Here is a 57,671-nt window from a genome sequence, read left to right on the forward strand (position 1 = left end):
GGGAAACCAAGTCTTAATAGGGCGACTAGTTGCATGCTGTAGACCCGAAACCGGGTGACCTATCCATGGCCAGGTTGAAGCGAGGGTAAAACCTCGTGGAGGACCGAACCACGTTGCTGTTGAAAAAGCATGGGATGAGCTGTGGATAGCGGAGAAATTCCAATCGAACTCGGATATAGCTGGTTCTTCTCGAAATAGCTTTAGGGCTAGCGTCGGAAAATGTGAGTAGTGGAGGTAGAGCACTGAATAGGCTAGGGGGCATAGCGCTTACCGAACCTTATCAAACTCCGAATGCCATATACTATCAGTCCGGCAGTCAGACTGTGAAAGATAAGTTCCATGGTCAAAAGGGAAACAGCCCAGATCGTCAGCTAAGGTCCCAAAGTGTAAGTTAAGTGGAAAAGGATGTGGGATTTCTAAGACAACTAGGATGTTGGCTTAGAAGCAGCCACTCATTAAAAGAGTGCGTAATAGCTCACTAGTCAAGAGATCCTGCGCCGAAAATGTCCGGGGCTCAAACTTACCACCGAAGCTACGGGTTCACAATTTATTGTGAGCGGTAGAGGAGCGTCGTAATCGGGCTGAAGTCGTACCGTAAGGAGCGGTGGACTGATTACGAGTGAGAATGTTGGCATTAGTAGCGAGATGTAAGTGAGAATCTTACAGGCCGAATATCTAAGGTTTCCTGAGTAAAGTTTGTCTTCTCAGGGTTAGTCGGGACCTAAGGCGAGGCCGAAAGGCGTAGTCGATGGACAATTGGTTGATATTCCAATACCACTACAATCGTTATTATCGATGGTGTGACGGAGAAGGATAGGATGTGCTAGCTATTGGATGCTAGTCTAAGCGTTTAGGGAGTTAGGATAGGCAAATCCGTTCTAACAATTCTGAGGCGTGATGGGGAAGGTTCTACGGAACCGAAGTATCTGATTCCATGCTTCCAAGAAAAGCATCTAGAAAGAGAAGTAGTGCCCGTACCGCAAACCGACACAGGTAGATGAGGAGAGAATCCTAAGGCCGACGGAAGAATTGCAGTTAAGGAACTAGGCAAATTGACCCCGTAACTTCGGGAGAAGGGGTGCCTGCAGCAATGCAGGCCGCAGAGAATAGGCACAAGCAACTGTTTAACAAAAACACAGGTCTCTGCTAAAGCGTAAGCTGATGTATAGGGGCTGACGCCTGCCCGGTGCTGGAAGGTTAAGGGGAATGCTTAGCGGTAACGCGAAGGTGTGAACTTAAGCCCCAGTAAACGGCGGCCGTAACTATAACGGTCCTAAGGTAGCGAAATTCCTTGTCAGGTAAGTTCTGACCCGCACGAATGGCGTAATGACTTGTGCACTGTCTCAACTGCAAATCCGGCGAAGTTGTAGTGCGAGTGAAGATGCTCGCTACCCGCGATTGGACGGAAAGACCCCGTAGAGCTTTACTGTAGCTTAGCATTGAATTTCGGTATTGTCTGTACAGGATAGGTGGGAGACTGGGAAACCAGAGCGTCAGCTTTGGTGGAGTCGTTGTTGGGATACCACCCTGATAGTATTGAAGTTCTAACTGGATGCCATGAAACTGGTGACAGGACATTGTTAGGTGGGCAGTTTGACTGGGGCGGTCGCCTCCTAAAATGTAACGGAGGCGCCCAAAGGTTCCCTCAGAACGGTCGGAAATCGTTCGAAGAGTGCAAAGGCAGAAGGGAGCCTGACTGCGACACCTACAAGTGGAGCAGGGACGAAAGTCGGGCTTAGTGATCCGGTGGTACCTCGTGGGAGGGCCATCGCTCAACGGATAAAAGCTACCTCGGGGATAACAGGCTGATCTCCCCCAAGAGTTCACATCGACGGGGAGGTTTGGCACCTCGATGTCGGCTCGTCGCATCCTGGGGCTGAAGTAGGTCCCAAGGGTTGGGCTGTTCGCCCATTAAAGCGGCACGCGAGCTGGGTTCAGAACGTCGTGAGACAGTTCGGTCCCTATCCGTCGCGGGCGTAGGAAATTTGAGAGGAGCTGTCCTTAGTACGAGAGGACCGGGATGGACTGACCTATGGTGTACCAGTTGTTTCGCCAGAAGCATAGCTGGGTAGCTAAGTCGGGAATGGATAAACGCTGAAAGCATCTAAGTGTGAAGCCAACCTCAAGATTAGATTTCCCATAGCGTAAGCTAGTAAGACCCTTGAAGACTACAAGGTTGATAGGTCAGAGGTGTAAGTATGGTAACATATTTAGCTGACTGATACTAATAGGTCGAGGGCTTGACCAATATATAATCAAGTTGTAAATATACATTAATTTTGTATGCAATTTTGAAAGAACATAGTTTTTTCAATTAAGTAATTACAGTAATTTGATTCATGTAAAATAGTATAAGCGATAGATTTGGGTTGTTTTTTCTAAGGAAACACTAACTCACATGCGTTCGTTGGTGTGCTAATTTACACGAAATCAAAAGGAAAACAAATCACTAAAGTGATTTGCATAAGTTCGTCTAACTAAATCAAAGATTTAGAGACTCACTTAATCTCGTGACGATGGCATAGAGGTAACACTCCTTCCCATTCCGAACAGGACAGTTAAGGTCTATAGCGCCGATGGTACTGCACGGGTGACTGTGTGGCAGAGTAGGACGTTGCGAGGTAAAACAAGGTTTACTAGCTCAGTTGGTAGAGCACATGACTTTTAATCATGGTGTCCCGGGTTCGATTCCCGGGTAAGCCACCAATACTTTTAAAAACTTGCTTAGTATTTATATAAAGAGCTTTTACTTAATGTAAAGGCTCTTTTTACGTAAGAAATTAAATATTTACGTGCGTAGAAAATCTAAGGTATGAAGAAAACTATATGAAGAAAACTGGTGGCTGACGCCACAAAAAAGGCACGAAGTGCTCTTTAAACAATAGATTGAATTGAGTAATACTGAAATAAACATTTCTACTACATATTTAAACATAAAGAGTTAAAGCTTATGCAATGTTTATAATTTTTTTCTATAAACTTTTGCAACACTTTTCTAAGTTGGATTGTATTAATAATATAAGGCACAATAAAAAAGAATAATTAGTCCATGGGCCAGTCTATATTCCATCATGCTGCTTAGGCAGATAACCTTAATAAGTCCGGTCAACTATGAGAGCTATCTGTCTTCTTGCCTGAAGAAATATATTCATGGCAGCTTTGGATTTATTATTTTCTTTCATGTGCCTAAAAGGAAAAATTAAGACGTAAGCACATAAAAATAAATGTAATTTTATTTTTGATTGTGGCTAACTTAGAAGGAGAAGATGATATTATGAAAAAAATAATGATAGGCGTATTAACAGCAGTGACAATTATGGGGATGTCAGCTCAAGCATTTGCAGCAGATATAGACATTCAAAAATCAAAGTCAGAGGTTATTGAAAATGCTTTTCCAATATCAACCTATGCACCTAAGGATGTAGATATTAACAAGGTAACAATTTGCGGGGAAAATATTGAGCTTGGAAGAAATGGTGTTTTAATATATAAAGGCAAAATTATGGTTCCACTTAAATATACAGCAGAAAGTATTGGTTTTAAGGTTGGGGCAGATAAGGATAATAAAATTATAAGTTTAGATAATGGTAAAATTAAAACAAATGTTTATGTGGGAGAGGATAGTTATTATTATTCAAGCGGTAATGATATAGGATTAACTATGATGCATAAATTAGGTGCAGATCCTATAATAGTTGATAAGACTGTATATGTTCCAATTAATTTTTATAATTTTCTATTTAATGATAATAAAACAGTAGGAAGTTTTTTTGTAAGGGATAAAGATGGACAATGGGTATATTCACTTAATGGAGAGCTTAAAACTGGATGGAAGTTAATAAATAATAAGTGGTATTTTATGAATAATAATGGCATAATGCAAAGAGGCTGGATTAAAACCAATGGTATTTGGTATTATTTATTAAATAATGGAGAAATGGCTGTAAATACATTAACTCCAGATGGGTATAAAGTAGATAAAAATGGCGCGTGGGATGGTAAGCCTGCAACTAAAGTAACTCAAAACCCAGATTCATTAGATATAATAAATCCTATTGAAGGTTTTGACACTATAGCTGAAGCTCAAAAAGCACTAAAATTTAAAGTTACAGTACCAAAAGAATTATTAGGTAAATACAATATAAAATATATAAATACTATATCAAGAAATTTATTTCAAATATGTTATATAAGTAAACAAAGTGATATTATATTTAGAATGGGACAAGATACTCAGGATATAAGTGGTGACTATAATAACTATAAGACTAATACTATTGTAAATATAAATGGTAACAAGATTAAATTAAAAGGTGATGACAAGCTTATAAAAGTTGCAACTTGGAATATAAATAACATGTCATATTCTATATCAGTTAATGATGGTATGAAACAAGATGACATTATTAAAATAATTAAAAGTGCTTTTTAATTATATATTCTAATAAATAATCTTCGTTAGATATTATAATAAATATCAATTAAATAAATGAAGTTAATTAGAACTTATATATTGCAAAAAGTTTAAATAAAAGTAACATAAGTAGAGACAAGAATAATAAGGAAGAGTTTATTTTGGGTTATTACAAAATTACTATTAATATATTGTGCTACTGGATGGAAGGATGTTTTTAATGAAAGAGGTTTCATTGCGTACGGATGAAATTATTTCACAAGATTTAGAGCATTATGGAGACATGCTACTGAGACTTGCATTTTCATACATGAAAAATATATATGACGCAGAAGATGCAGTTCAAGATGTCTTTGTGCAATTGCTTAAAAATATAGAGATATTTGAAAGCGAAGACCATAAAAAGCATTGGCTTATTTGTGTTACCAGAAATATCTGCAAAAATAAATTGAAATCTGCCTGGTTTAAAAAGCATGTAGAATTAACGGACATGCCTTATTATGATGAATATAAGGACAGTAATGTTTTAAAACAGGTTATGAAGCTCCCACTAAAATATAGGGAGATTATTCACTTATATTATTACGAAGGATATAATACGGTTGAAATATCAAATATAGTAGATAGGAAAGAAGCAACAGTGAGATCATTACTTAGCAGAGGAAGAAACATGTTGAAAAAAGAGCTAAAGGAGGAGTATGATTTTGAATAAGAAATATAAAGATGAAATAAATAAAATACGAATGAATGATGATATGAAAAAAAGAATACTCCAAAATGTTTTAGCTGCAAATGAAAATGACAATAGTGCAGAACAAAATATAAAAGTTAAAAATATTATACCAAAAGTAAAGAAATATAATAACATTAAAAGAAATATGCAGATGGTAGCAGCATGTAGCGCAGTGTTCATATGTTTAAGTGTAGCTAAAAATTATCCTATGCTTTTAAAAGATACACCTAATGATTTAGCTCAAAAAGAAACAACAAAAAGTCAAGATGACGAAAATAATGACTTGAAAACTAGTGAGAATAATGAATTTGTTTCTAGTAAAGATAGCAAAGAAATCTCTAATAATAATCATAAGGAAGAGCAAGCCTTAGTACAAAATGATAATGGTGATAGTTATGTGAAAGAACAGAGTAATACTAACTCAAAAATTGGGCAAGAAGAAAAGAGCAAAGATAATTTAAAATTAAGCTCAGCCTCAGAGACACAGAAAAGTCAAACATCGCAAAATGAGGTAGATAAAAGCCAAGAATTATTAAATAATAATGACAAAGTCATAGAAAATTCAAATATTTCATTAAAAACAAATCCAGAAGAAAATAATTATAATAAGAAAAATGAAAATCCAACAAGCACAGAGTCAAAAACAGTAGATGAAGAGGTAAAAGAAAATAAGATACCTGAAAATGATTCGGACAATAGTGTTTTAGGAACAGAATCTGTTGTAGAACAAGCTGTGATTTATGATCAAGAATATAAGACCTTAGAGGAAGCAGAAAAAGCATTAAATTTAAAAGTAAATCCATTAAAAACATTACCTAAAGACCTTAAAATGGAAAGCATAAGTGTTATATCAAATGAAATAATACAAGTAAAGTATAATAACAATATAATTTTTAGAGCAGGTAAAGGCATTGATAATATAAGTGGAGATTATAGTGTTTATCAAGTTAAGGATACAGCCAAAGTTAATGGAATAAACATAACTTTGGAAGGAAACAAAAGTAAAGAATATAATTTAGCTACATGGGAAAAGGATGGTATATCATATTCAATTTCAGCAGAAAATGGTATTGATGAAAAAACTATATTGAATATGATATTGTAGGCATATTAAATTTAAAAGTATAAAAAGACAAGATAACATAGATTAAGGCTGGTCGTAAAGAGTATAACCATATAAGAGGTTGAAAACTAGAAAGAACCTAGTTTTCAGCCTTTTAATTTTAAATTTTAAGCAATAGTATAATTAGTAATATTTTTGGAAGTAAGCTCAGCTCAGCCTTTTTAGCAAAAGCACCAGCATTAGTTGTAAAAATGGTATAGATATTTCAAAAGCTAATTATAATCAAATAATTAGCAATTTATCAAAAGAAATAAAGGTATTTTCTATAGCTTGTAGAAACATATATTAAATAGGTTCAGGAGTTTAAGATATGCATTGCCTTGGGTGAATATATAATTATCTTTCAATTTCATTATCTTTTGCCAGACGGAAAAGGTTATTCAGTTGATGTTTATGATGTTGATTTTTCAGATCGTGAGTATTTTAAAAAATCAATAAATGGTGAATCGTATATTTCAGATATTATTATGGATAGAACAACAGGCAAACCATGTGTATATTATGCAGTACCTATCTTTAAAGAGAATAAAGTTATTGCATCTGTTGCTTTGGGGATATATACAGATCAATATAATGGTATGTTAGATTTATCTTTTTTTGATAATGAAGCAGTTTCCTTAGTGGTGGATCATACTGGCCAAGTTGTTATTCATGGTAAATTAGATGACGCTTTTAATGCTCATAGTAATATATTTGATGGGTTGAATGCAGATAAATCGGACATTGAAAAAATGAAAGAGAATATGCAATTAGGAAAAGCCAATAAAATTATTTTTAATGAGGGAATTGAAGAAAGACATCTTATTTATACACCTGTAGGAATTAAAGATTGGTATATTGTTACACTAATACCAAATGATATTATTGATATGAGGTCACAGTCAGTTCAAAATGAAGCTATATTACTTGCGGTAGCGTTCACCTCTGTGTTACTTGGATTAATTCTTTATATAAGCATAGAAGAGAAAAAACATATGAAGGAAAATCAAAGTAATCAAAATAAATTGATAAAATTATCCATTGCTGTTGAACAAAGTCCGGTTAGCATTGTTATGGCAAATCTTGAAGGTAATATTGAATATGCAAATCAAGCGGCCTGTCGTATTACTGGATATAATATGGATGAATTAATTGGGAAAAATCCCAATGTGCTTAAATCCGGGGAGACATCTTCAGACGAATATAAGGAACTATGGGATATAATAAGTCATGGTAGTGAATGGCGAGGCACATTTCATAATAAACGTAAAAATGGACAATTTTACTGGGAATCGGCAATTATTGCCCCTATTATTAATTCGGAAAATCAAATTATAAACTATTTAGCAATAAAAGAGGATATAACAGCAAGAAAAATGATAGAAGATGAGCTGCTTAAATTTAAAACAGTTTCAGAACAGGCTAATTATGGCATATGCATTACAGATTTAAAAGGTATGCTGATTTATGTGAATGATTGATTTGCACAGATGCATAAGTGGAATAAAGAGGAACTCCTTGGGCAAAATTTAAGAATAGTACATAGTAGTAAAGAATCAAAACATATTTATGATATTATTGATACAATTCAAAATAAAGGTGGTTTATTAGCAGAGAAAATAGACCATGTTACAAAAGAAGGCGTGGAATTTCCTGCTCTAATGAGTGCAAAATTAGTCTTAGATAGTAATGGAACACCTCAATTTATGTCGGCTACTATTATTGACATATCAGAGCTCAAGAAAAAAGATGCAGAAATTAATAAATTTAATATTGCAATGAAGCAAAGTCCAGTAGCGTTTGTAATTACTGATGTAAATGCAAATATTCTTTATGCAAATCCAGTTTTTGAAAATATAACAGGTTATACTCTGGAAGAAGTAATAGGGAAAAATACCAATATATTAAAGTCTGGGGAAACTAGTAAGGAATTGTATAAAGAACTTTGGAGAACAATTGAATCAGGTAAAACATGGAATGGAAAATGGGTTAATAAAAAGAAAAATGGTGAAAATTATAATGAAAAAATTTCCATTACACCTATTTTTGATGAATATGGGAATGTTACGAGTTACTTAGTTGTAAAAGAGGACGTTACAGAACTTATGCAGTCAGAACAAAATCGTATTGCGAGGGAAGTTGCTGAGAAAGCAAATGAGTCTAAAACAGCATTTTTATCAAACATGAGCCATGAGATTCGGACACCGCTGAATGCCATTATTGGATTTGCACAAATTTTACGGCGTGATGGGTCCTTTTCGCCTAAACAGACTCAGCAGATTTATATGATTTTAAGAAGTAGTGAACATTTACTTAAACTTATTAATAGTATTTTGGATCTATCAAAAATTGAATCTGGAAAAATCAGTATTAATAATAATAAGTTTTGTCTCCATGATTTGTTACAAGATTTAAAGATGATGTTTAATGTTCAATCACAAGTTAAAAATATAAAATTTGATATTGTTATTGGAGAGGATGTGCCAAAGTATATATTATCCGATGAGGGAAGAATTCGTCAACTGCTAATAAACATTCTGGGGAATTCTATGAAATTCACACAAAAAGGTGGAATTACTCTTAAAGTTTCAGCAAAGGGGACAAAAGACACAAATAAATTCTTTCTAGAATTTGAAGTGAGGGATACAGGAATTGGGATTGCACCAGGAGAGATTAAATATGTTTTTGAGAGCTTTCATCAAGCTCAGGCTGGAGTTAAAGCAGGCGGAACTGGACTCGGTTTAAGTATATCAAAACATTTTGTTGAACTTATGGGAGGGAAAATAAGTGTAGAAAGTCATTTAAATAAAGGCTCGATTTTCAGAGTTAGTTTACCTATTATTAGAGTAGAAAAGCATATAAATGAGCCTACAGAATCTTATGAAAATGTTATAGGTATAAAGCCAGGAATAGAACCTTATCGTGTGCTTATTGCGGATGATCAAGTAAATAATAGAAATATGTTAGTAGAAGTATTAGAACCTATTGGTTTTCAGACAAGGGAAGCAAGTAATGGACAAGAGGCAATTGATGTTTCTAAAAAGTGGCAGCCCCATTGTATACTGATGGATATTCAAATGCCTATAATGGATGGTTATGAAGCAATTAAACAGATTAAAGGAACTAAGTTAGGTCAAGAGACTTTAGTAATTGCAGTTACAGCTAGTGTTTTTGAAGAAGAAGCTGAAAAAGTAATGGAAACAGGTGCAGATTTCTTCTTAAGAAAGCCTTTTAAATTAGAAGAACTTTACAAAATGATAAAGTCAATAGAAGAATTAGTCCAAGAAAAGTTAAAGGAAATTTCAAATTCCCAAATGGCCACCTTGACAGCAATTTCAAAACTAGCAGAATATAGAGATGAGGATACAGGGAAACATATTGAGAGAACACAGCTTTTTTGCAGTATATTAGCTAAAGAGCTACGTAAGAATCCATCGTATAACAAGGTTATTACAGATGAGTTTGTTAAAAATATTTTTTATGCAGCTTCTCTTCATGACGTTGGTAAGATTGGAATTCCAGATCAAATTCTGCTGAAAAAAGGGAAACTGACAATTGATGAATTTGAAATCATGAAAAAACATGTCATTATTGGAAAGGAAGCTCTTCAAGAAGTATTAGATAAATATCCGAAAAATGAATTTATTAAACTTGGTATTGAACTTACCGCATTCCATCATGAAAAATGGAATGGAAATGGCTATCCAGATGGTTTATCGGGAAATAACATTCCAATTTCAGCTAGAATTATGGCTCTTGTAGATGTATATGATGCATTGCGTTCCAGAAGGTCATACAAAGAAGGATTTTCTCATAGTAAAAGTATAGAGATTATAAAAGAGGGAGCAGGTAAACATTTTGATCCAGACGTTTTGAACGCCTTTTTAGCAATAGAATCCCAATTTGAGGACATTTTTGATCAAAAGTAACAAACTTTTAGGTAGCCAATTTATATTAAATTGGTATTTTGCTCAATCCAGTAATATTCTCTAAATGATAATTTAACCACTACATTTTTATCGTGGTTAAATTATCATTTAGAAATGCGTTGAGAGAAACAAGATTTTCTATAGACAAGCATTGAACTAAATTCATATATTTAGTACAGTGCTTTTTTGTTAAGTAAAATTTAAAGAATACATTTAGTTTAATATAAATTGAGAAAAAAAGAAATTAAATGGGCATTTAGAAAATTACATTTTTACGTAGTTTTTTGATTATAACCAATTAAATCAGGTGATAATAATGAATGACAATTGAAATTTGATAGAGATATATTTGATGTCAACAATGGAATTTGCTGGTTTTACATAGAATCAAGTATTAAATTAGATATAAACCGTTAACATTTGAACTCTATATGAAAAAAATGTCTAATTGTAGCAAAAGGTGGTTTTGACCTCAAAAGATACCTAGCTTATAATTACAATACCCTATGGGTGACATAAGCAACTATAATGCTAAAATAAATAAGTTGCAAAAAACACACAAGGAGTGGTTAATTGTTTAAATTAAAAAGACATATTATAAGACGATATATGTTCTTAGAAATATGTTTTATTGGCATTGGATTGAACTGTTTAAATATTGAAGCAGAAAGTATTCAAATAAATAAATATGTTGCAGGAAAATACCAAGAAAGTTCTAAAATAGAGAATTATTATATTGAAGAACTTGAAAGTACTGTTGAAGAAGATAATAAGGAAGAATATAGTGAAATTTCACATGATACACCACATGAGACACAAGTAGAACCGGAAGAGCGTAAAAATACAGCAACGCAATCTCAGGAAAATCAAAATTCTTTAGGGATACCGATTCAAGCTGAATTAACTGCATACTGCAATGATCCAAGATGTTCAGAAGAATGGGGATCACAAACAGCAATGCAAACAAGAACAAGATTGGGTGTTATTGCAGCTCCGTCAAATATACCTCTTGGAAGTAAAATTTATATTCCAGAGTTAAAAAATTATAAAGCAGATGGTATGTTTGATGTAGAAGATAGAGGTGGAGCAATTAAAGTAAAAAAAGATGGTACTTACGTAATCGATGTCTGGGTACCAACTTATAAAGAAGCAGAAGAATTTGGAAGAAAAAAAACTACAATTTATTTGATAGAAAACTATTAAATTTTGAAATATGCAGTTAACTATTAAATATTAGTACATTATTTAAAGGTATTCTGTATTATGTGTCGAAATGTGTTATATAGATTTATTTATAAGGTTATAAAATATATTTTTTGGAAGGTGATTTTTATGTATTTAACTTGGGATTGTAGTTTGGATATAGGAATTGATAGCATTGATAATCAGCATAAAGAATTATTTAATTATTTGGATCAATTATTGACATCTATTCAAGACGGAAAAAGTAATGATGAGGTTAGTAAAACTCTAGATTTTCTTGAGGAATATGTAGTTAAGCATTTTAATGAAGAAGAAGAAATTCAAAATAAAACAAATTATCCTTTATTGGATATACAACGTGCACAACATGAAGATTTTAAACGTGATCTTAAAGAATTCAGAAGAATTTTTGAAACTCATGGAGCATCAACAGTATTGGCTTTAAATATTCAGAAAAACCTAGTTAATTGGTTAACAAATCATATAATGAATTTAGATAAAGATTTAGGAGACTTTTTGATTGAAATTGGCCATAATAAATAACTTGGGAAAAAAGTTGGACTAAAGCAATCTAATTTTTATCTGATAGCTAGCATCCGTAACACTCCCACTTGAAGAAGTGGGAGTGTTACGGATGCTAGTTCCTGGACATTATGACCCTTGAGGTTATAAGTTCAACTAAGATTCAAATGGGGATCAAACCCCGCCTGAATCAAGTTTCACTTGATTATGATTGATTTATTGCATCAAAAGAAGATATAATGTAACGAGGATTACATCTAAATATGAATAAATTAAACGAAAATTGTTTATTGGAAAGGTAATAATTAAATGAAAGAAGTATTGGTCAAATCATTAGGATTTATTTGTATTATGATGCTGGGATACATACTTAAGAAAAAGGGCTTTTTTAAAAAAGAAGATGGACTTTTTTTATCTAAGATAGTGATGAATATAACATTACCAGCGGCATTAATTGCTGGGGCAAGCAGTATGAATATAAATTATGTAGCAATTATTATTATTTTAGTAGGTCTAATTAGTAATTTATTTGATATTGTTTTTGTAAAATCTATAGAACGTAGAAAGTCTCCAGTTGAAAAGGCCATAGGGATGATTAATTGTTCGGGTTATAATGTAGGTAACTTTGCTATTCCATTCGCTGCAAGTTTTTTTGAGCCAACAGCTCTTCTTTATATGTGTATGTTTGATATGGGGAATTCTTGTATGGTACTTGGGGGCTCCTATGCATTGGCTAAAAATGAAGTAGATGGAAGTGGAAGACTAGATATTAAAAAGTTAGTAAAGACCTTATTAAGGTCAGTTCCCTTTGATGTCTTGATATTTTTATTCATTATGTCAGCATTAAAAATATCAATTCCAAAAGAAGTTACGACTATTGCTTCTATGATTGGATCTGCTAATGCGTTTCTTGCAATGCTAATGATAGGAATTATATTAGAAATTAATATTACAAGGAATCAAGCAAAAGGAGTTACTAAATTGCTCGGAATTAGATATTTAGGTAATATAATTCTTAGTTGCATTGTATATGCTTTTTTACCAGTTCCGATTTTAGCAAAACAAATGATTGTGGTTGTTCTATTTTCTCCATTGTCTACAATATCAGCAGTATATAGTAAACTAATAGACTCAGATAATCCAATTCCAGCTTTAGCTAATTCCATTAGTATCATATTAGGAATTTTCATAATGACTGGTTTGTTGATTGTTTTTACATAAGGTAATTGAAAGTTGTTCATTGATAAAATAAAGGGATTTAAATCTATTAGTAATTAGAATGGATGTAGAGAATGAGTCAACGTGTTGACGCAAACTGACTTCAGATGTACTACAAAATGTATTAATATTAAAAGATTACTTTTCAGGAGGATACAAATGAAAATAATAGAAGTAGTTGCAGCAATTATAAAACATGATGATAAGATATTTGTTACTCGCCGTAGTTATGGTGAGTTTGAGAATATGTGGGAATTCCCTGGTGGGAAAATGGAAATGGGAGAAACAAGAGAAGAAGCGCTAAAACGTGAAATCAAAGAAGAGCTAGAGTTAGATATTGATATTTCTAAATATTTAACAACTGTTGACTATGATTATCCTACATTCCATCTTACAATGCACTGTTTTATATGCACTATAAGTGGTGGAGAATTACAATTAAATGCTCATAATGATGCTAAATGGACAACCTTAGAAGAGTTAGATCAACTTAATTGGGTACCAGCAGATATATTAGTAATTGAAAAACTTAAGCAGATAAGTGATTTGGTTTCTTGAACTTAGTTAACTCATTCATGAGTTAATCTCATTAAAAATTGATTTAGTGTGAATAGGTTAAGCGACCATCATCAAATTTTTGATGATGGTCGCTTACTCTGTGAGTACTCCTATGACTTTAGGAATAGGAGTTTCATACATATGGGAGATAACCGTTGAACGCTCCTAGACTAAGTGCCCCTGCAGTTACATCGCACCATTATGAAATAATATAGTCAAAAATATCTTCTCTCACAGGTGTATATAATTGATATTTAATTTCTACAGCAGTTTTATTAGTGTTTCCCATTACAATAGGGTTAGGGCTTCCGACAGCCTTAATTTTTCCTAGATAATAAAATTCTTTTGAAGCTTTATCATCTTTATTTTTCCTTACAAATAAATTCATTTCAACTCCATCTTTTTCAGCATTATATGCTTGCAGTACATCAGCAGAATTTTCTGTTCTACCTGATTTAGATATTGCAATTAATTGAGCGGGGGATTCAAATCTATCTTCATAATTTATAGTATCACTAATATCTTCAGATTTATTATAATTAATGAATACTGGATAGGTTTTGGTTTTTTTATCAAATTTATATCCACCAATATTAAGTGCCACTTCACCTTTGTCCCAGTCTAATAATCTACAAACATCGTCATAAGTATATTTTTGATATAGTTGAAAGCTTGTATCCATATAACGGTTATTGTAAAAATTCTTAAATCTATCTATGCCAAACTCAATTAGTTCTATAACAATTTCTTTAAATTCTGGACATTTTAAGTTTTCCATAAAAACATCTGAGATTTTATAGTCTAGGTCATATTCTTCTAAGAAAATACAATCACTATACGTATTCTTAGCACTTCCACTAGCAAATTGATTTGTAAGAACATTAACTAGAGAGGTCTCTGTATTATCCTTAAAATTTATATTATACTCTTCTTTTAGAATATTCTTTAGCTTGGACATCAAATCAACCTTATAATTTATTGCACATTTAATCATTTCTAATTCATGAATTCTCTTTCCAGAAGCAAGTTTCATAGAAATAAATTCTATAAAAGATTCTTGAACAGAGTTAAGATCTATATCATATTCTTTTTCATATTTTGTTAAAAATTTATGATATGACCCGAGACTTTTATTATCAAAAATCCTTAAAGGATCAATGGAATCATGTAAATCAAAATCTTTTAAATTAGGAATTTTGCCTAACTTTTGTTTTAAACTAGTATAACTTTCCTTAATAAGTTTTATATCATTAAAGTTAGCCTTATCAATAGATTCAAAAATACGTTTTTTAGAGATTTCATCAAAATTCACAGTAGAGCAACCAGGAATTATTCGATTTCCTTCCATTACATATTTTCTAATATTGTCTTTATTATAGGTTCTGTCACCTGAAAGTGCGATTGGAATTAAAAAGTTACTATTATAATTTCCAACAAAGTCTATAATAACTACAAATTCTTTATTATTATATTTTCTAAGACCACGACCTAATTGTTGTATAAAAATTATAGCTGATTTAGTAGCTCTAAGCATAACAACTTGATTAATTGCAGGAATGTCTACTCCTTCATTGAAAATATCGACTGTAAAAATATAATCTAAACAATTAGGAGTTTCATCTTGTTCTAAGCGTGAAATAGCTTCTTCACGTTCTGCTTGAGTATTTTCGCCTGTTAATGCTACAGTCCTTAAACCACGTTCATTAAATTTAATAGATAGTTCTTTTGCTTCCTTTTTATCACTACAAAATATTAGTCCTTTTACTTTATCTCCGCAATATCCATAGAAATTAATTTTACTTAAAATATGATTAACTCTTTCATCATCTACTAAATATTTGAATTCTGTATTATTATCTAAAGCATTACCATCTATAGATATATCTGTAATTCCAAAATAGTGAAATGGACAAAGTAAATTTTCTTCTAAAGCCTGTTGTAGACGAATTTCATATGCCACATTATAATCAAAAAGTTTGAAAATATCAAAGTCATCAGTTCTTTCCGGCGTAGCTGTCATCCCCAGTAGAAATTTAGGCTCAAAATAATCCATGATTTTTTGATAGCTCATGGCACCAGCCTTATGAACTTCATCAATTACAATATAGTCAAATTCATCCTTAGGAAAGCTAGATAATATATCATCCTTTGATAAAGTCTGCACTGTTGAGAAAATGAATTCATTATCTGTATTTTTTGAGGTACCTGAAAGAATTCCCATACTTTTAGTATCACCAAAAACATTTATATAGCTATTCAAGGCTTGTTTTGCAATTTGTTCTCTATGTACAATAAACAACGCTCTTTTAGGATTAAAATTCCGAACATCAAAGGCTGATAAATAAGTTTTTCCTGTACCAGTAGCCGAAATTAATAATGATTTCTTAGCTCCATTTAATCGTATATTATCTAATGATTGAATTGCAGATACCTGCATTTTATTTGGCTTTAGTGTATATTGAGATATTCTTGGAACACTACTTTTTCTAAAAGATTCTCTTTTTTGTAAATATATCTTTTCATAAGCTTCAAGCCACTCTAAAGTTAAATTATCAGCTTCATTCCACATATATTCAAATTCATTTAATACTTCTTCTGTTAAAGCACCTTCCTCTAATGAAGATAATTTTATATTCCATTCTTTATTTTTAGTTAATGCTGATTGAGTTAAATTAGAACTACCAACAATAATATTATAATGATCAGAATGTTTGAAAATATAGCCTTTAGTGTGAAAATTATCGCTGCAATACATTTTGATATTAATATTAGAAAACTCTAAAAGTTTCTTTAATGACTTAGGTTCACTAAAATTCAAATAGTCTGTAGTTAGAATTCTACCTTGAATCTTATTTTTTTCTAAATACTTTAAAGTTTCTAAAAGGGGAGTTATGCCACTGCTTGTAATAAAAGCTACAGAAATCATGAACTCATTACATTTTGTAAGCTCTTGACAAATATCACTTAAAACTTTGTTACCTTTGCTGTAATCATTTATAAGAAGCTTAGGCCTAAGTGCTAAATTAGAATCTATTAAGTTATTTATTAAGCCTGTTTCATTTGCTTTTAAAATATTATTTGCAATATTATAGTTGGCATCATTATTATTTATATCTATTGGTTTAAAATTTATAGAAGATTTTAATATATCAGTAGTATCTATGTTAGTTAAATTACTCATACGTACCCTTCCTTAAATAGGTGATTATCCTTAAATAAATAATCAATTTATATTTTTTCTTAATACAGCTGTATTTCATCTACATTTTACCTGAGTAAGTTCTTTTCATATAAGCACAACTAAAATTTAGAGTTGGAACAACCACATGAACTAAGTTTTATTTGATATTATAACATATATGTATAATTCTCACTTCAACAATAGTGATAAAACTCATGGGAGTAAATTGTATATTAAACAAATCTAGAAAATAAATATTAGATATTTTGTGAAAAGGAACATATGTACGTATAAAATTTGTAGTGTTGGAAATAATTATAGTATATACCTATGAGTATTGAAAACTGAAGTTATGTTATAATGAGGATATCAAAATGAGTCATAAGAATGGTCAAGACAATTAAAGAAAATATATTTAATAATATTAAATTACACAAAAGGAGATTTTGATATGAATGAGATAAAAAAAGATAAAAATAAATTTTATATTGGGGAAAATAGTCAAAATGCACTAGCAGAAATTACGTTCGTTCCAGAGGGTGAGAGTAAAATTATTGTTAATCACACTTATGTTTCTGAGTCTTTAAGAGGTCAAGGAATAGCTTTGAAATTAGTTGAAAAGGTGATAGAGTATGCTCGTCAAGAAAATATAAAAATTATTCCTTTGTGTTCTTACGTAGAAAAAGTTATGACACGAAATGATAAATATAAAGATGTGTTATCTGAAAAATAAACTTTTAGATAAAGATTGCAGAAACTATTATGGTAAAAATGCCTTTATATATACAAATCATAATAAAGATTTGAAGGTTTATATATAAATCTACACATAGATTAAAAATTTCATAGAAGAAAGAAACTAATTTATTGATAAAGTAACAATGATGACTCAAAACTTAAACTTTTGTAATTAATTATATAAAAACATGGAAAATGAATAATATTTTGTATAGAAATATGATATATACACAAAATTATACATTTGGGTTTTCGTTTTAATTTATAGTAATATACAATGAGAAGACTTGTAACCGTTTTGTCCAATAGCTAGCATCCGTAGCACTCCACTTCTTCAAGTTGTAGATGACGGCTGCACGCTCCTGGACATTGTGACCCTTGTGGTTATAGGTTCAACTAAGATTCAGATAGGGATCAAATCCCACCTGAATCAAGTTTCACTTTATTAATGATTGCAAAGTAAGAAAGGATGGTAATGACAATGACAGAAATACTTAAAGACTTACAACCAGTTGAAGTATTTAAATACTTTGAAAGACTATCACAGATTCCAAGAGGGTCTGGAAATGAAAAAGAGATTAGTGATTATTTGGTATCCTTTGCTAAGGAGCATAATCTAGAATATGTTCAGGATACTGCATTAAATGTTGTTATAAAAAAGAAGGCAACAGAAGGATATGAGAAGAGTCCAGCTATTGTTTTGCAAGGACATATGGATATGGTATGTGAAAAGGATGTAGATATAGATCATGATTTTAATAAGGATCCACTTAAGTTAAGAATAGTTGATGACATGGTTTATGCAACTGGTACAACTTTAGGAGCAGATAATGGAATTGCAGTTGCAATGGGACTTGCAATTTTGGCTTCTCATGAATATGAACATCCAGCTATAGAATTACTTGTTACAACTTCAGAAGAAACAGGAATGGATGGTGCAATGGCATTAGATCCTAAAAATATAGAAGGAAGAACACTTATTAACATAGACTCTGAAGAAGAGGGTGTTATACTAGTAAGTTGTGCTGGTGGAGTTACATCTAGAACAACAATTCCTACAATATCAGAAGCAGTAGATGCAAACCTTGTCCCATATATGGTTAAAATAAGAGGACTAAAAGGTGGTCACTCTGGAATAGAAATAAATAAAGAAAGAGGAAACTCTAATAAATTAATGGGACGTGTACTTATGTCTATTTTATCTGAAGTAGATTTTAGACTAAGTTCATTAAACGGTGGATCAAAGCACAATGCTATTCCACGTGAGACAGATGCTGTTATTTTAGTAAGAGCAGAGGATAAAGCTTTAGTTGAGAAAAAAATATCTGAGTGTGGAGAAGCATTTAAAACAGAATTGAGAACATCAGATTCTGACGCACGCGCAGAATTTGAAATTTTAACAACTTTACCTGAAGAAATGTTTTCAAAAGAATCAACTAATAATATAGTTAACTACTTATACTTAATTTTAAATGGAGTTACTTCTATGAGTATGGATATTAATGGGTTAGTAGAAAGCTCATTAAACCTTGGAGTAATTACTACTAATAAAGATTCTATAGAATTTATAAGCTCAATCAGAAGTTCTGTTAGAAGCTTAAAAGATGAATTATATAACAGAATAGTTGTAACTGCTAAACTAAATGGCGGAAATGTTGTTTCTGAATCTGGTTATCCTGAATGGGCATATAATCCTAATTCAAAAATAAGAGAAATTTTTGAAGATGTATATGAAAAAATAAACGGAAAGAAACCTGAGATAAATGCAATACACGCTGGACTTGAGTGTGGATTATTTGCAGAAAAATTTGGAGAAATGGATGCAGTTTCGTTTGGTCCAAACCTATATGATGTTCACACTACAAGTGAACACATGAGTATTTCTTCAGTTAAGAGAATGTGGGAATACTTATTGGAAGTATTGAAGAATATAAAATAATTTTAATATTTATTTTCACTAAAACAATATATCCTCGTCATTCCCTAAATAAGGGTTGGCTTTGCTGTATTTATGAGTTGCAAGAATTAATTTTCTTGCAGCTCATATTTTTTTATATTAAGTTTAAGTTTGATTTTCATTTTAGTTGGTTGTAGCAGAGGAGTTAAAGAAATAATTAAATTTAAGACAATAAGTTTATTTAGGCAAATAAAAATCTATGGATGGATAGATTTATTGACTATGATTATAATTTGTATTATATTAAAAATATGGGAAACTATTTACGGAATTATCAATACATATTCAAAAACATTGATAATTCGATTATTGGGGGGCTATAAATGAAAGAAATTAATATGAAATATGGGCAAGGTGTAATGAGGGCTTTTATTGAAGAAAAAAATCTGATCAAGGTAATTGAAAGCAATGATTTTAAACAAGAAAAGACAGAAGATGAAATTATTTCGGAAGCATTATATAATCCTATTGATAGCAATAGACTTAAAGATATAGTGCATACAGGAGAAACAGTTTGTATAATAATTTCGGATATTACAAGAAGCTGGCAAAAGCCATATAAATTTTTATATAAAATTGTAGAGGAGCTGAATGCAGGTGGAGTTAGGGATGAAGATATTATATTCCTATCTGCTCAGGGCACTCACAGAAAACATACAAGGGAAGAACATGAAATACTTCTTGGGGAAAAGTTATCAAAAAGGTTTGAAGTTTATGACCATGATTGTTTTGATGAAGAAGGTATGGTATATCTAGGTGATACAAGCTATGGAACACCTGTTATGGTAAACAAAAAAGCTGTTATGTGTGATCATATAGTTATTACAGGAGCTATTATTTATCATTTTCTTGTTGGCTGGTCAGGAGGGAAAAAGTCTATACTTCCTGGTATTTCGTCCTTTAAGTCAATATCAGCAAATCACTCACTTTCTTTGAATGAAGGACTTGGAAGTGGTACAAGAGATGTTGTATGCTCAGGCAATATTATAGAAAATCCTGTACATGATGATATGATGCAGGCGGCTGCTATGGTAAAGCCTACCTTCATGTTTAATGTAGTAATGGGACCAGATGGCAATATAGCTGGTGCGGTTTCTGGAAATTATATAACAGCTCATGAAGCAGGAAGAAAATTAGTAGATAGTATTGATGGAGTTAATATAGAAAAGAAATCGGATATAGTTATTGCAAGTGCAGGCGGAGCTCCAAAGGATATAAATCTTTATCAATCCATAAAAACCCTAATAAATGCAAAAGAGGCAGTAGTGGATGGAGGTACTATAATTGTACTTGCAGAGTGTAGTGAAGGCATTGGTGAAATTAAAGATATTAAGGATATGATACTTAATTTTGATAATATGATTGATAGGGAAAAAGATCTTAGAAAAAATTATACTATTTCAAAATTCGTGGGATACTTTTTCTGTGAGACTGGAGAAAAGTATAAATTAATTTTAGTATCGGAAATTGACCCGATTCTACTTAAAAATACAAAAATTATTTTGACCAAAACATTGGAAGAGGCGCTTAAAATTGCGTATAACGGTAAAAATAAAAATCTTACAGTGAACCTTATGCCTCATGGAGCTACTACGCTTCCAAAGCTAGTTAAATATGGACGGATATAATCTTCTGCCTAGACAAATAGCACTTAATGTGAATGGAAACAAATCAAAATAAACCTTTAAGGATTTGTGAGCAACAAATATAAAAAAATCAGTTAGATCAATTTTTGTTGGCAAGTCTCCCTACTAGGGTGACTTTGAAAGCTGCGAAATATTTAATCATATAACAACCTCAGCCGTTTGGACTTCATAAGTACATCCTGCAGGTCTTTGTGAAGTCCAAATGACTGAACTTAATATTCAAAACTTGTTCTGGCAATTTTGTCATTGCATTTCTATAAGTTTTTCGCATCCTCATACCTTAAACCCTGCATATACTTCATTAATAATTTAGTTTTATTTAAAAATAGGGCATATTATGTATCTTAAATTCTATATCTACATTCATGTTTAAAATACCTTTCACCATATATTCATATTTTCAAACTGACCACAAATATGACAATGATTAACCAATCTATCTCCATATACATAATCATGTTTGGAAAAGGCAAAAGATTTCTACATATAACGAAAAGCATCTTTATTTTTGAAAATTTATTATAAGAATCGAATTTTTTAGAAATACTACTTTTAAGAGGTGATTTTAATGATTTTAATTAAGAATGCTGATACATATAGTCCAGAACATATAGGTAAGAGGGATATCTTAACGACTTTTGATAAAATTGCATATATTTCAGAAGAAATTAAATTACCATCTAGTAACTTTCCAGAAACTAAGATTATAGATGGATCAAAGTTAAAGGCTATTCCAGGAATTATTGATTTACATGTTCATATAACTGGAGGAGGAGGAGAAGGGGGATTTACTAGTAGAGCTCCAGAACTTATGCTTACACAACTTACTACAAATGGTGTTACAACCTGTATTGGTCTACTTGGTACCGATGGTATTACAAGAAGCATGGGAAATCTTATTGCAAAAGCAAGAAGTTTAGAACTAGAGGGATTAAGCACTTATGTTTGGACTGGTTCCTATAAGGTGCCAACTAGAACAATTACCGATAGTGTTAGAGGAGATATTATATTAGTTGATAAAATAATAGGTGTAGGAGAAATTGCAATTTCTGATCATAGATCAAGTCAACCATCAGATCAAGATTTAATCCATTTAGCTACAGAAGCACGACTAGGCGGTATGCTTTCTGGTAAATGTGGAATACTCCATGTGCATGTTGGAGATGGTAAAAATGGAATAAATCCATTGTTTTACATGAGAAAAAATTCAGAAATACCTTTTAGTAATATTTTACCTACCCATATAAATAGAAATTCTTTAGTTTTTAAACAAGCGATTGAGTATGCAATGGATGGTGGATTTGTCGATATAACTACAAGCATAAGGCCAGAAGGAAACGATGAAGTAGATCCTGTAGATGCGTTTTTAGAACTTTTAAAACACAATATTTCACCTTATCAAATTACAATGAGTTCAGATTCTGGGGGTAGTTCTCCTATATTTAATAAAGAGGGGAACCTAACAAAATTTGGAGTTGGATCACCAAGTTCTAATATTGAAATTTTACAAAATTGCATTAAAGCTGGAATATCTATGGAGTTAGCTCTTATTCCATTTACTTCTTCACCTGCCAAGTTACTTAAGTTAAATGGAAAGGGTAACTTAACTGAGGGAGCTAGTTCAGACATAATTCTGTTAGATGAGAATTTAAAAATTCATTCGGTTATATGCAAAGGTAAGCTTATGGTTTATAATTATAAACCCATTGTATTTGGCGCCTTTGAGAATAATAAGTAATTATTATAGAGATTATATGATTATTATAGGATTCTACAATGAGAATCGAACTAATGTGTGGAATTTTAATGATCAATTATCAATACTCAATGTTCAATAATTGACAATTGAGCATTGACAATTTGTAATTTAAATTCTCATTAAGGAACCCTATAAGGCTTATCAGATAATATAAACAATATATATATATAATTTAGATAAGGAGTGCTGTTTATGGATTTTCATAATATTCAACGCCAAGAAATAGAAAAAATTTATGGTAAGATTAGCCCATTTGAATTTAAAAATAAATTGATTAACCTAGCACAAGCACAAATAGAAAAGAGTGCTCATACACTATTAGATGCTGGACGCGGAAATCCAAATTGGACAGCAGCAACACCGAGGGAAGCCTTTTTTAATTTTGGTATTTTTGCTGTAGAAGAAACAAGACGAGTTTGGAATGATGGTGATTTGGCCGGTATGCCAAGAAAAGAAGGAATTGCTAACAGGCTTTATGAATATTTGCAAAAACATAAAGATATGCCAGGAACAACACTTTTAACAAATATAATTGATTATGGAATTAAGCGTCAAGGTTTTGATGCTGATAGGTGGGTATTTGAGCTAGCTGATGCAATTATTGGTGATAATTATCCAGTACCAGATAGAATGCTGATTCATATTGAAAGCATTGTTCATGAATATCTTGTTCAAGAGCTCTGCTATAACAAACCTCCTGTTGGCAGATTTAATATTTTTGCAGTAGAGGGTGCTACAGCAGCAATGTGCTATATATTTGATAGTCTAATAGCTAACGAACTGTTAGTACCAGGAGACAAAATAGCATTAATGGTCCCAGTTTTTACACCTTATCTTGAAATACCACATTTGCCTCGTTATAATTTTGATGTTGTATATGTTAGCGCAATAGAGCTAACAAATGATGGAACTCACACTTGGCAATATCCTAAATCAGAACTTAATAAGCTTAAGGATTCTAGCATAAAGGCTTTGTTTGTTGTTAATCCTAGCAATCCTCCGTCAGTTGCAATTAAACCTGATACAGTTGAACAATTAGTACATATAGTAGAGAACTGTAACCCAAAGTTAATGATTATTTCTGATGATGTATATTGTACATTTGTTGATAATTTTCGTTCACTGATGGCTGACTTACCTTATAATACAATAGGTGTTTATTCATTCTCAAAATACTTTGGAGTAACGGGCTGGAGACTCGGAACTATAGTCCTTCAAGAATACAACATATTTGATAAATTATTAAAGGAACTGTCAGAGGAAAAAAAGATTGAGCTAAGGCAGCGCTATGGAGCACTTTCGATTCATCCTGATGACATAGCATTTATAGATAGAATAGTAGCAGATAGTCGTCAAGTTGCTCTTAACCATACAGCAGGATTATCAACACCTCAGCAAGTTCAAATGGCTTTTTTCTGTGCTTTTGCGTTGCTTGACAAGGAAAATAAATATAAAAAGCAGACAAAGGATATTTGCAGACGTAGGCAAAAACTTCTTTTCAAAGGGCTAGGTTTAGATTTAATGAATAATCCTTATGATGCTGCCTACTACACGGAATTTGATTTGTTAGAATGGGCTATTTGTTATTATGGGCATGAATTTGGAGAATATTTGCAAAAAGAATATAAACCAGTAGATATTTTATATAAATTAGCTGAAGAATCATCTATAGTATTATTAAGTGGTGGTGGCTTCCAAGGTCCAGAATGGTCTATTAGAATATCTCTAGCAAATCTTAATGATGAAGCTTATTCAAAAATTGGTGAAGCACTTCATAAAATATTAGAGGAATATGTAGCTTCTTGGAAAGGTTCAGTTAAATAGATAGTAAAGATTGTAACCTCAATGTTTCAAAGTTCTAAAGTATCTACAATAAAAATAAGACTTCTTAAGTAAAAGTTTTAAAATAAAACTATAATAAAGACATAATATTATAAGTGTAAACATATATATATGAGTGAGAGATTTACTTTAATAAAAAAGGTGGTAATATATAATGAATAAAAAGATTAAAATACTACTTGTGAGTACACTTATATTTAGTTCAATTTTATTGATTTCACCATTAGCTACAACAAAGACATATTCAGCAGTAAGAAATGAATGGAAGTATGATGTTTATTTTGCAACTCATGCTGGGATTAAAATTGAAACATGGAATTATTATGGAAATGATGAGAAACCTAAAGAAGGATGGTTTTGTGTAGATAGTAAATGGTATTATGGAGATCAAGAACATTTCGATAATTATTATGGTATTTATATAGATAAGTGGGCCCCAACCTATTATAAAGAGTATGTTGATAGTAATAATGTTTGGCATCAAGAGTTTGGTAATTTTGATTATTATTGTGGTTCAGATGGAGCTATGAAAACTGGTTGGTTTCAGGCATATTCTCAAAAAGACAGCGATTATAAAAAATACGGTTTAAATTGGTACTACGCTGGATTAGATGGAAAAATATTAAAAGATATGTATACTCCAGATGGCTATTGGGTTAATTCTGAAGGTATTTGGAAATAGAAGCAAATTCAGTTCGCTCATACCAAGCTTGGCAGGTTGCTTAAAATCTAAAGTTAAAGAGACTAGTTACAAAATTATAAGTAAGTAACTAGTCTCTTTAATTGTATAGATAATTATTAATTAAATGTTTGCTGTATTTAACACCTTACAGTGCAAAGGATAACCATCTATAAATAATTAGCCATCAACTTTCACATAATATAAGTATACTAGATTTCCAGATAAGGACGATATAGAAAAAACAATATGTTTCTAAAAAAAACAAATGACTAAAAAGTATTTCATGTTACTAAATTTTTAGAATAATATAAGTTTCTACCATATTGTGATATAGTAAAGTTAAAAAAGTTTTGGTGGAATATTTAAATTAGATAGGAAGTAAGATGGAGAGGAAAACTACAATGGAGAAAAATAAAATTATGGATTTAACAATGGGAGATCCTGCAAAACAAATTTTTTATTTTGCATTGCCTATATTTCTTGGGAGTGTGTTTCAACAAATGTACAATTTGGTGGATACGGTAATTGTTGGACATACCTTGGGGGAAAATGCCTTGGCAGCTATAGGTGCTACAACACCACTGTTTGGACTTATTGTTGGAATGGCAATTGGTATAAATAATGGATTTGCTATTGTGATTGCAAGATATTTTGGAGCAAAAGAGATGGATAACATGAGACAGGCTGTAGCAATGACAGTAATTCTAGACCTTATAATATCAATAGTATTTACAGCTATTGGAGTAGGTACAATAATGTATATTCTTAAATTTCTAAATACCCCGCTAGAAATAATAAACGATGCATATGGATATATTGTAATTATCTTAATGTTTATGACTATTACTATAATGTACAATATGATAGCAGGGGTTCTAAGAGCACTGGGGGATAGCCGAAGTCCACTTATATATTTGATTTATGCTTCAATTTTAAATGTAGTGTTGGTTTTTACATTTATTTTGGTATTTAAATGGGGGATTAGAGGTTCTGCTTATGCAACTGTTATATCACAGATTGTAGCAGTAATCTTAGGATTTAATCATATAATAAAAAAATGTCCTGAGCTAAAATTATCTAAAGAAGATTTTAAATATGATGGTCCTATGGTAATGGAATTATTTACATCGGGACTATCTATGGGATTTATGCTATCACTTGTTTCAATTGGTTCAGTTGCACTTCAAGGTGCAATAAACAGTTTTGGTAAAGAAATAATAACTGCACATATGGCAGCAAGAAAAGTTAGTGAAATTTATATGATGCCACTTGGAACATTAGCAACAGCATCAGCTACGTTTGTAAGCCAAAATTATGGTGCAAAGAAATATGAAAGAATAAATATTGGACTTAAGAAAACAGTTATTATGGGTGCCATATGGTCAACAATAGTTGTTATTACTGCCTTTGCCTTTGGAACATATATAATAAAATTCTTAACGGGAACAAATGATACTTTGATTATAGGTACAGCAGTAAAATATTTAAGAATTAATACTCCATTTTATTATGTATTAGCTATTCTTCTTATATACAGAAGTACGCTTCAGGGAATTGGAAGGAAGTTTACACCACTTGTTTCTAGTTCAATTGAACTACTCGGAAAATTTGCAGTTGTAGGATTTTTAGCTCCAACAATGAGTTATTTAGGAGTATGTATATCAGAACCACTTATTTGGATTACATGTGCAATTTTTGTACTCATAGTTTTCTACTCAGATAAGAATTTTAGAGTTGAAATAAAACAAGATAAAAGTGCAATATGAAAAGTGTTATATTATAATAAATCAAACTAAAAGCCATTAGATAAAAATTATAAAAAAGAAAGAAGAAGATAAATGATTAAGTTAATAGCCGCAGATATGGATGGAACATTGATTGGGAAAAATCACGATATACCAAAAGAAAATATAGAAGCAATTAAGGCTGCACAAAAAAATGGAATTAAGTTTGCAATTGCTACGGGAAGAGCATATTGCGATGTAGAGCCGTTTATACATAAATATGACTTACAATGTGATTGTGTTGTATTAAATGGAGCAGAATATAGAGACATTAATGGACATATAGTTGAACATACTTATATTGAAAAAAAACGATCAATAGAAATTTTAGAGACAATGAAATGTAAAGATTTAGCTATAGAAATATATACAGATGACGGATTTTATACAACAAATACAAAAGAAGAAACTTTAGCAGGAATGATAAAAAGATCTCTTGCATTCAATCCAGAATTAAGAGATGAAGAAGAAATACTAAAATATGCTAAGAATAATCCACATTTTAAAAATATGAAATATATTACAGATATGAATGAATTTTTAAATAGAAACAATAATATAGCAAAGTTTGTATCTTTTTCTCAATCACAAGAAATTATAAATAAGGTTCGTAAAAAGATGGAAGTATTAGAAGGACTAGCTGTATCAGCAAGTTTTGGAACTAACATTGAAGTAAATCATATGGATGCTGAGAAGGGAAAAATTCTTGCAAAAGTAGCACAAAAATTGAACATAAAAAAGGATGAGGTAGTAGTGCTTGGAGATGGCTTAAATGATTATTCTATGTTTACAGAATTTGAAAATTCTTTTGCAATGGGGAATGCAGTTGATGAAATAAAAGAAGCAGCTAAATATATTACAGATACAAATGTGAATTTCGGAGTAGCTAAAGCAATACATCTCATATTAAATGGAGAATTATAATCTGATACTTTAGAGTGCCGCTTAATATTCTGTTATTAAAAATAAGGGGTATGCAAGTAGCAAACAAATAAGAATGCCTAGTGCTGATAGCACTAAGCATTCTTGAGGTTTAATTATTTTATTTTGTTTAGTTAATTTAAATAATGCACACTACAATTCTAGTATTACCACATACCATTATCATCATCAAAGATTGGTTGATTTAATAATAAATCTTCATAGTTGCATAAGTTATTATTAATAGCATCGTTTCTTAACACTAAATATAACTCAGCGTTTGTAGCATTTTCATAAGGCATAACAAAAAATACGCCTATTCCTAGAGCTATTGTTCCTAATAAATACCAACCAATAAATGATAAGTCTAATACAAACATATCAAATTTATGTCCTCTAGTCATTTCATTACTTAGAGAAATAGCTTTTAACACTCCAATGTTTGGGTTGTCTGCAAGAATATATGGCACCATTCTGTACGCATAGTACTTGATAATACCAGGGATGATTAAAAGTAAAGTCCAAAGGAAAATAAAAACTTTTGTTAATAACATTGTTTGTACTATTCCTGAGTAGTTTTCTCCATCAAAACCAAAACCAAAACAACTTTTATTATTTTTATATTGAGAGGATTGAATAAAATATCTTCTTCCACCTACCTCCAAACAATATCCAATAAGAATACGAAACGCTACTATTACTATAAATGGAATTAATGCAAACAGTATAGAATTCCAATCTATAAAATTGATATTATGGATATTTGAATAAACATAATCTCTTGAATGACCAGAGTAAGAATTACCACCACCCCAATTATTATTACCTCCTACCAAGGCAATGACTATACTAACCCCAAATGCACTCCAATAGATTTTTCTTAAAACCTCTTTAGCTCTATCTTTTAATTCTTTTCTAGACCACATATATATCCCCCGTTTAAATTATATATTTAATTGCTTTTTGCAAAACTTATAATGTGTAGTTATAAAACATTGCATAAAGTAATTACAATGATTATATTATATGGTATTAGATAACTCATATCAATCTGACAAAATACGCATATTTATCTTTGACGATTGATTTTATCTTCCAGGAACATAAAAGCTATCAATTGCTTTTAATTACTTATTTTTTCTCATGATTTCAACATTATGTGAATTTGTAATGATAATAGGGAAGTTTTTTCTTTTATTTTAAGAAAAGTGTTTGGGATGAATTCTGTGAATACATTTCAAGTAATAACATTCAATAATGTAATTATTTATGATATAATCAGGTGAAATTCCTAATTAACTACATTTAGGAAATAGTCTTTATTCATGTGAATCACTCTATGAAGTATGTGAAAAGTGTAATTGGAAGTTCATTTTTAGGTTTAGAGAAGGAATTATAAAACCCTATGGAATGAACTTCAAGAAATTAAAAAATTTAATGTCCTAAAATGCTAAAAATATATTTTCTTAGTTTTCTTAGAATTTAAAATGAAAAGTAAGCAGATTTTTAAGATATAAATAAATTTAATCTTTGATTCTATTTATATGTATATTTATGAATAATGATGAATAATCCTTATAGAATATATAGGAATACCTTAATTCAAATACATCAAGCATATATATAATTAGTATTATTTATAAGATAACAAGAGAAAATTATAGGACATGGAAAAAGGAGGAGAGAAATGAGTATAACTGAGATATCAGTAAAAAGACCAGCGGCCATGTGGATGGCAGTAATTTTATTCATTGGATTAGGAATTATGGGGTATAAAAGTATGGGGGCAGATTTAATGCCTTCTATGAATATTCCTGTTATATCTATAATGACAACATACAATGGTGCTAGTGCAGAAGATATAAAAAAAGACATTGTAAAACCTATTGAAGATGCAGTATCAGGAATAAGTGGTGTTGATATTCTTAATTCCAGCGCAGGAGAAGGATATGGAACAGTTACAATAACCTTTAAAATGAGCGCAAATATAAACACCGCATATTTAGATGTTCAGAAAGCGGTCGAAAATGCATCAGCAGCACTTCCTAAAGCTGCAAATAAGCCTACTTTATTTAAGATGGATATGAGTGCTATACCTATTTTGGCAGTTTCAATAAATGGAAATGCCAGTTATGATGAACTTTATAATCAATCAGATATTTTAAAACAAAGATTAGAAAAAATACCTGGAGTAGGAAGCATTTCCTTAATGGGTTCAGATAAAAAGCAATTGATGATAAAGATTGACAAAGCGGCTATGGAGTATTATGGAGTGAACATTGATGCTTTGACGGGAACCCTACAAGGAGCAAACGTCAATATACCAGGTGGAGTGATTAAACAGGACAACTTAGATGAATCTGTTAGAATTGTTGGTCAGTTTAGCACCATTGACGCTGCAAGAAATCTTTTAATACCTGCTAGCAATGGTATAACAATTCGTCTTGGTGATATTGCTAAGATTGATTTGGAAGTTCCAGATGCCACCACATTAACAAGATTTAGTGGTGAAAAGACTATGGCAATGATAATTGGAAAACAAAGTGATGCAAATGTCGTAGAAGTTGCTAATTCTGTAAAAAAAGAATTAGAAGATATTAAAAAAACACTTCCAAATGGGACAGATGTTAATATTCTAATGGATACAACCACGTTTATTACTTCATCCCTTACTGAAATAAAGCATAACCTTGTAGAAGGAATTATAATAACTGCAATTGTACTTTATTTATTCTTCCGTAGTTTCCGTTCTTCTTTAGTTGTTTTAGTTGCGATTCCAACATCACTGGTTGCTACATTTTTCATGATGTATCAAATGCATTTTACCTTGAACATGCTGTCCTTAATGGGTTTATCTCTAGTTGTAGGTACACTGGTGGATGATTCTATCGTTGTTATAGAAAATATACAGCGGCATATGGATATGGGAAAAAATCCTATACAAGCAGCCATTGAAGGGCGTAAAGAAGTAGGAATGGCAGCAGTAGCCATCACATTATGTGATATTGTTGTATTTGCTCCTATTTCATTTGTAGATGGTATGATAGGTCAGATGTTTAGAGAGTTTGGTTTGACAATCGTTGCAGCTACACTGTTCTCTCTAATTGTATCTTTTACAATTACACCAATGCTTTCTTCAAGGTTATTAAAAGATGAAAGTATTAAAGAGAATAAAATGAAAAAAGTAAGAAATAACTTTTTCACAAGAATTAGTTCCAAAACAGACGGTTCTTTTGAAAAATTTATAGAAGTATATAGAAAATCTCTAATATGGTCTTTAGATAACAGGGAAAAAGTTTTAGCCATAGTTGTCGCTGGGATTGTGCTTAGTGTAGCGCTTATTCCAATGGGATTAATAAAATCAGAATTTATACCTGTGGCAGACCAAAGTAGTTTCACCATTAATATGAAGCTTACTCCAGGATCTACCTTAAAACAAACAGATGAAAAAGTTATGGAGATAGAAAAATATTTACAAGAAACAAAAGAAGTAAAAAATTATTTTTCAATGATTGGACAAAATGGGGAACAAAGCACAGATAAAGCTACTGCGCAAATTTACGTTAACTTAGTACCTAAGGGTGAACGTAAAATAAGTCAAAGTGAACTTACACGTCAGGTTCGTGCTTTTGGGACAAAGATGTCGGGAGTAGATTTCAATGTATCAGAGTCAAATTCATCTGGAGGTAGTAGTAAACCGGTATCAATTAAGATAAAAGGAGACGATTCAGATACTATAAAAGAACTATCAAATGAAGTTGAAAAGTTAATAAATACAATCCCAGGAGTCATTGATATAAGTAACTCTTCAAGTGCAAGAAGTAGCGAACTTAGGGTCAATATAGACAGTCTTGCAGCTACTCAGTACAATCTTTCTACTGCAAATGTAGGCAGTGTTGTTAGAATGGCATTATCAGGAACGAATGTGGGAGTATATAGATCAAATAATGAAGAAAATGATATAACTCTTAAGTTTGAAAATGGACAAATAAAGAGTGCAGAAGACCTTAAGTCCTTGAAAATCACAAATTCATTAGGAGAGCAAATTCCTCTAAGTCAAGTTGCGTCAATTCAAAAAATAGATAGTAATCCTTCTATATCTAGAGAAGATAAACAAGATATGGTAACTGTAGAAGCCAACTTGCAAGGAAGAGTTCTTGGAGAAGTTACCAATGATATTAATACTAAACTAAAATCCCTTTCAATTCCTAATGGATATAGTATAAACTTCGGCGGAAATCAAAAGCAGATGGCAGAGAGCTTTTCGTCTCTTGGATTAGCTTTAATTGCATCTTTAGCCTTGGTTTATATGATTTTAGTAGTACTTTATGAATCATTCTTAACTCCATTTATAAGAATGATGGCACTGCCTTGTGCAATCATAGGAGCATTTGTTTTATTAGCATTAACTGGACAAACTTTAAACATGATGTCAATGATTGGATTGATTATGTTGGAAGGTCTAGCATCTAAAAATGGTACATTACTTATAGATTATACAAATACTCTTATGAAGAGAGGCCATAATTTAAGGGACGCTCTTATAGAATCTGGTGTCACTAGATTAAGACCAATAATAATGACTAGTGCAACAATGATTGTTTCTATGCTGCCTGTTGCCTTATCTATTGGTGAAGGAACTGAAATGAAAAAGAGTATGGCTATAGTAATCATTGGAGGTATGATCGCGTCAACCGCACTTTCACCAATTATATTACCAGTTATTTATACATTAATGGATGATTTAAAAAGAGTTGTCTCTTTTAAAAAGAAAAAAGTTCAAAGTCTAGAGGGGGGTACCACAAATGAAGTTTAAGATTTCAAAGAAAAAACTTGTTATAGCAGGTATAATTTTAGCAGTTGTTGTAGTGGGTAGTATTTCTATCTTTAGTAAAAGCAAAACGGTAGAAGTAGAGCAAGATGTTAAAAATGTAAAAACACAAAAAGTTACAACGGGAACAATTTCAACAAATATTGAATATGCAAGTAACCTAAAACCTGAAAAAGAAGTAATAGTTTTACCTAAAGCAGGAGGAAAAGTTGCAACTGTAGATGTAAATGTTGGAGATAAGGTTAGTATAGGTCAAAAATTATTTACATTGGAAACAACAGATTATACAGCACAATTAGAACAGGCGCAAGCAGGATTGAGTGCAGCTGTTGCTAACCTAGAAAGAACAAGTGACTCAGGGTTTGCACAACAATTATTGCAAGCAGAACAGATGTTAGGAAAATTACAAATTCAATATAACACTGTAAAAGAAAGTTATAACAGAACACAAACTTTATATTCAGCAGAAGCAGTATCTAAAAAGGAATTAGATGATGCAAAAGCACAGTATGATGCTATAACTATAGACTTAAAAAATGCTGAAGATAATTTAAATCTGCTAAAGAGTAAATCAGGACCTCAAGCTACAAAGGCTGCAGAAGCTGCAGTGGAACAAGCACAGGCAGGAGTTAATGCGGTACAAAATCAAATAGATAATGCTACTATTACTGCACCAATAGCTGGGGTTGTGTCAGAAAAAGCTGTAGAAGTGGGACAATTTGCTAGTGGACAAGCAGGTTCAGTTACTGTTATAGATTATAGCAATTTAAAAGCAGAAATAAATGTTCCTGATAAAATGCTTGCACAGATTGAAGTAGGGCAATCTGTACAAGTTGATATAAATGCATTACCAGATAAAAAAATAGTCGGGGTAATAGATAATATCAGTCCAAATACAAGTTCTAAAAACAATTTTTATGTTGTCAAAGTTAAAATTGATAATTCAAATGACGAAATAAAATCAGGTATGTTTGCAAAAATATCTCTGTCAGCGGAAAATAAAAGCGACATCTTAATGGTGCCAAATGAAACAATTAAAATGGAGAATGGTGTAAATTATCTTTATACAGTTGATAATGGTCAGGTTAAAAAAATATCTGTTGAAACTGGAATTTCAAATGAGAAATTCACAGAAATAACAAGTAGTATAGAAGAAGGCTTAGATGTTATAACCGAAGGACAAAATTTATTAAGTGATGGAGAAAAAGTAAATTTGGTAGAATAAGTATTGTGTCTTAGATAGTTATTCAAATAAAAAATGCGTTGGCTTTTATAAGAAATAGCCAACGCATTTTTATACTGTATTTTTTTGTGGAAAAATAAGGCAACATGTATTATAATTATAAGTGGGATTATTTTCAAGATTATTTAGTTAACAAACTAATTACAAGAGAAAGCGCTTGCCAATAGGAAACTTCGAGTTTTAAGACTTAGTTGGCAAACCGTTCAATTTGTTATAACATATAGAATACATATATATATTATATATTATTAATGAGGTGATTATAATAATGGAGTTTGAAGAAAAAACTTCAGGAATGAAGTATAGAAAAGACAAAAAGGGAAATAAGTTATCTATATTAGGATATGGTTGTATGCGTTTTACTAAAAAGGGAAATAGCATTGATATTGATAAGGCAGAAAAAGAAGTTATGGAAGCAATAAATAATGGGGTCAATTATTTTGACACCGCTTACGTCTATCCAGGCAGTGAGGCAACATTTGGTGAAATTCTAAAAAGAAATAATTGTAGGGATCGAATATATATTGCGACAAAGCTTCCCCATTACATGGTTAAGTCAAAAAAGGATTTAGAGAAGTATTTTAAGGAACAATTAAGAAGACTTCAGACAGATCATATTGATTATTATCTTATGCATATGCTTACTGATGTGAAGACATGGGACCGCTTAAAAGCCTTAGGTGCTGATGAATGGTTAAAGGAAAAAGTTGAAAACGGACAAATTCGTAATGTTGGATTTTCTTATCATGGAAATACAGATACTTTTATTCAATTGTTAGATGCGTATGAGTGGGACTTTTGTCAGATTCAATATAATTATTTAGATGAACATAGTCAGGCAGGAAGAAGGGGACTTGAAGCCGCGAATAAAAAAGGACTTCCTGTAATTATAATGGAGCCATTAAGAGGTGGAAGACTAGTTAATTTATTACCGGAGAAGGCTAAGAACATAATAAAGGAGAATTCAAGGAAGCGTACTGCTGCAGAGTGGGCATTCCGTTGGCTTTGGAACCAACCTGAAGTTACGTGTATACTGTCTGGAATGAATTCTCTTGAAATGGTTCAGGAAAATATAAAAGTTGCAAAGGATGTAACAGCAGGTGAATTTACAGAAGAGGATTTCGAATTAATAGAAAAAGTTAAGAATGAAATCAAGAGAAATATTAAAGTAGGTTGTACAGGTTGTGCCTATTGTATGCCATGTCCTAAAGGGGTAGACATTCCAGGAACTTTTCATTCCTACAATATGATGTATGCTGAAAATAAGAAATATGGGAGAAGAGATTATCTTATGTGTACTGCTCTACGAAAAAATCCAAGCAGTGCTGCACAGTGCGTTGAATGTGGTAAATGTGAAAAACATTGCCCTCAGCATATAGAAATTCGAAAAGAACTGAAGAATGCTCGTAGGGAGCTGGAAACCCCTATATATAAAATTGCAAAGACTATGGTGAAATTATTTAAGCTGTATTAAAAGGTGAGGATTATTTTCTACGTACATAAAAACCGGATACATGATGGAATTAATATCCGTCATGTATCCGGTTTTTACATGTATAGTAGTTTAAGTAAAATTACTTTAATTCCTACTTGTATAAATAAATGTTTTTATTCAAAGTCTTCAGGATTAAGATTATTTACATATTCTAATATCTCATCAAGTGACTTTGAACTATATAGTGAATCAGTTCCACCGCCATGATAATAAAGAGAAAAACGATCATTCTTGAAATAAAAAATATGATAACTTCTTGACCCTACTTGTCTATTACCCATGCAAATATCTTCAGCATCGATTTTTTTGGTTAACATTTTATTGATGTTATGAACAGTTATATTTTTAAAATTCTCCAATTCAGAAAAAAGAGGGTAAAATTTAAATTGTTCTAAAGTGCTCATATTAAAACATCTCCTTTAAATAATTATTTATTTATATAATAATTATTTATCTATATAATTTGATTATACTATTTTAATATAAAAATACAAGTAAAAAACTTATATTAAATTAAAGAAAAAATACATAGAATTAAGAATGTTAGGTGACAGAAAATTAATATGAATTTTTCAATATTAAGCTGATAAAAATTAAGGTATCTTTTAGTAGGTCAAAGTTTTTAATAGCTTTGTTATGAGTAAGGTTAGTTATTTAGTATGTTCATTATAAATTGTTTCTTAATATAATATTATAAGAGAATTCAAGAAAAATAAGTGGGGGTATAATTTTAATTATGGATATACACAATAAGAATGAATATAAAAATAGATGGGTAATATTAGCTGTCGTAGTATTACTTCCATTCATGGCAACGCTGGATAGTACTATAGTAAATGTAGCACTACCAGTAATGGTAAATATATTTTCTGTAAATATGTCTTCTATTCAATTAATAGTAATTTGCTATCTTATTACTATAGTTAGTACAATTTTATTTTTTGGAAGATTAGGAGATATAAAAGGAAAATCTATAATATTCAATTTTGGATTATTTATATTTACTATAGGTTCTTTATTTTGTGGTTTATCAAAAAACCTTACTTCCTTAATTCTTTTTAGAATAATACAAGCTATAGGAGCTTCTGCAGCTATGGCAAATAATCAGGGAATAATAACACAAGTGTTCCCTGATAATGAAAGAGGACGAGCCCTTGGAATATCAGCAACTTTTATAGCTCTTGGGACAATGATAGGGCCACCCTTAGGTGGCTTTATAGTTTCATATTTAAGCTGGAATTATATATTTTTCATAAATATTCCCATTGGAATAGTAGCAACTATAGTAGGAGTAAAAATGCTGCCTAGTAAGTTGACGAAAAAAAGTGAAAGCATGGATTTTTTTGGAGCTATAACTTTTGGAGCAAGTGTTATCTTTTTATTTTATTCCCTTATTGCTGGAAAAACTATTGGATATAGTAATAGTTTAATTATATTTAGTTTTATTACAGGAATTTTTTTGTTTATTATATTTATATTTGTAGAAAAGAAATTGATGTATCCTCTAATTGATCTTTCATTGTTTAAAAATTCTCTCTTTTCCGTGGGTATACTATGTACTTTTATATGCTATATGTCATTTAATAGTAACAATATTGTTCAACCTTTTTACCTTGAAAATGTGTTAAAAATGACTCCTAATTATGCAGGAATGATTATGATGATTTCTCCAATAATAGTTACAGTGATTTCACCTTTTAGTGGGCAGTTATCTGATAAAATAGGTTCGGAGTTTTTAACATTTTTGGGTCTAATACTAATGGGAATAGGTATGGGCTTAATGGCAACTTTAAATGAAAATTCAACCCTTCAGGGATTGATTATATATATATCTTTAATAGCCATTGGAAATGCACTGTTTTTATCACCTAATAATTCACTTGTCATGTCTTCAGCTCCTAATGATAAATTGGGCATAGCTGGGAGTTTGAACGCTTTTGTAAGAAATTTAGGACAGTCATCAGGTGTTGCTATGGCTACTTTGCTCCTTTATTCTTTTATGAGTATTAAAATGGGCACAAAAGTATTTGGATATGTTGAAGGAAGAAATGATGTATTCATGTTTGGAATGAAGTATGTATATATTAGTTCAGCTATTATTTGTTTTATTGGAGTTGTAGTAACAGCTATAAGATTAAATATTCCATACCATAAAAAGAAATAACATATAAAACTTTATTTATAGAAATCTATTTTTGTAGCAGATTATTTGATGAGAATAGGTAAGACTAGATTTTATAATTTTTGCGAGTTGAGATAAAAATTAAATTAAATGGATTAAAAATCAATTGAAGTTTTAACTAGATTGATGTAAACTGTCTAATGGTTGAAAATTTAATCAACACTCAGTTTTTAGGTGATGAAGGTTATTTATACTAAAGTATTAGAAGTGAATACCTTTCTAAGTTAAAAAAATAATTTAAAGAAACGAAGGATGATCATGAAAAAATTATTAGGTCTTATAATTAAAATAACATTTGGATTTTTATTATGTGCATGCGGAACTGTAATGGCTCTTAATTCAAACTTAGGATTAAGTCCTTGGGATGTGTTTCATCAAGGATTAACAAATATAACTAGCTTAACTATGGGACAAGCTAGCATTGTAGTTGGAGTAGTTATAGTAATAATTACAAGTATATTGGGACTTAAGGTAGGCTTGGGAACTATAGCTAATATGATAGTAATTGGATGTTTCATAGATATTCTTATATACAGTAATGTTATTCCGGTTTGTAATAACTTATTCACAGGAATATTAATGATGATAGGAAGTCTATTTATGTCAGCTATAGGTAGTTATTTATATATAGGCTGTGAAATGGGATGTGGTCCTAGAGATGGACTTATGATTGTATTAGTTAAGATTACAGGCAAGTCAGTAAGTAGAATAAGATTTTGCATAGAAGCGGGAGCTTTAATTATTGGTTGGATCCTAGGTGGATTTGTTGGAATTGGAACATTGGTAACTGCACTTGGAATAGGATATTGTGTTCAAATCATTTATAAATTATGTAATCTTGATATAAAGTTACTAAAACATAGAAATGTAAAAGAAGGCTTTAGATTTATACGTGAGTGTATAATTGCATAAAAACAGCGCATTAAATTAAAATTTGATGCGCTATTTTTATTTTGCATTAGCTAAATAATTTATATAGAATAAATAAGGTCTGACTCAAAACATATATGGCATTTTGGATTTGTTAATTTCTTATTAGATAATCAAATGCACCTAAGGCTGAATTAGCACCTGATCCCATAGAAATAATGATTTGTTTATATGGGGTATTGGTACAATCTCCTGCACCAAACACTCCTGGGATATTTGTAGCACCATGGTTATCAATTATTATCTCACCTAAGTTATTACGTTCAACTATTTTTCCTAACCAATCTGTATTTGGTACAAGTCCAATTTGAACAAATATACCTTCCAGCTCCATATGATTAACTTCTCCTGTCTCAAGTTCAATGTAGGTAATACCATTTACCTTATCTGTGCCGGTAATCTCTTTTGTTTGAACATTTTTTAAAACAGTAACATTATTTAAACTATAAAGATGTTTTTGTAATACAGCATCAGCTTTTAGTTCTGGCATAAATTCAAAAACTGTTACATGACTTGCAATTCCTGCAAGGTCAATGGCTGCTTCAATACCAGAATTACCTCCACCAATTACTGCTACGTGTTTTCCTTTAAATAAAGGGCCATCACAGTGAGGACAGTAGGTTACACCTTTGTTTTTGAATTCTTCTTCTCCTTTCACACCAACATTTCGCCAATGAGCACCTGTTGAAATTATTACGGTCTTGCTCTTTAAAATAGCACCGTTTTCTAATTCAACTTCTATTAATTCTTTCTTTTCTAACCGTTTAGCACGCTGCAGGTTCATCACATCAACATTGTATTCTTTAACATGTTCCTCAAGGCTTGCTGCAAGTTTAGGACCTTCTGTATATTTTACACTTATAAAATTTTCAATTCCAATAGTGTCTAGTACTTGGCCACCAAAGCGTTCAACAATAATTCCTGTACGGATGCCTTTGCGTGCTGCATAAATAGCTGCACTTGCTCCAGCAGGACCGCCTCCAACAACAAGCATATCATATGGCTCTTTATCTGCAAATTCTGATGCATCTAAAGTTGTGCCTATCTTGGCAAGAATTTCTTCAATTGTAATACGACCAATGCTGAAGACTTCACCATTTAAGTAAACAGTTGGTACTGCCATTATATTTTTGCTTTCAATTTCGTCCTTGAAAACACCACCATCAATTGTTGTATTAGTGACATTGGGATTAAGAATGCTAATTAAATTAAGCGATTGAACAACTTCTGGACAGTTGTGGCAGCTTAAACTAATGTAAGATTCAAAATTATATTCTCCCTTAAGGTTTTTAATAACATCAATTATTTTTTGATCAACCTTTGGAGCTCTTCCACTAACTTGTAGTAGAGCTAACACCAATGAATTAAATTCATGGCCTAAAGGAATCCCTGCAAAAGTTACTCCAGTTTCTTCACCAATGCGATTAATACTAAAACTAGGTGTTCTTAATAGTTTGGATTTCTCCATTTTAATTTTTGAAGACATAGAAACTAATTCATCTACTAGAGCAACCATATTATTGGATACCTCATCGGAAGCTGCACTGACTTTTATAAGTACAGTGCCTTCCATAAGATTTATATATTCTGCTAATTGTTTTTTTATGTCTTTATCTAATTTCATAGTTTACCTCCTAAATCTTTCCTACAAGGTCAAGACTTGGTTTAAGTGTTGATGCACCTTCTTTCCATTTTGCTGGACAAACTTCACCAGGATTATTTCTAACATATTCTGCTGCTTTAATTTTATCAACTATGACGCTTGCATCACGTCCAATGTTACCAGCATTGATTTCAATTGCTTGGATTACACCATCTGGATCTATGATAAATGTACCGCGATCAGCAAGACCAGAAGATTCTATCAATACATCAAAGTTACGAGATAATGTATGTGAAGGATCACCAACCATAGTATAAGTGATTTTTTTAATAGATTCTGAACTATCGTGCCATGCTTTGTGAGTGAAATGAGTATCTGTTGAAACCGAATATACCTCAGCTCCAATTCCTTTTAGTGTTTCATAATTATCTTGTAAATCCTCGAGTTCAGTTGGGCATACAAATGAAAAATCTGCTGGATAGAAACAAAATACACTCCATTTTCCTTTTAAATTTTCTTCAGTGATTTCTAAAAATTCACCGTTTTTATAAGCTAATGCTTTAAATTGTTTTACTTGTGTTCCTATTAATGACATAATAATCTACCTCCTAAAATTTATTGTATATTTTAAATTCATAATTTAATTCTTCATATTAAATGATTATATTTATTAATTAATAATAATTATTGATTAATATTATTATACAACTAGGCTAAAATTTGTCAAGAGAATTATATAGATTTTTTTATTTGTATTTTGGTAAATACAAAGGATATATAATTTAGTGGAATTAAATTTGCAAATATATAATATCGATCTGAATAATTCGCACTTCAGAAGCATCTAGATAGTCTTTGTAAAGGAAGAATGAATGAAATTACTTTTCTTTTTACTATTTTAATGAGGTTATAATTACTAAAAAATACGATGATAATTACTAAAAGGGTATATCACATCTTGAAGGATTTAGAAATTATTGAATAGTTTAAGAGAAAAGTTAAATAATTAGAGAATGTATAGGTATAAAAAGCTGAAAAAGATAGCATTATATAAAAATAATGTTATAATTATGAGGGGGCAAAATAAAAGGAGGTACATTTTATGAATAATAAATTATCAAAAGATGCATATGGTGGGGTAGTTGGTAAAAACTATGTTCCCTACATTTCTAGTGGATCTAAATCAGGTGGAAATGTTGTAGTATTAGTAATAGGTATTATATTAGCAGTTTTATTTTCAGCATCAACTGCCTACTCGGGTATGAAATCAGGACTTACAGTTGCGGCTGGTATACCAGGATCTATAATAGGTTCCGCATTAATAGCTGCATTTGCTAAGCAAAAAGGTATACTTGGCAAAAATTTAGTTCAAGGTATGGCAAGTGGGGGAGAATCTGTTGCTAGTGGTGTAATATTCGTAATGCCAGCAATTCTGTTAATAGGTTCTAAAGTTAATTTCTTAGAAGGTTTTGTTGTTGGTACAGCTGGAGTTTTATTCGGTATTGGAATAGCTTCGCTTGTTTACAATTACTTAATAGTTGAGGAACATGGTAAATTAATGTATCCTGAATCAATGGCTATATCTGAAACACTTGTTGCTTCAGAAGGTGCTGGAGAATCGATGAAGTTCATGGGGATCGGGTTTGGAATAGGAGGAATTATAACTCTTATAACTAGTTCATTTTTGAATGTAGCTAACAACGTTATAAGCTATGTTAATGAAACTTTTTATAAGTGGAAATTTGAAATTGAAGTTAACCCTCTATTATTAGGTATAGGATTTATAGTTGGCTTAGATGTTTCTTTAACTATGTTCGCTGGTTCTATATTATCTAATTTCGGTATTATGCCTTTAATAGGTTATTTTTCAAGTTTGGGAAGAGATGGAGGAGCTGTATGGAATAATCCTGATGTTTCTATAAACGCTATGCAAGTTAAAGATATAGCTGGTAGTTATGTAAAATATATCGGTGCTGGTATGATGCTTGCTGGTGGTTTAATAGGTGCTATTAAACTTATTCCTACTATAATGTCTTCTATAAAAGAAACTCTTAATGCTAAATCTTCAAATAGTGGTAATAGCTCATCTTTAGGAAATATAATACTACTTGGTGGGATAATACTAGGTTTCATAGGTGGTTTCATATCATCTAATGGTAATATAGTAATGGCAATACTTGCGTCTATTTTATCATTATTTTTATCACTACTATTTGTTATAGTTTCTGGTCGTTTAACTGGTACTATAGGTACTTCAAACCTTCCAGTATCAGGTATGACTATAGCTTCTATAGTTATTGTAACATTATTATTCGTTGTAATGGGATGGACAAATCTTGAAAGTAATAAATCATTACTTTTATTTGGTACATTTATTGTTACTGCAATATCTGTAGCTGCTGGTTACGCGCAATCACAAAAGGTTACTTTCGTAATTGGTGGTGACAAAAAGGAAATGGATAAGTTCTTTGTCATAGCTGGAGTAATTGGTGTTGCAGTTGTTGTTGGTACTATATTATTACTTTCAAACCAACTTCAAATGACAGGCGATAATGTTCCATTTGCATTACCTCAAGCTAACTTAATGTCAACTTTAACAGCTGGTATAATGTCAGGTAAGTTGCCTTGGGTTATGATTATCGTTGGTATTGTTATGGGAATAGTTTTATTCCTATTAAACCTTCCTATAATGACAGTTGCTATAGGATTCTATTTACCTATATCTACAACTTCTATAATATTAATAGGTGCGTTAGTTCGTTTAGTTATAGAGAAAAATTCTAAATCTGAAAAAGAAAAAGACGCTAAAGTTTCAAATGGTATAAGTTTATCTTCTGGTCTTGTTGCTGGTGGTTCTATAATAGGACTTATAGGTATAATATTCCAAGTAACAGGTGTTATAAAAGGAAGTGGACCAAGTGGATTCTCTGCTTCTAATGGAATGGCAGCAATAATATTAGTAGCTCTACTAATTGCTACTATAATACCTATATTGGGAAGCAAGGTAAAAAATGCTAAAAAGTAACGAAGACGTTTTAAATATCATATATAAAATATCTGACAATTTAGAATATGAAGTAGATAAAGATAATATTGTGACTATACTTAAAAGTCAAGATCATAAGGTACAAAAGTTCTTTAGAAAACTTAAATTCAGAATTCCAGAGTACGAAAAAATTTCTTTAGATGAATTTGGAAGTTGGATATTTTTACAGATAGATGGCAAGAAAAATGTAAAAGATATTGGAGAAAGTCTAGAAGCAAAGTACGGTGATAAAGTTCACCCACTTTATGAAAGATTATTGTTATTCTTAAATCATATAGACATTAATTGTCACTATATAGAAAAAATCAATTTGTAATACAAAAGATGGTACTTCATTGTAAATTTCATATCATACTGACTTGTTATTTATTTGAATGTGCCTAACATAGAATGAGCTACCTAATTTGTTTTAGGTAGTTCATTTTTATTTATAAATTAAGTATGAAGTTGTCTTGAAAAAGACTATCTAATCCAAGCTCCATTATAATGTAAAGAAAAATATGGTATCTTTATACTGCATCTCTAGTTTCGACTTTTTTAAAAAAAGGTACCAAAATATTCATTGTTTATTTGTATTATATAGCGAAAGAGTTAAATAATGCTTTGATTTCAACATTGAATATTATTACAATTAAATTTTATATAAAAATGGAGGAATAATTATGTTAAAAAGAATGAGTAAAGCAACATCACTATTAGTAGCTGTGGCTGCTATTATTTCAATAGTACCTGCAAGTGCAGCTGACTACAAAAAAATTGATTCACAAGAGGGTATTGTATATAATGCGGTGGCATACAAAGATGGAAAGTTCTACATTGATGGAGAAGTAAATAATCAAGATGATGGAGCTTATTATTTAGCAAATGGTAAATATAATAATTTATCAGATGTTGATAGTGGATCATCTGTTGAAGCTTATGGTTCTAAGTACTTAAATGTACAAGCTGGAGATTATTTTGTTGATTTAGATAATGGTTCAGTAACTGATGATTCAATAAAAGATAATGCAAAAGACGATACTGCTTCAGCTTTAAGAAAAAATGTGAAAAAGGATACAGATGGAAGATATACTGTAGCTGATTCACAAACAATCAAAACTTTAACTGGAAAAGAACTTACAGGAAATAAGTTTACAGACTTATGGTATGGTGTTACATATGCTGCTGACGAAGCAACAAATGGTAATGCTACTTCTTTAAATGTTTATACAGATGCTAAAGGAAAATACATTGATGCAGATTATAATTTAGGGTTAATCAAAGTTACAACAAATAATGGTTCAACTGAGAAGAGCGTAGCTGTATCAAATACAAATGATAAATATGATGGGGCAGGTGGAACTAAAACTGTAACAGCAAGCGTTGCTGTTGATGGTATTAACGAAAAAGTAATTGGACAAGATGCTAACTACATCTACAGAACAGCAAAAGTTACTATAACAGCTACTGCTGGAACAATAACTAAAATTAATGGTAAAGCGATAAGTGCACCAGTATTTAGTACTCCAGGAACTGCTCAAACAACTTTCACAGTTATTCAAAAAATATCAAAAGCACAAGCTTCTGATAATATTAACGGGGCAAAATATGCTAAATCAGTAACTACTTATGTAATTTCTAAAGATAATGGTGATGCTATAGATGAAAATCATTCTTTACTTAGTAAATACACTGTTTCTAATGGAAAGTTAATCAACTACACTGTAGGAGCAAGTTCAGTACAAATTGAAACAATAGTATTAAGCTCAAAGAATGGATATTACTACACTGATATAAATGATAAAGCAAATGAGGATGCAACAATTGTTGACACAGATGCAAATGGGAATATTTGGAGACTAATGGGCGGATATATATACAAATGGAACAACGATGAAAATTGGACAAAAGTATACAAAGTAGATGGGTCTTTCAATAAAATGTCAGTATATGATGATAACAACATCGTAGCTTGGAATAAAAATGATGAAGTTTACTCAGTAATTGGTGGGCAAGCAACTACTACTCCAACTACTCCAACTACTCCAGTTGTAAATAAAGGATGGGTTAAAACTAACACAGGTTGGACATTCTATAATGCTACTGGCGCTCAAGTAAAAGGACAATGGGTTAACGATGGTGGAGTTTGGTACATGATTAAAGTTGATGGAATCATGGCTACTGGCTGGTACAACGATAACGGAACTTGGTACTTCTTACAATCATCAGGTGCTATGAAAACTGGTTGGTTAAATGACAATGGAACTTGGTACTACTTAAATGCATCAGGTGCTATGCTTGCAAACACAATAGTTGATGGTTACAAATTAGGAGCATCAGGAGCTTGGATTAAATAATTTAAATAATTGACAATGTAATTAAAAATATTAAAGCAAAATGATTAGTTACAAAATGAAATGAAATACACTCTGTCGAGTAGACAGATAAAAAATAAAAAAATTAAGGTCTGATTTCGATATTCAATTGGAATCAGACCTTTTATATTATATTTTACCAAGAATCAAAAAGATATTGATTGATTACAGGTGATTTTGATATAACGTATAATGAAATATTTGATGGATGCAGCACATTATTAAGTTAATAAAGAGATATTTTTTCATTTAGCTATTGACTTAGAGTTAACTTTAAGCTTTATAATGAAATAGAGTAAATATTAGTTAATTTATAGTTATTATGGAGGAATTAAAAAATGGAAAAATCAAAGGTGTATTTCACGACTATGCAAACAACAGCTAAAGAAAATTTGATACAGAAATTAAATCGTTTAATTAAAACTGCAGGGATTGATCAAATTAATTTTGAAAAAAAATATGCAGCTATTAAGATTCATTTTGGTGAGCCTGGTAATTTGGCGTTCTTACGTCCTAATTTTGCTAAAGTAGTAGCGGATATTGTTAAGGAATTAGGGGGAGCACCATTCTTAACAGATTGTAATACTTTATATGTAGGCGGTAGAAAGAATGCTCTTGATCATTTGAATTCTGCTTACACAAATGGCTATAGTCCATTTTCTACAGGATGTCATATATTAATTGGTGATGGATTAAAAGGAACAGACGAAGCTTTAGTACCAGTTACAAATGGTAAATATGTAAAAGAAGCAAAGATTGGTCATGCTATTATGGATGCAGATATATTTATTTCTTTAAATCATTTTAAAGGTCATGAATTAACTGGTTTTGGAGGTGCATTAAAAAACATAGGTATGGGGTGTGGTTCTCGTGCAGGAAAGATGGAGATGCACAGTAGTGGAAAACCTAATGTTTCAGAGGAGACTTGCGTTGGCTGTGGAATGTGTGCTAAAAACTGTGCTCACAGTGCAATTAGCTTAATAGATAAAAAAGCTTACATTGATCATAACAAATGTGTGGGCTGCGGTAGATGTATAGGGGTTTGTCCTATGGATGCAGTTATGCCTGCATCAGATGAATCTAATGATATACTAAACAAAAAAATAGCAGAATATTCATGGGCAGTATTAAATGGGCGTCCAAACTTCCATATTAGTTTGGTAATTGATGTATCTCCATATTGTGACTGTCATGCAGAAAATGATGTACCTATTGTACCTGATGTTGGTATGTTTGCATCTTTTGATCCAGTGGCATTGGATGTTGCTTGTGCAGATGCAGTAAACAAACAACCTGTCATGAAAGGTAGCCTACTTGAGAAAAATGGCTGTAAACATCATGACCATTTTACTGATGTTAGCCCTGAAACAGATTGGAATGTTGCAATAGACTATGCTGTAAAATTAGGCCTTGGAAATAAGGAATATGAGTTGATTACAATTTAAATAAGGTATATTTCTAAATTAAAATAACATATGTATAACATAACTAGGGTATGCAATTTTTTGCATGCCTTAGCTATTTTACAAATGTATTTTGTACTTCTTTTAAAATATCCACACGCCAATTACAATATTTATTTGCATTTAACCGTAAATTTGTTATGTTACTAGTATATTTATCTGGTTTTTCTAAATTTTAATGGGGTTTTTCCATAAGTTTTTTTAAACATTTTAGAAAAATTTGCAGAATAATTATACCCAACTTTGTAAGCTATATCTTCAACACTTAAGTCTGTTGTTGATAAAAGATTTACAGCAATATTCATCCTAATATGATTTGTATATTCACCAATTGACATATGATAATATTTTGAAAATCCTGCCTTTAACTTTTGTTCGTTTAAAAATACCATCTTACTTAAAGTGTTTATGTTTGGCGGATCACTGTGATTTTTTGCTAATATATCATGAGCTTTTTGAATTGCACTAATATCAGAAGAAGTTAGTTTCATTATTCTGTTATTGCCGATATTAATATTTCCATAGTTAATTTGATTAGTAAAAGCATTTTCAGGAGCATTAGTAATCTCATTGATTAAAATGGCTATGCACTCTAATATTTTGCTTTCTAAATAGATACTATTTAATAAGTTTTTATTAGCTAAGCTTTGTAGCTGACGAATAATTTCTATAATTTCTAAAGGCAGATAAATATATGTATAATTTTTAATAAAAGAATCAAAATCTATTATATTTGGAAAGTTAGGTTTTATTACTTCAGTAAAATATCGTTCATATATAGTTATTTCAGTTCCATGATAATGCTGGCCCTTTTTCCAATTTTGGTATCCATTTAAATCTCTTTCAATTACAAAGAAGGAAGAAGGAGTAAAAGAAGATACAGGATTATTTTCAAGTTGAAATTCTGTAACTCCTTTATAAACTAAACCAAAACGCATTAAATGTTCAGGATTAGCAAAAGATAAAGAAAAATCATCAACTATAGTATAATCTGCAATACCTAAATCATAATAACCCTTTCTTGAATAACTAATTAAAAACCCTAGTTCAGGCTTATCTTTATTTGCATATAAAGTATAGTTTTCATTTTCAATTTTACTAAAATTTAGTCGCCTTAGAACTTCAGATTTAAATTCTTCACTAGACTTTACAATCATAAAAATCCTCCTTTTACTTCTATATTTTCAAGTTTCAAATATAAAGATCAAACATATTACCTATGTTTACGTACAATTAAATAACTAATAATTATGCAAAAAAATAATTAGTTAAGATGTAAAACTGATTAAATCAGATGCAATCATTGTATTGATAATGAATATCATATACAATAATCCTCGTTAAGAATAAATTCTAAACTACTTATGAATTGTTGTAAAGTATATTTTAGAAAAATTACAAACTTAGGAGGATACTATGATAAAAAGAACAAACAAAATTGCATCAGTATTAGTTGTAGTAGCTATTATTTCAGTGGTAGGGTCAATACAGGCAAAGGCGGAGACTTATCCTAGAATACTATCAGAGGAAGGAACCATTTATGAAGCGGCTGCCTATAAGGAAGGAAAGTTTTATATTGATGGTAAGACTAAAGATGTGGAAAACGAAGGCGTATATTATTTAAATAGAGATAAATATACTGAAATTAGTGATATAGATACTGGAATAGAATTTGATGGAACATATTCAGATAGATATATTGAATTGAGCGATGGTGATTATTATTTAGATATGTCAAATAGTGAAATATCTGAAAGTAGCTTAACAGAGGATGCCATAGATGCTGCTGCTGTTGCTTTAAGAAAGAATGTAAGAGCCACGGCAGACGACAGATATACTAATATAAAAAATAATTTAGTTGAAATTCCTAAAACTAAATTCGGTGAAAGTTGGTACGGCACTAATTATGATGATTATACTGTTTATACAGATTCAAAGGGGAATTATATAGATGCAGATTATAATTTAGGTAAAATTAAAGTAATAACAACATCAGCAAGTAATACTATCACATTAACCAATACAGAGGATAAAAGAGAAGGAACTACAGTACATGTTTCAGATTCTAATGTACTTGGACAAGATGAAGATTATATATATAGAACTATAAAAATTACCATTGAAAGTGATGAAATAATAAGTAAAATAGATGGAATCGATGTAAATGGTGGGGATGCATTCGATACAAGTGAAAATGATGGAAAGACAGTAAGCTTTTTAGCTATACAAAAGATTTCAAAGGAGCAAGCTGAAGATAAGATAGACGGCGCTAATTATGCTAAAACAGCAGTTACATATGTACTTTCAGGAACAGATGGAGTATCAATAAGTTTACTTGATAATGCAAATATAAGTATAGCAGGAGGCTATATAGTACAATATATAGAAGAGTCTGGATTACTAACTATTCAAACCATTTCATTATATGAAGAGAGAGGAAATCAAAACTATGTCTATGCTTGTAATGTTGAGACAGAAGAAATTACAGATATGGATATTGATATTCATGGCAACATTTGGAAAACAAAAGGCGGATTTACATATAAATTTGATAATTATAGCGAATGGGATAAGATGTATAAAATAGATGGATCTATGGATAGATTATCTGTTTATGATGAAAATCATATGATACTTTGGAGTGAAGATGTTGATATTTACTCAATAAAAGTAAATGATACAAAAGAGGCAGTAGCTGAAGTAGTTGAATCAGAAAAAGTTTTAGATGGAAAGCTTGGATGGATTCAAAATACTGATGGAAGTTGGAATTATAATAAAGTAGAAGGTATTAAAGCTACAGGATGGCTTTATGACATAAATCAATGGTATTATTTAAATTCTTCTGGAATAATGCAAATAGACTGGATTAAAGAAAATAACAATTGGTATTATCTAAGTGAAAGTGGAGCTATGAAAATTGGATGGTTGAGTGATAATAGGAAATGGTATTATTTAAATACATTAGGAGAAATGCTTCATGATACTATAATTGATGGATATAAATTAGGAGCCAATGGAGATTTTATTCAATAATTATAGAATAATCAAATCAGGTGTAAAAATAATTAAATCAGGTGCAACTATTGAATTGATAATGAATATCATATACAATTAACTTCATTGACAATACATAGAATATGAATTCAGAAAGGAAGATATAATATGAAAAAAATTTCAATATTAAAAAAATTTCTAGCAGTTTGCATAACATCAATGCTCTTTGTTGGATGTACAAATACAAACACTTCTACAGTGAAAGAGGAAAAGAAAACTATTAAAGTAACTGATGTTAAAGGAGACGTTGAAATCCCAGAAAATCCTGAAAGAATAGTTGACTTAAGCGGTAATAGTGATGTTTTATCAATTTTAGGATATAAGGTAATAGGAACTGCTAATAGTGATGCTTATGACTATAAAAAATTTCCTACATATTTAGAGGATACATTAAAAGGGGCTACAATACTTGGTTATAGCATGCAAGATACTATGGACGTTGAAGCAATAATGAATTTAAATCCTGATTTAATTGTAATTTCAACAGTACAGGAAAAACTGTACGATCAATTAAGTGAAATTGCTCCTACAGTAATGATTAAATTAGAAGCATTAAATTGGAAGGACGATGTTAAGACTTTTGCAAAAACTTTTAATAAAGAAGAAGTAGCAAACACTTGGATTGAAAATTATGATAAAAAGGCAAAGGAAGTAGGAAATAAGATTAAAGAAGCTCAAGGTACAAATACAACTTATTTATCTTTCTTAGCTAGTGGCGGCCAATTTTATGTATTCGATGGAGCAGGATTTGGTAGTGTTTTATATGAAGATTTAGGATTAAGTAAACCAGCAGGTATGCCACAGCAAAAAGATATAAGTTTACCAGTTGTAACTTATGAAGGTTTGGCAAAAATTATGGCAGATAATATATTTGCCATTGCAACAGATGAAGATTTAAAAGTTCTTGAAGGAAATGCAATGTGGAATAACATACCAGCTGTGAAGAACGGTAAGGTTGTCAAATTACCTTCTTCACCTTACTTTAATCAAGGGTATAGTCCAATAGGAAGAGAAAAACTTTTAGATGAAATTATGGAGAAGTTAAATGAAAAAGAGCAATAGAAATACAATAACTTTTATAGTTTGTAGTATTTTTATTCTAATAAGTGGGTTAATCCTAGGCATAAGCCTAGGAGCCACCCAGATTGGCATTTCAGAAATATGGCATAGTATTTTTAATTATAGTGAAAAACTTGAACTTGTGTTAGTTAGAGATGTACGTATTCCAAGAGCTCTATGTGTATTGTTTACAGGAGGGATTTTAGGAGTAACAGGAGCTATGATTCAAGGAGTTACGAGAAATCCAATAGCAGAACCTTCACTTCTTGGTGTAAGTCAAGGAGCTACATTAGTTGTTGCCATATTTTATGCGGTTGGAATTTCAATAAATACTACAAATGTTATGATAGCTTCATTAATTGGAGCAATATTCAGTGGAATTATAGTAATAGGATTTATATCAAGAAAAGCAAATAATAATTCAATTAGTAAAATACTATTGGCAGGAACTGCTATGAGTACATTTTTTATTTCTCTTACAACTATTTCAGGGCTTTTATCAAATCAGTCTCAACTTATTGCTTTTTGGGTGGCTGGAGGTTTTAGAAATGCAACCTGGTCAGATTTTAAATTAGCTTTTGTAGTTGGAATAGCTGGCTTAATAATAGCTATTTTACTTTCAAAGAAAATAAATATATTAAGCCTTGGAGATGATGTAGCAATAAGTTTAGGCCAAAATCCTCAAAGAATAAGATTGATAACTTTACTTGTTATGATACCAATGTGTGCAGCAGCAGTTGCTGTTGGTAAAAATATTGGCTTTGTAGGACTTATAGTTCCACAGATTGTAAGAAAAATCTTAGGAGAAGATTATAGAAAAAATATACCTTGTTCTTTTTTACTGGGAGCAGTGCTTTTAACCTATTCTGATATTGCTGCAAGAATGGTTTATAATCCTTATGAAACTCCAATTGGAATATTTACAGCACTTATAGGAGTTCCATTCTTCATAGCTATAGCAAGAAAGGAGAAAGGCTAATATGAAAAAGAGAAGCTTTAAAATAACAGCTTTAATATTGCTAACTCTACTGTGTATATCTTTAATTTTATATTTAAGCTGGGGTAGTTATAAAATATTACCTTTAGATATTCTAAAAACTCTATTAGGTCAAGGAACGAAACTACAAAATGCAGCACTTTTAAATAACAGGATTCCCAGAATGTTAGTTGGAATTTCAGTAGGTATAGCCTTATCCACAGCTGGTGCCTTGCTACAGACTATAACCAAAAATGAATTAGCTGATTCTGGAATAATAGGTATCAATGCAGGAGCAGCAGTTGCAGCAGTTATTTTTATATCTTTAAAAACTGAAGACTATTATAGCGAGCTTGGTAACTTATCTATTTATGTATTACCTTTTATGGCTATTTTAGGTGCAGGTATTTCAGCAATTATAATTTACTTTTTATCAAGTAGGGATAGAGTTAGGCCAAAGAGATTACTACTTATAGGACTTGGAATAAATGCAGGATTAAATGCTTTTATAACCTTTTTTACTTTTAGAGGTGGGGTTAGTGATTACAACAGAGTACTGATTTGGATATCTGGAAGTCTTTGGGGAGCTAGCTGGAATTATGCAAAAATAATAATTCCATTAGTTTTTATAATGTTTACCCTAGTACTTATAAATCATAAAAAGTTAGATGTTCTTAATTTATCAGATGAACATGCAATTTGCCTTGGGCTTAATTTAAATAAGGAAAGAAAAAGGTTTTTAACCTTTGTGGTTATTCTTGCAGGCGCCGCTACAGCCTTTGCTGGGAATGTAGGATTTATCGGATTAATATCTCCACATATAGCAAGAAAGTTAGTTGGACCGTATCATAAAAACTTTATTGTAGTATCTGCCATTATAAGTATAATAATAATTTTATTCGCAGATGCAATTTCAAAAAATTTATTTTCTCCAATTGAAATACCTGTGGGGATAACAATTTCAATACTTGGAGTACCATATTTTATTTATTTAATGATGAAGGAGAAATAGATGGAAGCGATTTGTGTAAAAAATTTATCCGTAGCCTATGAAGATAACTTAATAATAGATAATATGAATCTTTCAATTCCTAAAGGAGAAATAAGTATAATCATAGGGGCAAATGGATGTGGAAAATCAACTTTGCTAAAAACCATAGGAAGAATAATAAAGCCAAGAACAGGCGAAATTTTTATAAATGAAAAGAATATTAAAAAGCAAAAGGAAAAGCATATAGCAACTCAAGTTGCCTTCCTGCCTCAAGGACCAATTTGCCCAAGTGGAATTACAGTTGGCGAATTAGTTTCTTATGGAAGATTCCCACATCAAAAAATGATTGGGGGCCTAAGCATCCATGATAAAGAAATTATAGAATGGGCAATAGAGGAAACAGGACTTAAGGATTTTGCAGATAAAGAAATTGAAAATTTATCTGGAGGGCAAAGGCAAAGAGCCTGGATTGCAATGACCTTAGCTCAGGAAACAGATATAATCATGTTAGATGAGCCAACAACTTATTTAGATATGTCATATCAACTTGAAGTACTAGAAGTATTAGAAAGATTAAATAAAAAAAATAATATTACTGTTGTTATAGTACTTCATGAATTAAATAATGCCTGCAGATTTGCAAGCAATATTATTGGACTAAAGCAGGGGAAAATTATTTGCAAGGGTATTCCTAAAGAAGTTATAACTGCAGAAAATTTAAGAGAAATTTATGGAATAGATGTTAAGTTACAATTAAGTAAAAATGGTCAGTATCCAATATGCGTAGAATATGAACTTATGAGAGGATAAAATGAAAAATAAAAATTTTATTATAATTGTTATTGGCCAGATAATATCTTTATTTGGAAATGCAATTCAAAGATTTTGTATGTCCTTATATATTCTAGATTTAACTGGAAGTGCTGCAGTTTTTTCAAGAATATTAGCCATATCAACTATTCCATATATATTATTTGCACCAATTTCAGGATTACTTGCAGATACAGTAAATAGAAAAAAGATAATGGTTTATCTTGATTTTGTAAGTGCAGCGTTAATGGCTATCTATGGAGTAATACTAATAAGTGGAAGAGATAACACAGTGATAGTAGCCAGTGTAATGTTTATGTTATCAGTTATCTATACTTTATATAGTCCGGCTGTTACTGCATCTATTCCCCAAATCGTTGAAAAGGAAAAATTAGCTTCAGCTAATGGAATAATTCAACAAGTTGGATCTATCGTTAACTTACTTGGACCAATAATTGCGGGTTTATTATATAGTTTTATTGGAATAAAAATGGTGGTAATATTAAATGCTATCAGCTTTTTATTATCAGCTATTTTAGAGTTATTTTTAGATATTCCTAATTTAAGAGTAAAAGAAAAATTTAAAAATCCTCTTTTAAAATCTATTACGGAAATGAAAAAAAGCTTTATATATTTGAAAGAAAAAAAGAAAGTAGTATTAGGAATAATAGTTTCCTATGCACTCACTAATATTTTTGTAGTACCAATTTTAAGTATTGTGACTCCTTATTTTATTAATATAAAAATGAATATGCCTTCAAGTATATATGGTTTCATAGAGGCAATATTTGTTTTAGGGATGATAATAGGAGGTCTTATAATAACTTTTAAACCTAAATTATTTAAAATGAAAAAATTACATAAAACTATGTATCCTATGATAATAGCTATGATAATTATGGGAATCGCTACGTGCTTAAATACAGAAAATAAATTATTGATTTTAGCACTTTATTCTATTGGAGGTTTTGGAATAATGTTATCTTTAGCCTTATCTAATATTATATCTTTAACTCATATTCAAGAAGAGGTAAGAGGAGATATGCTTGGAAAGGTCAGTGCTTTTTCTACTGCAGTAGCTACAGTAAGTGTAACACCTGGACAGCTCTTTTATGGACAATTAATAGATTTAAATTTTAGTCTTTTTAATATTTTAATATTAACTTCTATTTTTAGTATAGGAGTAGTTATGTTTATAAAATGGAATGTTAGGAATGCTTAATTTTTCTAATCTACATAAAAACAGTATTTTGGGATTTAGCAAAGGAAATGAAGGGGAAGTTAAAAAGAACCTATAGAGATATAAAATCACAATTAATACCTTAAGTAGCTTAGTTATGTTAAGGTCAATTAATATACTTATTAACTAATTCATAGCATCTATTTTTGTTTGAATATTATCAAGTTTTTTTAGATAATATTCTTTTTTATTAGTTTTATTGCTATTTGTATCATTAGTGTTTTGATTTGTTGTATTATTTGGGGGATTTGAAGTTTCATCTTTATCAGTATCTTGATTATTCGATTTATCTTCAGGTGCTGAATTATCATTTTGGTTATTTTTTGTAATATTCTTATTTTGATTATTTGGTGTATTTGGGGTGTTTTGAGCGCATCCAATAACAAAAATTGTACTACATATTATTATAGGTATAATAACTATATATTACTAAGCATTTCTCAAGGCAGTTGTTTTAGGATTTAAAATTACTTTTAATTTAATAAGTTTCTATATATTAAGTTTTAAAATCAAAAATTCAATCATATTATAAATTAATTATTATGTTTAAATAAAATGTATTTATGATGAGGTGTATAAATCCATATGAAGAATCTTAATATAAAAAAGCTTTTTAAAAGTGAAGCTATAGGGAAAATTACTATTTTTGCAGGTTTAATTGTACTAATATATTTAATTATTTCATTATACTTTGTTAATCATTACTTTTTTAATACAGTAATAAATGGCGTAAATGTATCATTAAAAGCGCATGATGATTCTAATAACATAATTAGAAATTATATTAAAGATTATAAGTTACAGTTGATTGAGAGAAATGGAGAAACAGAAGAAATAATAGGACAAAATATAGAAATGTTATACAATGAAAAAAATGATATTTCAAAAATTATAAAAATACAAAATTCATTTAAATGGATAAGTTCATTATTAAAGGAACAAGATTATTATTTAGATAATTTGTTTTTGTATAATAAAGATAATTTAGAAAATGAAATAAATGAATTAAATTGTTTAAATAAAGATATTATAGAACCCCAAAATGTAAAGTTTATGTACTCAAATGGTTTGTATGAAGTAATGAAAGAAGTGTATGGAAATAAGATATACACAGATAAACTAAAAAAAGCTATAGAAATGAGTATATTAAATGGAAAAACAAAATTAGATTTAGATAAAAATCTTTGTTATGAAAATCCAAATTACACTTCAATTTTAGATAAAACTACGGAAACTAAGAATTTACTAAATAAGTATGTAGGAACAAAAATAAATTATATATTTGGAAATGAAAATGAAATATTAGATAGTAATATAATAAATCATTGGCTTAGTGTTGATGATAAATTAGAAGTAGTAATAAATGAAAAAGCAGTTAATGAATATGTGAAAGAATTGAGCAAAAAATATGACACAGTTGGCATAGCAAGAAAAATTAAAGCATCTACAAATAAAATAGTAGAAGTTAAAGGCGGATTTTATGGATGGAAAATTAATTGTGCCGCTGAAACAAAAGCATTGTTGGAAAACATAAGACTTGGTGAATTACTTCAAAAAGAACCTATATATACTCAAAGGGCTTTAGCTAGGGATAAAGATGGCATAGATAATATGGATGATATAGGGAAGACTTATGTAGAAATTAATATAACAAGGCAACATTTATGGTTTTATAAGGATGGAAAGCTTATAACTCAAGGTGATGTAGTAACAGGTGATCCCAATAAAGGAAATTCTACTAATGTTGGAAGCTATATGCTTAATTATAAGGAAAAAGGATCAATTTTAAATGGTCCGAATTATGAATCTGAAGTAACTTATTGGATGCCTTTTAACGGAAATATAGGAATACATGATGCAAGTTGGAGATATTCTTTTGGAGGAAACATATATAAGAGTAATGGAACCCATGGATGTGTAAATGCCCCGTTATATTTAGCTAAAACAATTTTTGATAATATAGAAGATGGAACTCCTATTATTTGCTATGAAGAATAGAAATATAAATAAAAAAGTGTAATAATAAGCAGAAAAATTTACAGGGAAAATATTCAGAATAAGTATCTCAACAAAGAGGTAATCAACCTAAAAAATAACATCCTTTAAATTGATTATAATTTTTATTGTATGATTTAGTTTTTAACATAATTTAATTATACAATGAGTGTGAGTTCTTCAGAATTCACATTTTTTTCTCTTTGACTA

At 30.7% G+C, this 57,671-nt stretch carries 39 protein-coding genes, 1 tRNA gene and 2 rRNA genes (1 of these 42 only partly in view); 36 read left to right on the forward strand and 6 right to left on the reverse strand.

The annotated features are described in order from the left end of the window. The 12 genes from DIC82_12085 to mutT all read left to right on the forward strand — a co-directional run. Positions 1-2,249, forward strand: a 23S ribosomal RNA gene (locus tag DIC82_12085); it begins 663 nt to the left of the window's first position. Between the two features lie 257 nt (positions 2,250-2,506). Further along, a 5S ribosomal RNA gene (gene rrf, locus DIC82_12090) occupies positions 2,507-2,623 on the forward strand. A gap of 7 nt (positions 2,624-2,630) precedes the next feature. After that, positions 2,631-2,706: transfer RNA gene (locus DIC82_12095), tRNA-Lys, on the forward strand. Between the two features lie 568 nt (positions 2,707-3,274). Beyond that, positions 3,275-4,432: a cell wall-binding protein gene (locus DIC82_12100; GenBank protein ID AWK51709.1), complete on the forward strand. Its 1,158-nt coding sequence runs from the start codon at positions 3,275-3,277 to the stop codon at positions 4,430-4,432. A 202-nt stretch (positions 4,433-4,634) separates the two neighbouring features. After that, a complete protein-coding gene (locus tag DIC82_12105) occupies positions 4,635-5,126 on the forward strand; it encodes an RNA polymerase subunit sigma-24 (protein AWK51710.1) in 492 nt (163 codons plus the stop codon). Next, positions 5,113-6,252: a hypothetical protein gene (locus tag DIC82_12110; GenBank protein AWK51711.1), complete on the forward strand. Its 1,140-nt coding sequence runs from the start codon at positions 5,113-5,115 to the stop codon at positions 6,250-6,252. The genes DIC82_12105 and DIC82_12110 overlap by 14 nt, the downstream gene beginning before the upstream one ends. Positions 6,253-6,590: 338 nt before the next feature. Then, complete coding sequence (locus DIC82_12115; protein ID AWK51712.1) at positions 6,591-7,730, forward strand: hypothetical protein; 1,140 nt, start codon at positions 6,591-6,593, stop codon at positions 7,728-7,730. A 9-nt stretch (positions 7,731-7,739) separates the two neighbouring features. After that, positions 7,740-10,178, forward strand: a complete 2,439-nt coding sequence (locus tag DIC82_12120; protein ID AWK51713.1) for a hypothetical protein — start codon at positions 7,740-7,742, stop codon at positions 10,176-10,178. 609 nt (positions 10,179-10,787) lie between these two features. Continuing rightward, the gene (locus DIC82_12125; protein AWK53084.1) at positions 10,788-11,381 is read left to right on the forward strand and encodes a hypothetical protein; all 594 of its coding nucleotides are present in this window, start codon (positions 10,788-10,790) and stop codon (positions 11,379-11,381) included. A gap of 129 nt (positions 11,382-11,510) precedes the next feature. Further along, positions 11,511-11,924: a hemerythrin gene (locus DIC82_12130; protein ID AWK51714.1), complete on the forward strand. Its 414-nt coding sequence runs from the start codon at positions 11,511-11,513 to the stop codon at positions 11,922-11,924. Between the two features lie 288 nt (positions 11,925-12,212). Then, the gene (locus DIC82_12135) at positions 12,213-13,124 is read left to right on the forward strand and encodes a transporter (GenBank protein AWK51715.1); all 912 of its coding nucleotides are present in this window, start codon (positions 12,213-12,215) and stop codon (positions 13,122-13,124) included. A gap of 156 nt (positions 13,125-13,280) precedes the next feature. Then, positions 13,281-13,679, forward strand: a complete 399-nt coding sequence (gene mutT / locus DIC82_12140; GenBank protein AWK51716.1) for an 8-oxo-dGTP diphosphatase MutT — start codon at positions 13,281-13,283, stop codon at positions 13,677-13,679. Positions 13,680-13,878: 199 nt separating this feature from the next. On the opposite strand, the gene DIC82_12145 is transcribed toward mutT, so the two are convergent. Further along, complete coding sequence (locus tag DIC82_12145) at positions 13,879-16,860, reverse strand: NgoFVII family restriction endonuclease (GenBank protein ID AWK51717.1); 2,982 nt, start codon at positions 16,858-16,860, stop codon at positions 13,879-13,881. A 451-nt stretch (positions 16,861-17,311) separates the two neighbouring features. On the opposite strand from DIC82_12145, the gene DIC82_12150 reads away from it, so the two are divergent. The 8 genes from DIC82_12150 (at position 17,312) to DIC82_12185 (ending at position 28,192) form a co-directional block, all read left to right on the forward strand. Continuing rightward, entirely contained in the window at positions 17,312-17,593 is a 282-nt protein-coding gene (locus DIC82_12150; protein AWK51718.1) for a GNAT family N-acetyltransferase, read from the forward strand. A gap of 486 nt (positions 17,594-18,079) precedes the next feature. Further along, positions 18,080-19,537, forward strand: a complete 1,458-nt coding sequence (locus tag DIC82_12155; GenBank protein ID AWK51719.1) for an aminoacyl-histidine dipeptidase — start codon at positions 18,080-18,082, stop codon at positions 19,535-19,537. A 341-nt stretch (positions 19,538-19,878) separates the two neighbouring features. Beyond that, complete coding sequence (gene larA / locus DIC82_12160) at positions 19,879-21,183, forward strand: nickel-dependent lactate racemase (GenBank protein AWK51720.1); 1,305 nt, start codon at positions 19,879-19,881, stop codon at positions 21,181-21,183. A 586-nt stretch (positions 21,184-21,769) separates the two neighbouring features. After that, positions 21,770-22,939: a beta-aspartyl-peptidase gene (locus DIC82_12165; GenBank protein AWK51721.1), complete on the forward strand. Its 1,170-nt coding sequence runs from the start codon at positions 21,770-21,772 to the stop codon at positions 22,937-22,939. Positions 22,940-23,152: 213 nt separating this feature from the next. Then, positions 23,153-24,784: an aspartate 4-decarboxylase gene (locus tag DIC82_12170; protein AWK51722.1), complete on the forward strand. Its 1,632-nt coding sequence runs from the start codon at positions 23,153-23,155 to the stop codon at positions 24,782-24,784. A gap of 172 nt (positions 24,785-24,956) precedes the next feature. Beyond that, complete coding sequence (locus DIC82_12175) at positions 24,957-25,484, forward strand: hypothetical protein (protein AWK51723.1); 528 nt, start codon at positions 24,957-24,959, stop codon at positions 25,482-25,484. A gap of 401 nt (positions 25,485-25,885) precedes the next feature. Further along, on the forward strand, positions 25,886-27,250 hold the full coding sequence (locus DIC82_12180) for an MATE family efflux transporter (protein ID AWK51724.1): 1,365 nt from the start codon (positions 25,886-25,888) through the stop codon (positions 27,248-27,250). A gap of 72 nt (positions 27,251-27,322) precedes the next feature. Beyond that, positions 27,323-28,192, forward strand: a complete 870-nt coding sequence (locus DIC82_12185; protein ID AWK51725.1) for a Cof-type HAD-IIB family hydrolase — start codon at positions 27,323-27,325, stop codon at positions 28,190-28,192. A gap of 164 nt (positions 28,193-28,356) precedes the next feature. Here the strand turns inward: DIC82_12185 and DIC82_12190 are convergent, their stop codons facing one another. After that, positions 28,357-29,115: a hypothetical protein gene (locus DIC82_12190; protein AWK51726.1), complete on the reverse strand. Its 759-nt coding sequence runs from the start codon at positions 29,113-29,115 to the stop codon at positions 28,357-28,359. A gap of 761 nt (positions 29,116-29,876) precedes the next feature. On the opposite strand from DIC82_12190, the gene DIC82_12195 reads away from it, so the two are divergent. The 3 genes from DIC82_12195 to DIC82_12205 all read left to right on the forward strand — a co-directional run bounded on the left by DIC82_12195 (position 29,877) and on the right by DIC82_12205 (position 35,737). Then, positions 29,877-33,005, forward strand: a complete 3,129-nt coding sequence (locus tag DIC82_12195) for an AcrB/AcrD/AcrF family protein (protein AWK51727.1) — start codon at positions 29,877-29,879, stop codon at positions 33,003-33,005. Beyond that, the gene (locus DIC82_12200; protein AWK51728.1) at positions 32,995-34,245 is read left to right on the forward strand and encodes an efflux RND transporter periplasmic adaptor subunit; all 1,251 of its coding nucleotides are present in this window, start codon (positions 32,995-32,997) and stop codon (positions 34,243-34,245) included. The genes DIC82_12195 and DIC82_12200 overlap by 11 nt, the downstream gene beginning before the upstream one ends. A gap of 286 nt (positions 34,246-34,531) precedes the next feature. After that, entirely contained in the window at positions 34,532-35,737 is a 1,206-nt protein-coding gene (locus DIC82_12205; GenBank protein AWK51729.1) for an aldo/keto reductase, read from the forward strand. 134 nt (positions 35,738-35,871) lie between these two features. Here the strand turns inward: DIC82_12205 and DIC82_12210 are convergent, their stop codons facing one another. Next, positions 35,872-36,162, reverse strand: a complete 291-nt coding sequence (locus DIC82_12210; GenBank protein ID AWK51730.1) for a hypothetical protein — start codon at positions 36,160-36,162, stop codon at positions 35,872-35,874. A gap of 332 nt (positions 36,163-36,494) precedes the next feature. Here DIC82_12210 and DIC82_12215 point away from each other — a divergent pair, with 332 nt between their 5' ends. Both DIC82_12215 and DIC82_12220 read left to right on the forward strand, forming a co-directional pair. After that, on the forward strand, positions 36,495-37,922 hold the full coding sequence (locus DIC82_12215; protein AWK51731.1) for an MFS transporter: 1,428 nt from the start codon (positions 36,495-36,497) through the stop codon (positions 37,920-37,922). Positions 37,923-38,198: 276 nt separating this feature from the next. Further along, positions 38,199-38,852: a hypothetical protein gene (locus DIC82_12220; protein ID AWK51732.1), complete on the forward strand. Its 654-nt coding sequence runs from the start codon at positions 38,199-38,201 to the stop codon at positions 38,850-38,852. A gap of 112 nt (positions 38,853-38,964) precedes the next feature. On the opposite strand, the gene DIC82_12225 is transcribed toward DIC82_12220, so the two are convergent. Both DIC82_12225 and ahpC read right to left on the reverse strand, forming a co-directional pair. Next, positions 38,965-40,494, reverse strand: coding sequence for an alkyl hydroperoxide reductase subunit F (locus tag DIC82_12225; GenBank protein AWK51733.1), 1,530 nt, complete (start codon positions 40,492-40,494; stop codon positions 38,965-38,967). A gap of 10 nt (positions 40,495-40,504) precedes the next feature. Beyond that, the gene (ahpC, locus tag DIC82_12230) at positions 40,505-41,068 is read right to left on the reverse strand and encodes a peroxiredoxin (protein AWK51734.1); all 564 of its coding nucleotides are present in this window, start codon (positions 41,066-41,068) and stop codon (positions 40,505-40,507) included. A 507-nt stretch (positions 41,069-41,575) separates the two neighbouring features. Here ahpC and DIC82_12235 point away from each other — a divergent pair. The 4 genes from DIC82_12235 to DIC82_12250 all read left to right on the forward strand — a co-directional run bounded on the left by DIC82_12235 (position 41,576) and on the right by DIC82_12250 (position 47,318). Beyond that, positions 41,576-43,498: an oligopeptide transporter, OPT family gene (locus tag DIC82_12235; GenBank protein AWK51735.1), complete on the forward strand. Its 1,923-nt coding sequence runs from the start codon at positions 41,576-41,578 to the stop codon at positions 43,496-43,498. Continuing rightward, the gene (locus DIC82_12240; GenBank protein AWK51736.1) at positions 43,485-43,835 is read left to right on the forward strand and encodes a PqqD family protein; all 351 of its coding nucleotides are present in this window, start codon (positions 43,485-43,487) and stop codon (positions 43,833-43,835) included. Before DIC82_12235 ends, DIC82_12240 begins: the two co-directional genes overlap by 14 nt. A gap of 346 nt (positions 43,836-44,181) precedes the next feature. Next, entirely contained in the window at positions 44,182-45,855 is a 1,674-nt protein-coding gene (locus tag DIC82_12245; protein AWK51737.1) for a cell wall-binding protein, read from the forward strand. 356 nt (positions 45,856-46,211) lie between these two features. Then, positions 46,212-47,318 (forward strand): 4Fe-4S ferredoxin, encoded by a 1,107-nt coding sequence (locus DIC82_12250; protein ID AWK51738.1) that lies wholly within the window; start codon positions 46,212-46,214, stop codon positions 47,316-47,318. Between the two features lie 173 nt (positions 47,319-47,491). Here DIC82_12250 and DIC82_12255 read toward each other — a convergent pair whose 3' ends face one another. Further along, complete coding sequence (locus tag DIC82_12255; GenBank protein AWK51739.1) at positions 47,492-48,493, reverse strand: AraC family transcriptional regulator; 1,002 nt, start codon at positions 48,491-48,493, stop codon at positions 47,492-47,494. Positions 48,494-48,752: 259 nt separating this feature from the next. Here DIC82_12255 and DIC82_12260 point away from each other — a divergent pair, with 259 nt between their 5' ends. The 7 genes from DIC82_12260 to DIC82_12290 all read left to right on the forward strand — a co-directional run bounded on the left by DIC82_12260 (position 48,753) and on the right by DIC82_12290 (position 57,464). Further along, entirely contained in the window at positions 48,753-50,369 is a 1,617-nt protein-coding gene (locus DIC82_12260; GenBank protein AWK51740.1) for a cell wall-binding protein, read from the forward strand. Positions 50,370-50,498: 129 nt separating this feature from the next. Continuing rightward, entirely contained in the window at positions 50,499-51,452 is a 954-nt protein-coding gene (locus tag DIC82_12265) for a ferrichrome ABC transporter substrate-binding protein (GenBank protein AWK51741.1), read from the forward strand. Then, positions 51,436-52,428 (forward strand): iron ABC transporter permease, encoded by a 993-nt coding sequence (locus DIC82_12270; protein ID AWK51742.1) that lies wholly within the window; start codon positions 51,436-51,438, stop codon positions 52,426-52,428. Before DIC82_12265 ends, DIC82_12270 begins: the two co-directional genes overlap by 17 nt. 1 nt (position 52,429) lies before the next feature. Beyond that, complete coding sequence (locus tag DIC82_12275; GenBank protein AWK51743.1) at positions 52,430-53,437, forward strand: iron ABC transporter permease; 1,008 nt, start codon at positions 52,430-52,432, stop codon at positions 53,435-53,437. Continuing rightward, positions 53,438-54,226 (forward strand): ABC transporter ATP-binding protein, encoded by a 789-nt coding sequence (locus tag DIC82_12280; protein AWK51744.1) that lies wholly within the window; start codon positions 53,438-53,440, stop codon positions 54,224-54,226. Position 54,227: 1 nt separating this feature from the next. Then, positions 54,228-55,448: an MFS transporter gene (locus DIC82_12285; GenBank protein ID AWK51745.1), complete on the forward strand. Its 1,221-nt coding sequence runs from the start codon at positions 54,228-54,230 to the stop codon at positions 55,446-55,448. Between the two features lie 603 nt (positions 55,449-56,051). Further along, entirely contained in the window at positions 56,052-57,464 is a 1,413-nt protein-coding gene (locus DIC82_12290; protein ID AWK51746.1) for a hypothetical protein, read from the forward strand. Positions 57,465-57,671 lie beyond the last annotated feature (207 nt).

Source organism: Clostridium beijerinckii (assembly GCA_003129525.1).
Classification (GTDB): domain Bacteria; phylum Bacillota; class Clostridia; order Clostridiales; family Clostridiaceae; genus Clostridium; species Clostridium beijerinckii_D.

Coding starts and splice junctions, on each gene's coding strand:
- DIC82_12100 (AWK51709.1), top strand. CDS start 3,275: ATGAAAAAAATAATGATAGGCGTATTAACAGCAGTGACAATTATGGGG.
- DIC82_12105 (AWK51710.1), top strand. CDS start 4,635: ATGAAAGAGGTTTCATTGCGTACGGATGAAATTATTTCACAAGATTTA.
- DIC82_12110 (AWK51711.1), top strand. CDS start 5,113: ATGATTTTGAATAAGAAATATAAAGATGAAATAAATAAAATACGAATG.
- DIC82_12120 (AWK51713.1), top strand. CDS start 7,740: ATGCATAAGTGGAATAAAGAGGAACTCCTTGGGCAAAATTTAAGAATA.
- DIC82_12125 (AWK53084.1), top strand. CDS start 10,788: ATGTTCTTAGAAATATGTTTTATTGGCATTGGATTGAACTGTTTAAAT.
- DIC82_12130 (AWK51714.1), top strand. CDS start 11,511: ATGTATTTAACTTGGGATTGTAGTTTGGATATAGGAATTGATAGCATT.
- DIC82_12135 (AWK51715.1), top strand. CDS start 12,213: ATGAAAGAAGTATTGGTCAAATCATTAGGATTTATTTGTATTATGATG.
- mutT (AWK51716.1), top strand. CDS start 13,281: ATGAAAATAATAGAAGTAGTTGCAGCAATTATAAAACATGATGATAAG.
- DIC82_12145 (AWK51717.1), bottom strand. CDS start 16,860: ATGAGTAATTTAACTAACATAGATACTACTGATATATTAAAATCTTCT.
- DIC82_12150 (AWK51718.1), top strand. CDS start 17,312: ATGAATGAGATAAAAAAAGATAAAAATAAATTTTATATTGGGGAAAAT.
- DIC82_12155 (AWK51719.1), top strand. CDS start 18,080: ATGACAGAAATACTTAAAGACTTACAACCAGTTGAAGTATTTAAATAC.
- larA (AWK51720.1), top strand. CDS start 19,879: ATGAAAGAAATTAATATGAAATATGGGCAAGGTGTAATGAGGGCTTTT.
- DIC82_12165 (AWK51721.1), top strand. CDS start 21,770: ATGATTTTAATTAAGAATGCTGATACATATAGTCCAGAACATATAGGT.
- DIC82_12170 (AWK51722.1), top strand. CDS start 23,153: ATGGATTTTCATAATATTCAACGCCAAGAAATAGAAAAAATTTATGGT.
- DIC82_12175 (AWK51723.1), top strand. CDS start 24,957: ATGAATAAAAAGATTAAAATACTACTTGTGAGTACACTTATATTTAGT.
- DIC82_12180 (AWK51724.1), top strand. CDS start 25,886: ATGGAGAAAAATAAAATTATGGATTTAACAATGGGAGATCCTGCAAAA.
- DIC82_12185 (AWK51725.1), top strand. CDS start 27,323: ATGATTAAGTTAATAGCCGCAGATATGGATGGAACATTGATTGGGAAA.
- DIC82_12190 (AWK51726.1), bottom strand. CDS start 29,115: ATGTGGTCTAGAAAAGAATTAAAAGATAGAGCTAAAGAGGTTTTAAGA.
- DIC82_12195 (AWK51727.1), top strand. CDS start 29,877: ATGAGTATAACTGAGATATCAGTAAAAAGACCAGCGGCCATGTGGATG.
- DIC82_12200 (AWK51728.1), top strand. CDS start 32,995: ATGAAGTTTAAGATTTCAAAGAAAAAACTTGTTATAGCAGGTATAATT.
- DIC82_12205 (AWK51729.1), top strand. CDS start 34,532: ATGGAGTTTGAAGAAAAAACTTCAGGAATGAAGTATAGAAAAGACAAA.
- DIC82_12210 (AWK51730.1), bottom strand. CDS start 36,162: ATGAGCACTTTAGAACAATTTAAATTTTACCCTCTTTTTTCTGAATTG.
- DIC82_12215 (AWK51731.1), top strand. CDS start 36,495: ATGGATATACACAATAAGAATGAATATAAAAATAGATGGGTAATATTA.
- DIC82_12220 (AWK51732.1), top strand. CDS start 38,199: ATGAAAAAATTATTAGGTCTTATAATTAAAATAACATTTGGATTTTTA.
- DIC82_12225 (AWK51733.1), bottom strand. CDS start 40,494: ATGAAATTAGATAAAGACATAAAAAAACAATTAGCAGAATATATAAAT.
- ahpC (AWK51734.1), bottom strand. CDS start 41,068: ATGTCATTAATAGGAACACAAGTAAAACAATTTAAAGCATTAGCTTAT.
- DIC82_12235 (AWK51735.1), top strand. CDS start 41,576: ATGAATAATAAATTATCAAAAGATGCATATGGTGGGGTAGTTGGTAAA.
- DIC82_12240 (AWK51736.1), top strand. CDS start 43,485: ATGCTAAAAAGTAACGAAGACGTTTTAAATATCATATATAAAATATCT.
- DIC82_12245 (AWK51737.1), top strand. CDS start 44,182: ATGTTAAAAAGAATGAGTAAAGCAACATCACTATTAGTAGCTGTGGCT.
- DIC82_12250 (AWK51738.1), top strand. CDS start 46,212: ATGGAAAAATCAAAGGTGTATTTCACGACTATGCAAACAACAGCTAAA.
- DIC82_12255 (AWK51739.1), bottom strand. CDS start 48,493: ATGATTGTAAAGTCTAGTGAAGAATTTAAATCTGAAGTTCTAAGGCGA.
- DIC82_12260 (AWK51740.1), top strand. CDS start 48,753: ATGATAAAAAGAACAAACAAAATTGCATCAGTATTAGTTGTAGTAGCT.
- DIC82_12265 (AWK51741.1), top strand. CDS start 50,499: ATGAAAAAAATTTCAATATTAAAAAAATTTCTAGCAGTTTGCATAACA.
- DIC82_12270 (AWK51742.1), top strand. CDS start 51,436: ATGAAAAAGAGCAATAGAAATACAATAACTTTTATAGTTTGTAGTATT.
- DIC82_12275 (AWK51743.1), top strand. CDS start 52,430: ATGAAAAAGAGAAGCTTTAAAATAACAGCTTTAATATTGCTAACTCTA.
- DIC82_12280 (AWK51744.1), top strand. CDS start 53,438: ATGGAAGCGATTTGTGTAAAAAATTTATCCGTAGCCTATGAAGATAAC.
- DIC82_12285 (AWK51745.1), top strand. CDS start 54,228: ATGAAAAATAAAAATTTTATTATAATTGTTATTGGCCAGATAATATCT.
- DIC82_12290 (AWK51746.1), top strand. CDS start 56,052: ATGAAGAATCTTAATATAAAAAAGCTTTTTAAAAGTGAAGCTATAGGG.